Origin of the sequence: Flavobacterium hydrocarbonoxydans (assembly GCF_009789235.1) — a bacterium.
GTDB classification, from domain to species: Bacteria; Bacteroidota; Bacteroidia; order Flavobacteriales; family Flavobacteriaceae; genus Flavobacterium; species Flavobacterium hydrocarbonoxydans.
In genome coordinates this window covers 403,701-461,371 of the sequence record NZ_WSTB01000004.1, presented here as the reverse complement: position 1 = coordinate 461,371, position 57,671 = coordinate 403,701, and the positions used below count along the sequence as shown (strand labels likewise).

Sequence of the window (57,671 nt, the reverse complement as noted above, 5' to 3'; positions counted from 1 at the left end):
TTTTTGATGGTGACAATGCGTATATTATTTCAGGTGGTTCTAATGTAATCAATGTAGTAAACAGATATACTTTTAAATTAATTACTAAAATCGAAACTGGACTTAGAAATCCAAGATACGGAGTAACTTACGAAGGAAAAGCGTATGTAACCAATGCAAACTATTATTCTTTCGAAAATGCTGCAACGGGTAATACAGATGATTATATTGCCGTAATCAATTTAAAAACCAACACTTTTGAGTCTAAAATTGATTTGAACGCAACAGCAAACCGTATTGTTGAAGAAAACGGAAAATTATACATTACAGAACCGTACAGCAGTACTAAATTATTGGTTGTAAATGCCGCTACAAAAACAGTAGAAACTCCAATCGAAATTGGTTCTAAGGCTGACGGAATTGAGGAAGATAATGGAACTTTATACATTTTAAGAGGGCCATCTTCAGACAGAAGCGAAATTGTAAAAGTAAAATTATCTGATAAATCTGTTTCTAAAATTACATTCCCGGAATCTTTAGACGGCGCAGGTTATTTGGCTCTTGAAGACAACAAAATTTATTATACAGTTGGAACTTCAGTTTATACTATTGGTACTTCAGCAACAGCGGCATCAACTACACCAATTCTTACTGCTACACTTTCGGCTACCGGATACATATATGGATTCGCAGTAAATGACGATCGTATCTACATCGCTGACGGAGGTACTTTTGGCACAGACAGTAAAGCATTCATCTACAACTTAACCGGGACACTACAAAAAGAAATTGCTGTAGGTATCGGACCAAATGGTTTTTACTTTAATGATTAAATAGTTTTTGGATTTTTTTTGTTAAAGAAAAAGGCTCTCATTTTTTTTGAGAGCCTTTTTTATACTTTATTATTTTGTTGTTTTCGAAAGCCCTTTTGGTGCTTTATCCAGATACATTTCGGTACCAAAACGTCTTAATGATTTAGAATCGCCAAAATAAGGTAATGCTTTTGTTTTTTCCTTTTGTATTCTTTTGGATGAAGAACCTGTGATTTTTTCAATTGCGAAGCCCAATAAAGGTTCTGTCTCCTCTCCTAACACGCCATAAGTATCTACATATTCAATTTTTTGATATGTTGGGGTTAATCCTTGAGTATAATCGCCAAAATCATTGGCATTGGTAATTTTAAACGTCAAAGGCTGCATGGCATATTTATGATTTTTATTTATTCCTTGTTTGCTAAAATACGTTTCTGAGTCATAAATAGTAAAAGATCCCACATTTTTCCCTGTAGTAGTTTCACCAATTTGAATTACATTTATATAAGGTTTTAGTCCGTTTATCACCAATTCACTTGCTGAAGCCGTACTCTCTGTGGTTATAACATATACAGTATTCAATTTTAAAGTATTCAATGCCTGACCACTTTCAGTTTCGGTAGCAAATCGTTCAATAACACTTTCTAAATCTTCCTCGCTAAAATAAGACATAAATTTAGCATTGTATTGTCTCTTCGAAAACACCTTATCCTTAAATTCTAATTGTCCTGTAATCATACTTGCCAATAATGTAGCCGAATGAACATCACCACCCCCATTGTATCTTAAATCCAGTACTAAATCAGTAACATCGGCATCTTGTAAATCCTTAAAAGCCTGATTCAGTGTATCATCAAATTTATCATAAAAACCATTATACATCAAATAACCAATCTGATGACTTCCTTTTGAAATAACTTTGCTAATTAATACCGGATTTTCTTCTAAAGTTGTTTTATTCAACGTAACTGATTTTCCATTCAAAACAAAAGTACTACCATTAAATTGCGCTAAGTTTAACGTATATCCTTCAGAATCTAACAATAAAGACTCATAATTTGAAACCGTAAGTTTCTGACCATTTACAGCAGTAAATAAATCTCCTCTTTTAATTTTATCAGTTTTAGTAGAAGCATCAGAATTAGCAATAATATAACGCACATAGCCTACCAGATCATTTGAACCAGCAGATACTCTACTCAGTCTAAAATCAATCCCGGTGTTCTTTGCAATTCCGTTAAGCTCTTGTTCCAAAACAGTATAATCATCTACAATCCAGCTAAAGCGGTCAATTGGATCATTAGGATATTTACTTACAGGTCTGTTTAACAAACTCTGAAATAAATCTTCCGGTTTAGAATAATCGCGTAAGAAAGAATTTAAAGCTTCTTCGTTTGCAAATCGATCATCAGCTAAATTGGGAACATCAGCCTGCCATAAATAAAATTCATTTAATCCCCTCCATACAAAATTGTTAACCTGAATGTCTGCAGGAGCTGCTTTATCATCGTTATCTTTATTATCTTCACAGGACTGCAAAGAAAATACGGCTAAGAATAAAAAAAGAATGTTTTTAAAAATTGGTTTCATATAAATTTAGATTTCGTAAGTATAAACGTAAAAATAGTACCTTTAGTTTTAACTGTAATCCATTTCGTAATCTTTTTTAATTTTTTTTTATTTAATTGTAACAAATTGAAACGTGCCTCGTCTTGACTATATAAGCTAACGAATAACCAGTAGATTTTATGAACCAGAATGTTTTTATAGAACTCATAAATCCTTTTAAAGACAAAGTTTTTCGTCTGGCAAAAAGATTGCTCACCAGTACTGAAGAAGCCGAAGATGCAACTCAGGAAGTAATGGTAAAATTATGGAACAAAAAAGAAAATCTGGAAACCTATAATAATGTCGAGGCACTGGCAATGACCATGACCAAAAATTATTGCCTGGATCAGTTAAAATCTAAAAGAGCCGGAAACCTTAAAATAGTACATAACAATTACACAGACAGAGAGCCGCAATTAGACAAAAAACTGGAAGATACGGACAGTTTAGAATGGGTAGAAAAAATAATGAGTCAGCTGCCGGAACAACAACAATTATTAATTCAGTTACGCGATGTAGAACAATATGAATTTGATGAAATTGCCAAAATTGTTGACATGAATGAAACTGCTATAAGAGTGGCACTTTCTAGAGCGAGAAAAAAAATTAGAGAATCAATGCTTAATACCCACAGTTATGGAATTAGATAAAATAGAATATATATTAGAAAAATACTTTCAGGGAGAAACGACTATTGCCGAAGAAAATGAATTGAAACACTATTTTTCTTCATCAAATGTTGCGCAGCATTTGGAGCAGTACAAACCATTATTTGGTTATTTCTCTCAGGCAAGAGAACAAAAATCGACGCAGGAGATTCCACTACAAACTAAGAAACAAAATGTGGCGTGGTTATCGATTGCAGCATCTGCTGTTCTTTTGCTCGGAATAGGAACTTTTTATTTTGTGAGCCAAAAAAATACACCTCCGGTTGTAGCGCAATCAGAATTAGGAACCTATGACAATCCCGAAGAAGCTCTGGCGGCAACGCAAAAAGCTTTGGCATTATTGTCAAACAATGTAAATGTAGGTATCGAAAGTGTACAGTACATTCACGAATACGAACAATCAAAAAACAAAATTTTTAAACAGTAATTAAATTCAATCAAAAATGAAAAATTTCATCATAACCCTAGTTTTCGCCTTTGTATCTACAACTTTTTATGCACAAGGTGCCTTTGACAAATTTGACGGTCAGGACGATGTAACCTCAGTAATTGTCAACAAAAAAATGTTTGATTTAATGAGTAAAGTAAAAGTGGATACTTCTGATAAAGAAATGAAACAATACATCAATTTAATTAAAAAATTAGACCATCTAAAAGTGTTTACAACCAAAAGCGCGCACGTTGAAGCCGACATGAAAGCAACTGCTGATAAATACATCAAAACGGCTGGTCTGGAAGAATTAATGCGAATTAATGATTCAGGAAGAAATGTAAAAATTTTAGTAAAATCAGGCGCTACCGATTCTCAGGTAAGAGAATTGCTAATGTTTATTGATGGTGCCAAAAACCAGGAATCGGTTTTATTATCACTAACAGGTAACTTTGATTTAAACGAAATTTCGGTACTTACAGACAAAATGCAGCTTCCAGGAGGTGCAGACTTAAAAAAAGCCTCTAAAGGCAAAAAATAATTATGAAAACCAGCGTCTTTACCACAGCCCTGTTCGTTTTATTAACTTTGGTAAGTTGTAATTCCGAACCTTCATTACAAAAATATTTTGTAGAGAACACAGAAAACAAAGATTTTATAGCTCTTGATATTTCTCCTAATATTTTAAATTTAGAGAAAACCAAATTATCGGCAGCCCAAACAGAAGCTTTGAATTCTTTTGAAAAAATGAACATTCTTGCCTTTAAAGCAACCGATAAAAACAAAGTCGAGTTTGAAGCTGAAAGAACCAAAATCAATGCAATTTTGAAAGATCCAAAATACCAGCAATTAATGAAAGTAGGCTCTGGTAAAGATGGCGCATCCATAAGTTATGTGGGTACTGATGACAACATCGAAGAGTTTGTTGTTTTTGCAAACAGAAAAGAAAATGGCTTTGCAGTAGTCCGCGTTTTAGGAGAGGATATGAATCCTAATAACATTATAGCTTTAATGTCTGTTTTAAAAGAATCCAAAATCGATATGAAACAACTGGAACCTTTGCAGCAATTAATGAAATAATCATCAATCTTACTTTAATCAGAAAAGCTCCAGTAATTTTGGAGCTTTTTTATTGTTTATTACTTTTCGCTTTTTCATATCGCCTTTTTAAACCTTCTAAATAAGGTGCTTTCTGTTCTTCTGCCAAAGCTACTGATATTCCGAAATTATTTAAAGCTAAATCTTTCTTTCCGTTTTGTTCAAGCAAATCTCCGTAGGCCAGATAAGTCATGGGCGATTTTGGGTATAAAATTGTATTGCATTTTAAAATAGACTCTGCAATTAATGGATTTTTGGTGATGTTTTGAGATCCAAAAAAATTAATATCTTTTTCAGTAAACAAATCCAAATCAACTCCTTTTGTGAAAATCTGCAGTATTTGCTCATCCATTTTTACAGTATCCTTTTCTGAAACCAATAGAGATTCCTGACTGAAAATAAGCTGTAATTCATCATATAATTTTTTAGATTCTGCCGCTTTTTTATTCCTGTAAATAATTGCTGCCTCACGTGCTAATTCTACACTTTTAGAATACGCTTCTTCTGCACCAATTTTAATTTCTGGAATAACACCAATTCCTTCCCAATTTTTTTTTGTTATCGGATTAGTACTTGTACCTGTTGGAATAAAGATTTCCAAATCAGTATTTATTTTGAAAACGTCACCCGGATTTGCAGCTCCTCCAGAATTTTCTCCAATTAATATCGCTCTTTTGAGGCTTTGCATATTATAACTGAATTCTTCAGCTCCGGAAAATGTTTTTGGGCCTATGATGACAAACAAAGGAACATCAACTCTCTTTTTTCCATTTACCTGATGTGTAAAAATTTCATCTTTTCGATTTCCCTGTCTAAAGTAAAGCGTATTAATTAATAGTTTATTTTCTAGAAAATAACTGCATAAGTAATTTACCGTTTTGGGATTTCCACCACCATTATCCGTTAAATCAATAATTACAGCATCTGTATTAGCTAAAAGATACAGGTATGAATCAATAGTTTGATTAGTTTCTGAAAGAAAAAAGCTGGTATTTAAATAACCAATATTTCCATCGATTATTTTAACCTCATTAAAACCATTGGCTTTTTTGCGAGTGTCGTCATAATTTTTCAGATATAATTGATAGTCATTATCTAAGTTCACCTTTTCTTTTTCGGGAACAAAAGCAGGCCATATACCTAAATGTTTATCGTTATTAACAACTCTGATTTCTTTAGTTAAAGCAATTGCGAAGGAATCTAATAATTCATATTTTTTAAATTTACCTTCCTTTAAACTTTTATTCAAATGTTTAACAATTGATTCGGCCTGATCAGGAAAGACGTAATTTTCTTCTAATAACAAATTAATTTTACTGATTGTTTCTTTTTTAAATTTATCATTAATATTTTTCTGTCCAAAGACATCAACTTTAAAAACAATAATAAACAATATGCTATAAATGAAAAATGATTTCATGCTTTTACTTTAGAATTGATTAAGATGAAAATTACGGAATTAAAATGAAACTGATCAAATATAGGTAAATATCTCATTATCAAATACAACTAAAAAGTCCATAAAAAAAGCTCCAATTTTCATTGGAGCTTTTTTATTATCAAGATTCGAGATTATTTACTCAAATACATTTTTCTTCTAGAGTACAATTCGTAGAATTGATCGTCTTTTAAGTCATCAATGAAGAGAATACTTTCTCCAGTTGATTTCATTTCTGGTCCTAATGCTTTGTTTACATTATGGAATTTACTGAAAGAGAAAACCGGTTGTTTGATCGCATATCCTTTCAATTGCGGGTTAAAATCAAAGTCAGTTACTTTATTATGCCCTAACATTACTTTTGTAGCATAGTTTACATAAGGTTCTCCGTATGCTTTTGCAATAAACGGAACCGTTCTGGAAGCTCTAGGATTCGCCTCGATGATGTAAACCGTATCATCTTTTATCGCAAACTGAATGTTGATTAAACCAACAGTTTTCAAAGCTCTAGCAATTTTCTCCGTATGATCTTTTATTTGTTGCATTACAAATTCTCCTAAGTTAAAAGGAGGCAAAGTAGCATTAGAATCCCCAGAGTGCACTCCGCAAGGCTCGATGTGCTCCATAATTCCGATGATATATACATTTCCATCAGCATCACAAATAGCATCCGCCTCAGCTTCGATTGCTCCAGCTAAATAGTGGTCTAAAAGCAATTTATTTCCTGGAATCGTTTTCAATAAATTGATTACGTGCTCTTCCAGTTCTTTTTTGTTGATTACAATCTTCATTCCCTGACCTCCTAATACATAAGAAGGACGAATCAATAATGGGAAGTCTAGCGTATCTGCAAGAGCAGAAGCTTCATCAGCCGTTTCTGCAATTCCGAATTGTGGGAAAGGAATATCTAATTCTCTTAACAAGTCAGAGAAACGTCCTCTATCCTCAGCTAAATCAAGTGCATCAAAACTTGTTCCTATGATTTTTACGCCGTATTTAGATAATTTTTCAGCTAATTTCAAAGCCGTCTGACCACCTAACTGAACGATTACACCTTCTGGTTTCTCGTGTTGAATAATGTCGTAAATATGCTCCCAGAAAACCGGCTCGAAGTATAATTTATCCGCCGTATCAAAGTCAGTCGAAACTGTTTCTGGATTACAGTTGATCATAATCGTTTCGTAACCACATTCTTTTGCTGCCAAAACTCCGTGTACACAAGAATAATCAAACTCAATTCCTTGTCCAATTCTATTTGGTCCAGAACCCAGAACGATGATTTTCTTTTTATCTGTCAAAATACTTTCGTTATCTACATAACGCTCGCCATTTGCTTTTTCGATTTCAGCCTCAAAAGTAGAATAGTAATAAGGTGTTTTTGCTTTAAACTCAGCCGCACAAGTATCTACCAATTTAAACACACGGTTGATTTTTTGATCCATACGCAAAGTATGTACTTCACTTTCCAGACAATTCATCATGTGTGCAATTTGTCTGTCGGCAAAACCTTTTTGTTTGGCTTCAAGCAACAATTCTTTTGGTAAATCTCCAATTTTATAATTCGAAATTTCTTTTTCTAAAGTATAAAGTTCTTCGTATTGTTTTAAGAACCACATATCGATTTTGGTAATTTCGTGAATACGGCTCAATGGAATTCCCATTGCAATCGCATCATAAATTACAAAAACACGATCCCAACTTGCAAAAGTTAGTTTCTCGATAATTTGTTCGTAGTTTTTATATCCTTTTCCATCAGCACCTAAACCGTTACGTTTAATTTCTAATGACTGAGTCGCTTTGTGTAAGGCTTCCTGGAACGAACGTCCAATTCCCATTACCTCACCTACCGATTTCATTTGAAGTCCTAAAGTTCTGTCGGCTCCTTCAAATTTATCAAAGTTCCAACGTGGAATTTTCACAATTACATAATCCAAAGTTGGCTCGAATAAAGCCGAAGTCGATTTTGTAATTTGATTTTGCAATTCATCCAAGTTGTACCCTAAAGCTAATTTCGAAGCGATTTTTGCAATTGGATAACCTGTCGCTTTTGATGCTAATGCAGAAGAACGAGATACTCTAGGATTAATCTCAATCGCTACAATATCTTCTTTTTCGTCTGGCGAAACTGCGAATTGTACATTACAACCTCCAGCAAAATTTCCGATACTACGCATCATCAAGATCGCGTAATCACGTAATTTTTGGAAAGTAGTATCCGATAATGTCATCGCTGGCGCCACCGTAATCGAATCTCCAGTATGAATTCCCATTGGATCCATATTTTCGATAGAACAAATGATTACAACATTATCATTTTTATCTCTTAAAAGTTCCAACTCGTATTCTTTCCAACCCATCAAAGCTTTGTCGATCAAAACTTCGTGTATCGGAGAAGCTTCTAAACCACGAGTCAAAAGCTCATCAAAATCTTCTTTTTTGTAAACCACCGCTGCTCCGGTTCCTCCAAGCGTAAACGAAGGACGAATTACAAGCGGAAAACCAAACTCCTGAGCAATTTCTTTTCCTTCAAGGTATGAAGTAGCTGTTTTTGCAGGTGCAGTTGGTACATTTATTCTTTCTAAAAGCTGTTTAAACTGCTCTCTGTCTTCGGTAATATTAATCGCATTTACATCAACACCGATTAATTTTACTCCAAAATCTTCCCAAATTCCTTTTTCCTCAGCTTCCAAACACAAGTTCAAAGCCGTTTGTCCACCCATTGTTGGCAAAACAGCATCAATTTGCGGATGTGCTTTTAGAATTTCAATAATCGATTTTGTAGTTAATGGTTTCAAATAAATATGATCGGCCATACTTGGGTCGGTCATAATCGTCGCTGGATTCGAGTTTATCAAGATAACTTCAATCCCTTCTTCACGAATAGAACGTGCAGATTGAGAACCTGCATAATCAAATTCGCAAGCTTGACCAATAACAATAGGACCTGAACCTATTATTAAAACTGATTTTATTGATGTGTCTTTAGGCATTTTATTTGTATTGTGTAGTTATAAATGGTATTTAAAAATCATTCGTAGTTCACTAAAAACTAGAAAGTTGCAAGAAATTTAATGACAAGGTATAAAAAAAGGCGATACTAAAAAAGTAATCGCCTTATGTATGTTTATACAAACATTATTTTTTGTGTCTAGGTTCGCTAGAAACAGTCAATTTATGTCTTCCTTTTGCTCTTCTACGCGCTAGAACTTTTCTTCCATTCGCAGAAGCCATTCTGTCCATAAATCCGTGCTTATTTCTTCTTTTTCTTTTCGATGGTTGAAATGTTCTTTTGCTCATTGCTTTGTATCTTTAAAATGGTATCTAATATCTCTTTTCTGTTTTAGAATATCGTTATTCCAAAACCGAGTGCAAATATACAAAGACTTTTTTTTCTGGCAAGCACTTTAATAAAAATATTTTTAATTCATTTTACTATATTTGCAATCACAAATATACATCTATTATGTTTCACAAAAATATTAAACTTATTTTAGCCGGACTTCTTGTAGTTGCTGGCGTTTGGCAATTTACAGAAAGCAATATCGGAAATGGTATTTTCCTTTTATTACTGACTGCAATTCCAATTTTTCTTTATTTCAAAAACGAATTTATCCTTTTAGCCTTCCTTAAATTAAGAAAACAAGACTTCGAAGGTGCAAAAAAATGGCTGGCATACATTAAAAACCCGGAAACGGCTTTAGTAAGAAAACAACAAGGCTACTTTAATTACCTTCACGGAATCATGTTATCACAAACCAATATCAATCAGGCCGAGAAACATTTCAAAAAAGCAATCGAACTTGGTTTATCAATGGATATGGATCTTGCAGTAGCAAAACTAAACCTTGCCGGAGTAGCCATGTCACGCCGCAGAAAGCTTGAAGCGACTAACCTACTTAACGAAGCTAAGAAATTAGACAAGCAAGGAATGCTAAAAGAGCAAATCACGATGATGAAAGATCAAATGAAGAAAATCTAAAATTATCTGAAATCCCAATATTTAAAATCCCAAATTCCAAATCGGAGTTTGGGATTTTTTAATTTTAGATTGTAGAGTTTAGATTTTAGAGTGCAGATTTCTTTGGAATTTGGAATTTTAAATATTTGGAATTTAATTTTTAGGAGCAATTTCCTGCTATCCGTTACAATCTTTTGTTCCGCTAAAGCTTCACAAAAGGATTTTCACTTCTATCAGGGCTAGGGCACTGGTTTTCATAAGAAGTTTCATCGTGTAATTTGTCATCCCTGAGAAACAAAGAAATCTCAGCGAGTTTCTACACAATCTTATCATCCAGGAACGAGGGACGACAAGATTACGCGCATTGGAATTTGGATTTTTTTTTTGAATTTGGAATTTCAAAATTTGGAATTTAATCCTCCAATATAATAGAAGGCAAATTCTCATTCAGCCATTTGTATTTATTGAGAATCATAATATGGGTTCCGCCTTTGACAATGATACAGTTTTTGATATATTTTATCGGAAAAACATCATCGAGATCGCCGTGAATATGAACCACACTTTCGTCAACTTCGCTCCTATCCCAACAAATAACAGATTCTACTGCCCATTGCAGGTAATTCAAATCCCGAACAGCAAGAAACTTTTCGTATAACTTTATGCGTTTATTGATTTTTTCGCCAAAAGAAAATTTAGCCAGATTTTCGATATTCAGGATCAGTTTCATCGGAATCAGTTTGTATGCTTTTGTCGTTTTTCCAATTTTCATTCTTCTCGGAAAATCTAAATTGCTTCTCACACTCGAAATAATGATGACTTTTCGGGTTGCGATATGTTTTGACATTTCCTGCACCAGGATTCCTCCAAAAGAAACCCCAATCAAAACCGGATTGTCGTGTTTGATGTTTTTTGTAATCCGAAGCGCATAATCGGACAAAGGCTCTTTTGCAAACGGAATTTCCCATTCGAGCATAAAAACTTCAAAAACAGCTTCATCTAACTGGATTCTTTCAAAAATCGCGGGACTAGCCGCCAAACCAGGCATAAAATAAACAGGAATCTTACTCATTCGTTCGGAAAGAAATTATAATTACAGTTTTTAATTTTATCTAAAATTACTTTTTTTAATCATACTCTTAACAAATTTTACACCTTTAATTACAACAAAAAACACTAATCTTCAGAACACTTCAAATCAACTGCCCTGTTAAATAATTTAATATTGAAAATCAAATGATTACCTTTGTAGTAAACCCAAAACTATGGAAACTATTTCAACTATGGAAATCAAAGACAACACGTTTGCAAGACAATTTGAAACTATGACGCCTGAAGGATTAATTGCTATAGAATATTCGTTTCAGGAAAAGAAAATATTTTTAACCAAAATCAACACCCCGGACACTTTTGAAAACGAAGCACTAATCGACGCTTTACTCAAAAACATCATGGAAATTATCATCGAAAGAAAATTCAAATTGATGCCTATTCACCCAAGAGTTGTAAAATTCATCAAAAAAAATCCCGAATACAAAGAATTACTTCCACCGGGAATCCGAATGTAAAACATAAAAAAGCACAAGTTGATTCTTGTGCTTTTTGCTTTTTATAGTTTCAGAAAAATTACTTTTCTATTTCTCTCATCGAATCCATTTTTTTGTGCGCCAGGAATCCTGCCACATCTTCAAAATGTTCTTTTACTCGTTTGTTTCCAAACTCAAAAACTTTAGTCGCTAATCCGTCAAGGAAATCACGATCGTGCGAAACCAGAATTAAAGTTCCGTCAAAATCACGCAAAGCATCTTTGATGATATCTTTAGTCTTCATATCTAAGTGATTCGAAGGCTCATCCAGAATCAACAAGTTTACCGGCTCCAGCAATAATTTTATCATAGCCAAACGGGTTTTTTCTCCACCCGAAAGTACTTTTACTTTCTTGGTAATATCATCACCCTGAAACATAAACGCTCCTAAAATATTTTTTATCTGCGTTCTAATATCTCCAACTGCAATAGCATCAATTGTTTCAAAAATAGTAGCATTTTCATCTAATAAAGAAGCCTGATTTTGAGCAAAATAGCCAATTTGAGAATTATGTCCAATTTCTACACTTCCTTCGTCAATGCCAATTTCTTTCATGATCGCTTTGATCATCGTTGATTTTCCTTCACCATTTTTCCCTACGAAAGCCACTTTCTGACCTCTTTCGATTACAATATTGGCATCTTTAAAAACCACATGATCTCCATACGATTTCGACAACTCTTTTACCACCACAGGATATTGCCCTGAACGTGCTGCAGGCGGGAATTTCAACTTTAAAGCCGAATTATCCACTTCATCAACCTGTACGATGACTAACTTTTCTAACATTTTCACACGCGACTGTACCGCATCTGTTTTAGAAAAAGTTCCTTTAAAACGATCAATAAACGCTCTGTTATCAGCAATCATTTTTTGCTGTTCATCATACGCTTTTTGCTGATGAACACGACGGTCTTTTCTTAATTCTAAATAATGAGAATATTTGGCTTTATAATCGTAAATTCTTCCCATCGTCACTTCGATAGTACGATTGGTAATATTATCTACAAACGCTCTATCATGCGAAATTACCACAACAGCTTTTGCCTGATTAATTAAAAACTCCTCTAACCATTGAATACTTTCGATATCCATGTGGTTGGTTGGCTCATCAAGCAAAATCAAATCTGGTTTTTGAAGTAAGATTTTAGCCAACTCGATACGCATTCTCCATCCTCCAGAAAACTCTGAAGTCTGACGTGCAAAATCTTCACGCTCAAAACCCAAACCAACTAATATTTTCTCAACTTCGGCTTCGTAGTTTACTTCTTCGATTGCATAATATTTCTCGCTTAAATCCGAAACTCTTTCGATTAATTTCATGTAAGCATCACTTTCATAATCAGTACGAACGGTTAATTGCTCGTTGATTTCATCGATTTCGGCTTTCATTTTAAAAACTTCACCAAAAGCCTTAGACGCCTCCTCCATTACAGTCGAACCATCCTGAGTTAACAAATGCTGAGGCAAATACGCCACAACAGCATCTTTTGGAGTCGAAATACTTCCGGTTGAAGGCTTGCTCTGACCTGCAATTATTTTTAAAAGTGTCGATTTTCCCGCACCGTTTTTACCCATAAGGGCAATTTTATCATTTTCATTGATAGCAAAAGAAACATCGCTAAATAATGTAGTTCCACCAAACTGAACCGAAATATCGTTAACTGTAATCATTATATAAAGTTAGAAGTTAGAGGCTGGAAATTAGAAGTTTCTATCCTCAATAAATTTAAAAGTGCAAAGATAGATTAATTAGATAATTTGGCAATTAGATAATCCGATAATTACAAGTGTAATATATCTTTGAAAAAAGTCAAAAAAAAAATATCCGACAAAACAATAGTCCTGTCGGATATTTTATATTTTATAAAAGCCCTTTTTATGTATCCTGATTGGTTTTATCCCAAATTGGGGCATTATTCACACCAATATCTTTAGGGTTAAAAACAGGATTTTTACCTTCTTTTTTTTGCTTTTCATAATCTTTTAAAGCCGCCAATGCAGGTTTCTGTAATAAGAAAATAGCAATAATATTAAACCAGGCCATCAGTCCAACTCCTAAATCACCGATATCCCATGCCAGTTTTGCAGTATTTACACTTCCATAAATAATAATCAATAGCATTACTACTTTCAAAATATGATTTGCAATTGGCGATTTTAGATTTTTAGTCAGATAAGAAACGTTTGTTTCTGCAATATAATAATACGCTAGAATAGTTGTAAAAGCGAAGAAAAACAAAGCCACAGCAACAAAATAAGAACCAAATCCAGGAAAAACGCTATCCATTGCACTTTGGGTATAACCAGCTCCAGCAGTCACATCATCAACTCCCTGATACAAAAACTTTGGAGCATTTCCTGTTCCAAAAGCAGGATTTAAAACATTGTAAGTTCCTGTAATTAAAATCATAAAACCTGTTGCACTACAAACCAATAGCGTATCAATATAAACTGAAAAAGCCTGCACCAATCCTTGCTTGGTTGGATGCGAAACATTTGCTGCCGCTGCAATATGAGGTGCCGAACCCTGACCAGCTTCATTAGAATAAATTCCACGTTTTACTCCCCATTGCACTGCCAGACCAAATACAGCACCAAAACCAGCTTCCTGATTAAAAGCACTTTTAAAAATCAACGAAATTACGCCCGGTAATTTATCAATATCAATCACCACTATAACGACAGCCGCCAAAATGTAACCGATCGCCATAAAAGGCACAATTAATTCTGTAAACTTGGCAATCCTTCTAACTCCTCCAAAAACAATTGCCCCAAAAATCACTGCGACCCCTATACCTGTAATCCATGTGTCTATACTGAAGGCGTTCTGAACACTTTCTGCAACAGAATTTGCCTGAACACCCGGAAGCAAAATCCCCATTGCAACAGCAGAAACCACTGCAAATAAAACAGCAAACCACTTAATTCCTAATCCTCTTTCGATATAAAAAGCGGGACCTCCACGAAGCAGACCTTTATTTTCTTCTTTATATATCTGCGCCAATGTGGCTTCTATAAAAGCGGTACTTGCCCCTAAAAAAGCAACCATCCACATCCAGAACAATGCCCCGGGGCCTCCAAAAGCAATAGCTGTAGCTACACCAGCAATATTTCCTGTTCCTACTCTGCCGGCCAATGACATTGACAAAGCCTGAAAAGAAGAAACTCCTGACTCTGAACTTTCTCCATCAAATAACAAACGAAACATTTCTTTAAAATGGCGTACTTGCAAAAACCGGGTTCGCAATGAAAAATAGAGTCCAGCTCCGAGACATAAAATAATTAGAGCATTACTCCATACAATACTATTTAAAAACCCAACAACTTCTTCCATATAAATCATTTGTTATTTTACAATTATTAAAAACGCAATAAAATTACTCAAAAGAGAAAAATGCAGGGTAAAACTATAACATCTTAAGAAAAAAAACTAATAGAATTGAAGTCAAAAAGATAAAAAAGTAAAAAAGCTCAATAAAGATTTGATTCTTTATTGAGCTTTAAAATCATATTATTTTCAAATTCAATGATTATCTTACTCTTAGTCTTTTCTCCATTTTTTAGTTTCCTCAAAAATATGTTCCATAATAGCTGCTTCAGTAGCATCGAACTCAATATTTCTTCGACTCATAACTAAGCGGGCAGTTTCGAAAGCTTTTTTGGTAATATAAGTGGTAAAACCAGCTGCTCCACCCCAGGAAAAACTCGGGACAAAATTTCGCGGGAAGCCAGAACCAAAAATATTAGCACTCACACCCACAACAGTTCCGGTATTAAACATCGTATTGATTCCGCATTTACTATGATCTCCCATCATCAAACCACAAAACTGAAGTCCGGTTTTAGCAAAACCTTCAGTTTCATAACTCCATAATTTTACTTCTTCGTAGTTGTTTTTTAGGTTTGAATTATTACTATCCGCTCCAATATTGCACCATTCGCCTAAAACAGAATCACCAAGGAATCCTTCGTGACCTTTATTAGAATTCGCAAAAAGAACCGAATTTTTTACCTCTCCACCAATTCTGGAACCTGGTCCAACGGTAGTCGCTCCATATACTTTAGCACCCATTTTCACCATTGCATTTTCGCATAAAGCAAAAGGGCCACGAATTACGGTTCCTTCCATAATTTCGGAATTCTTACCTATATATATTGGTCCGTTTGATGCGTTTAAAGTCACAAACTCTAATTTTGCTCCTTCTTCGATGAAGATGTTTTCCGGTGCAATTACGTTGACACTTTTCGGAATAGGCTGCGATTTTCTGTCTTCTGTCAGGAAATTAAAATCTTCCTGAATGGCAGCACCATTTTTCGAAAAAATATCCCAGGTATGCTCCACCGTTAAACAATCCTCTGTATATTGAATAATTTCATAAGTATCAAAATCAACTTCTTCCTGATTTTCATGAGTAAAAAAAGCAATTACATCATCCCCTTTAAAAATAGCCTGATTTTCTTTTAAGTCAGAAACCATATCGGCAAGCTTTTCATTTGGTAAAAAAGCGGCGTTAATCATTACATTTTCTTCTAATTCTACCATTGGGAATTTCTCAGACAAATATTCCTCGGTGATTGTAGTAATCGTTGATCCCAAGCGAGTTTCCCATTTTTGGCGGATTGTCATGATTCCGATTAAGATATCTGCCACCGGGCGTGTAAAAGTAAAAGGCAATAAAGCATTCCGGACGGGTCCGTCAAAAAGAATGTAATTCATAATAAAAATATTTGGTACTTGTTAAAATCTTGATTTGGTTATCGAGTCCAAAGTTACAAATATTATTGCGTTTCATTAAATCTGTTTTAATGGAAATAGCCACGAATTCACGAATTATTATTTTTAATTAGCATTTCTTAACGTAACTAACCTTTCTGCGCAACTCCTTGAATTGAAATTTTTTAAATTTTGGAATTTCGTCAAATTCATGAATTTAGAACCAATAAAATAGCCCATAAAAAAAGCCCTCCAAATAGGAAGGCTTTTGTATGATAAAAAACAAGCTATTATTTTTTAGCAAGTTTAGCATATTTAGTTTTGAACTTGTCGATACGTCCTGCAGTATCGATAAGTTTAGATTTACCAGTATAAAAAGGGTGAGATGTTCTAGAAATCTCCATTTTTACAACTGGATACTCAACTCCGTCAACTTCAATTGTTTCTTTTGTATCTGCAGTAGATTTAGTGATAAAAACCTCGTCATTTGACATGTCTTTAAATGCAACTAATCTGTAATTTTCTGGGTGAATTCCTTTTTTCATCTTTCTTTTTATTTATTGTTTAGAGCATTTTTATTTTGAAGCTTTTTCATGGTTAGAAAAAGGTGTAAACAATCGTACTCTTTTTTTGTTTAAAAATTTAATTATTTTTGAGTGTGCAAATTTACAATTATTTTTTAATAAACAAATCTTTGTAGCATTTTTTTTAATTAAATTCGATAAGCATTTTTTATCGGTGTATATATTGGGAATTGCTATATTTGTGGATTAATTAAATTACTATTTTATGGATAAAAATATTTCTCCTGCAAAGTCAGGACTATTGTTCGGCGTTTTGTTCGGTGTTATAATGGTTTTAGAATTTGTCATTATGTATGTAATAGGCATGAAATCATTAGTTAATTCAAGTGCTGGAATAATTGTAAATCTAGCAAATTATCTTGTTTTGCCTATTTTGTTTATATACTTAGGGTGTAATCATTACAAAAAAGACATAAATAATGGATTTATTTCTTTTTCAGAATGTTTAAAAACAGGGGTTTCTATAACTGTAATTGCAGGTTTAATATATGCTGCATTTAGTGTGATTTTTAATTTTATATTTCCTGAATTTATTAATGAAATGCTTGACATTTCAAAAGAAGGAATGATAAAACAAAACCCAAACATTACTGCAAAAGAATTAGAAATGGGACTTTCTATGGTTAAAAAATTCATGAACCCATTTATAGTTTTCCCAGCAACATTAGTTATGTACGCATTGATAGGCTTAATCTACTCATTAATTGTAGGTGCAATAGTTAAGAATGACAAACCATAAAAAGTCTATAATAAAAAATTAAATGAATTTATCTATACTTATACCGCTTCTTAACGAGGAGGAATCACTGAAAGAACTCTACTCCTGGATTATTAAAGTGATGCAATCTAACAATTACTCTTATGAAATCATCTTCGTGGATGATGGAAGTACGGATGATTCCTGGAATATTATTGAAAGTTTTTCTAACGAAAATCCGAATGTAAAAGGCATTCGGTTTATGAAGAACTTCGGGAAATCGCAGGCTTTACACGCCGGGTTTGCCAAAGCGCAAGGCGATGTTATTATTACAATGGATGCCGATTTGCAAGACAGTCCGGATGAAATTCCTGGATTGTATGATATGATTATCAACGAAAAATATGATTTGGTTTCAGGCTGGAAAAAGAAACGCTACGACTCTGTTGTGGCGAAAAATTTACCTTCGAAATTATTTAACTGGGCAGCCAGAAAAACTTCTGGTGTTGAGCTGAACGATTTTAACTGCGGACTAAAAGCATACAAAAATACAGTAGTAAAAAACGTAGAAGTTTCGGGTGAAATGCACCGTTATATTCCGGTTTTGGCAAAAAATGCCGGCTTTAATAAAATTGGCGAAAAAGTCGTTATTCACCAGGCTCGTAAATACGGCGAAACCAAATTTGGTATGGATCGTTTTATAAACGGTTTTCTGGATTTGATTACGATTTGGTTTTTATCCAGATTCGGAAAAAGACCTATGCACTTGTTTGGTTTATTGGGTTCCGTGATGTTTATCATTGGTTTTTTATTGGCTTTCTATTTAGGAATCGATAAATTATTAATTCACAAAACCAGCCGATTAATTACTGAGAGACCTCATTTTTATTTATCGATTACATCTATGATAATAGGGACTCAATTGTTTCTCGCAGGTTTTTTAGGCGAAATTATTTTACGTACTAAAAGCAACGAAGGACGTTATAAAATTGCCCGGGAAGTTAATTTTTAATACTAATGCCCTAGCCCTGATAGAAGCGAAAATCCTTTTGTGGCGGGGTTCGCCACAAAAGATTGAAGCGGATAGCAGGAAATAGCTCCAAAAATACCACAATTATTTTTTTTAAATTTTTAATTGTAAAAACATATAATTATGAATATCGCAGTACCGATTTTAAATGCCGTAAATGAATGGCTAACGCCTACATTTGATAAAGAAACACAAGATGCCGTAAAGGAATTAATGACTACATCACCAAAGGAACTAGAAGAAAGTTTTTATAAAAACCTTGAATTTGGAACCGGCGGAATGCGTGGTGTTATGGGCGTAGGAAACAATAGAATTAACAAATACACTCTTGGAAAAAACACGCAGGGATTGTCTGATTACCTACATGAAGTATTCCCGAATCAGCCTATAAAAGTGGTTATTGCTTATGATTGTCGTCATAATAGCGATACTTTGGCAAAAGTAGTTGCTGATGTTTTCTCGGCAAACGGAATTCAGGTTTACTTGTTTTCTGACTTGCGTCCTACTCCGGAATTGTCTTTTGCCCTAAAATATTTAGGCTGTCAATGCGGAATTGTACTAACAGCTTCGCACAATCCGCCAGAATATAACGGATACAAAGTCTATTGGGAAGACGGAGGACAAATTGTTCCGCCGGAAGACGAGGCCATTATTAAAGTTATTGAAAACCTAAGCTACGATAAAATCAAATTTAATGCGAACGAGAGTCTGATTAAATATATTGATACGGATATCGACAAAGCATTTGTGAAATCGTCTATCGAAAATGCAAGTTTTAATACTCCCGCTGCTGCGAAAGATGATTTGCATATTGTTTTTACTTCATTGCACGGTACTTCGATAAAATCGGTTCCAGATACATTGGCAGGAGCAGGCTACAACAATGTGCATATTGTTCCGGAACAAGCAATTCCGGATGGAAATTTCCCTACGGTAAAATCTCCAAATCCTGAAGAGCCTGAAGCATTGACTATGGCTTTGGCATTGGCTGATAAAACCAATTCGGACATCGTAGTAGGAACAGATCCCGACTGTGACCGTTTAGGTGTTGCTGTTAGAAACAATGAAGGTAAGATGATTTTGCTTAACGGAAATCAAACGATGATTCTGATGACAGCTTTTTTATTGAAACAATGGAAAAAAGCAGGCAAAATAAACGGAAAACAATTCGTAGGATCTACTATCGTTTCGACTCCGATGATGATGGAACTGGCAACCAACTATGGCGTTGAGTGCAAAGTGGGTCTGACCGGATTTAAATGGATTGCCAAAATGATTAAAGATTTCCCTAAACTTCAGTTTATTGGAGGTGGTGAAGAAAGCTTTGGTTTTATGGTTGGTGATGCGGTTCGTGACAAAGATGCCGTTGCCGCTACCCTACTAATCTGCGAAGTTGCTGCTCAGGCAAAAGCTGCCGGCAGCACAGTTTATAAAGAACTTTTGCAATTGTATGTTGAAAATGGTTTTTATAAAGAATATCTAGTTTCGTTGACCAAAAAAGGAATGGAAGGCTTGGAAGAAATCAATCAGATGATGATTAATTTACGTGAAAATCCTTTGAAAGAAATCAACGGACAACGTGTCATTATGGTGGAAGATTATCAATCTTCTGTTGCACTAAATTTGTTGACAGGAGAAGAATCGACAATGGATATGCCAAAATCGAACGTATTGATTTATTATACAGAAGATGGTTCTAAAATTTGTGCAAGACCAAGTGGAACTGAGCCAAAAATTAAATTCTATATCAGTGTAAATGCCGAATTAGATTCTGTTGAGAATTTTGAGGCCGCAGAAGCATTCTTAGATCAAAAAATACAAAATATTATTGCAGGAATGCAGTTGAAGTAAAAAAATGAGCGATAGTCTTGACACCAATGACAAACCCGAACTATTAAATTCGATTATCGGATTAATAGATCAAACGCGTCATTTTGTTGCCAAAACTGTTAATCAGGAACTGACTTTATTGTATTGGAAAATTGGCAAAAACATCAATGATGAGATTTTAAAAAATGATCGAGCAGATTACGGAAAGAGACTTATAAAAAATCTAAGTGAAGAACTTTCCATCAGATACGGAACCGGATTCAATAAGAGAAATCTTCATAGTTTTATAAAACTAAACTCTGTTATTCAAGACCTTACAATTGTGCACACAGTGTGTGCACAATTGAGCTGGTCTCATATTCGAACGTTAATTTATATCGACAACAACATCAAACGTGAGTTTTATATCCAGATGAGTATTCACGAAAGATGGAGCGTACGAACCTTGCAGGAACGCATCGACAGTATGCTATTCGAAAGAACAGCAATTAGCAAAAAACCTGAAGAAACCATTGCTAAAGATTTAGAAATATTAAAAAACGAAAAACAAATCAGCCCTGATTTAGCTTTTCGAGATCCTTATTTTTTAGATTTCTTAGGCTTGCATGACAGTTATTCTGAGAAAGACTTAGAAAGCTCAATATTAGCCCAACTACAACATTTCATTACCGAAATGGGAAGTAAATTTGCCTTTCTAGCCCGCCAAAAAAGAATCACAGTTGATGATGAAGATTTATATATTGACCTTCTTTTTTATCATCGCGGTCTTCGAAGATTAGTTGCGATTGACTTAAAATTAGGCAAATTCAAAGCAGCCTACAAAGGACAAATGGAATTATATCTTCGCTGGCTAGAGAAAAATGAACAAAAAGAAGGAGAAAACAAACCAATTGGATTAATTTTGTGCAGTGAAAAATCGCCAGAACAAATTAATTATTTAATGCTCGACAATGACGAACAAATAAAAGTTTCTGCCAATTTAACCCAATTACCTGAAAAAAAAATTATTGCTAGAAAAACTCGAAAGAGCCATTGCTATAGCAGAAAATAACATCTACAAATAAATGAGTAATTTCAAAAAAATAGTTCCTTTTATCTATCCGTATAAAAAATACGCATTCCTGAACATCTTTTTTAATGTTTTGTATGCGCTTTTTAGTACACTTTCGTTTATGGCATTAATTCCGATGATTCAGGTTTTATTTGACCAGAACAAACACAAAGTTGTTAAGCCTATATACAAAGGAATTTGGGAAATCAAACAATATGCTGAAGATTATCTAAGCTATTTTATCACCACCACAACGGATACATTTGGAGTAGGATACACTTTATCAATAATGGTAGCGGTAATTATTTCTATCTTTTTACTTAAAAATTTATGCGATTATTTCGCTATGTTTTTTATTACTTTTTTACGAAATGGAGTTTTAAGGGATATGCGAAATGCGATGTACAAAAAAACATTAGAGTTGCCATTAGCTTTTTATTCAGAAAAAAGAAAAGGAGATGTTATTTCGAGAATTGCCGGTGATGTTAACGAAGTTCAAAATTCATTTTTAGCGATATTAGAATTAATTGTAAAAGAGCCACTAACCATCGTTTTTACTATTGTAATGATGTTTGCAATAAGTCTTAAACTGACTTTATTTGTTTTTATTTTTATTCCGATTTCCGGTTACATTATTTCTTTGATAGGGAAACAGCTTAAAAAACAATCTACAAAAGCACAACAGGAACAAGGAACTTTTTTATCTACTATCGAAGAAACCGTTGGTGGATTAAAAGTTGTAAAAGGGTATAATGCTGAAAACTACTTCAATAAAGTTTTTCAGGGTTCTACAGAACGTTTTTTTAATTTATCTAATACTATTGGAAACCGTCAGAACTTAGCTTCTCCAGCAAGTGAATTCATGGGAATTACTGTAATTGCAGTATTACTTTGGTATGGTGGTCAAATGGTTTTGATAGAAAAAACATTAAACGGAGCTGCTTTTATAGCCTATATGGGATTAGCTTACAACATTTTAACTCCTGCAAAAGCAATTTCGAAAGCTTCTTATGGTGTAAAAAGAGGAAATGCTGCCGCAGAACGCGTTTTAGAAATTCTGGATCAGGATAACGAAATTACCACTAAAGTTGATGCTATCGAAAAAACAACTTTTGAAGATAATATTACCATACAAAATATCAATTTTAAATATGAAAATGAAAATGTCTTAAAAGATTTTTCACTTCAAATTAAAAAAGGTCAGACTGTAGCACTTGTGGGACAATCAGGAAGCGGAAAAAGTACCATTGCCAATTTGTTAACCCGTTTTTATGATGTAAACGAAGGAACAATTGCTATTGACGGTGTAAACATTAAAGATATGGACTTACAATCGCTTCGCGGTTTGATGGGATTGGTTACACAGGACAGTATTTTGTTTAATGACACCATAAAAGCCAATATTTCTTTAGGAAAATTAGATGCTACAGATGAGGAAGTTATTGAAGCTTTAAAAATTGCGAATGCGTATGAATTTGTAAAAGATTTGCCTTTAGGAATCATGACGAACATTGGCGATAGCGGAAATAAACTTTCAGGAGGACAAAAACAACGTTTATCGATTGCGCGTGCTGTACTAAAAAATCCTCCAATTATGATTTTGGATGAAGCGACTTCTGCACTGGATACTGAAAGCGAAAAATTTGTACAGGTAGCACTTGAAAACATGATGCAAAACAGAACATCAATTGTCATTGCGCACCGTTTATCCACCATTCAAAAAGCAGATATAATTGTGGTGATGCAAAAAGGAAAAATTGTAGAACAAGGTACTCACGACGAATTAATTTCGCATAACGGAACCTACAACAAACTGGTTACTATGCAATCTTTTGAGTCATAAAAAAACTCTAAACCTTTGTTACTTTGAGACTTTGAACCTCTAAACAAGAAAAATGTATCTTAACAATCCAAACATAAAGTTACCAGAAGATCCGGATACTGTGGTTTGGAAGTATTTGGATTTGTCTAAATTTTTGGATTTATTATTATCTAAAAAATTATTCATGTCGCGTTCCGACAAGTTTGAAGATCAATATGAAGGTACTTTTAGCGAACCCACTTTTGAAGAGATAAAAAAGCTTGCAAAAGACAATCCGGACTTTCTTAATTATTACAAAACGCACCGCGAAAAAGTTGCGGTAAGCAGCTGGCACATCAACGAATATGAATCGTTTGCCATGTGGCAGATTTTTACGCAAAACAGCGAAGGACTAGCCATACAATCTACCATTGGAAGGTTGCAAAAAGCATTGAATCCTGAGAATAATTTTGATCAGTATATTGGCGAAGTCAATTATATCGATTATAAAAAAGAATATATTCCGTTTGATGATTTGTTCTTTCCGTTTTTATTCAAACGAAAAAGTTTTCAGTACGAACGTGAGGTTCGTATTATTACCGACACTTCTCAAAGCAACCTAAAACTTAATGACGGTCTAAAAATCAATGTGGATATCAACCAATTGATTGAGAAAATTTACATTCATCCAAAATCTGAAAACTGGTATAAAAAACTCGTTATCGAATTGGTAGAACGTTTAGGTTTTGATTTTGAAATCGAAAAATCTGATCTGGAAAGTGATATTCTGATTTAGGTTTGTCTCAGTTTCCAAAATTTAGCAGCTACAATTCAGTATAATTTCACACAGATTTTAAAGATTAAATCTATTTCTTTTGTTTTTATTTTTGACAGATAACGTTTAAGTTTCTCTTTAATAAACATTCAAAAATCAATTCTCATCTGTAAAATCTGCGTGAAAGAAAAAAGTATTCATGTGCAGAATAAAAAAACTAATCCAAAGCATTCAATATTTTCAAACCGAAAACCACTCCGTTTTGTTCTTTTGCACCTTGAAAAGAATGTACATAATCGATTCTGAAAAGTTTAAATTTTCCGAAACCCAGATTGTCTAAACCGGCCGTAAATTCAGAATATGGTTTTCTGTCTGGAATCGCTAAGGTATGAAAACCAAGATTCAGTGTCGATTTTAATTTATTCAGTAACGGAATTTTATTCATAATAAACCCAGTATCATTGTATTCCGAGTGTAATTCAAAATAGCTGTCGTTGGTACTATTGGCATAATAAGGCATTAAATTGAATACATCCAGATAGCGGCTGCTTGACCCGATGTGAGTTTGGTTTCCGTTGAAATGCCTGTAATCCATAAAAGCAATATTTTCGGCATTAAAGAATTTCCCGCCTCTTAAATTCATGCCTATAATACCTTTATTTCCTAATAATACATCATATTTTACCGAAGCTGCCAGGTTCTCGAATTCATATTTTTTATCGCTTCCGGCAAAACCTTTTTCGAAGGCAACAAAAAGTGTAGGATATTTTTCGTTTCGCACATTATATCTGCCGTCAGGTCTTGAGATATATTTGTTTCCAAAATTTATTTTTGCTGTAAGATTCGCTTTAAATAAATGGTGTTTATCAAAACCCGGGGTATCAAAATCATTTGGAGCCAAAGGATTATTAGACGAATAAACATCCTCTCTTTTAAAGAACGAATAATCAGTAGTATTGAATAATGGTTTTCGTTGTTCGTACGCAAGCTGAGCGTTCAGATTTACGCCATTTGCAATATCCTGTGCATAATTGATTTGTGCAAATTCCAGATTATACAATTTCATATAATTGTCCTTAAAAAACAAAGAACTGATAGAATTAACAAGTTTAGTAATAGGCTCAGCTTTATTAAACTGCGCTGTTTTTGTTCCTCCTGAAGCCCAAATGGTAGCATAATTTATCGCATTAAATCGGTGCATAAAAACTCCTGTAACACGAAAACGCTCATCAGAAAAACCATAATTAAAATCAGTACCTATTGATGTCATTTTACCATTATCTTCGTTCCATTTTCTAAAAGAAAAACCAGTTCCTAAATTATAACCCTGAACGGTATTAAAACTCATAGATGTTGGATCAAGCAAACCCTTATACTCAAAAGAGTAGTTTTTGAAAGTGTTTTTGTAATTATAACCTGTAAGCACATCAAAAACTTTAAATTTATTGTTTTTGGCATCAACAGAATCAATGTATTTCTGGGATTTTCTAATCGTCAGTAAACTGTCTTTTTTGGTATAATCAGTACTTTCTTCGAGAGTTAACGGTATGGGTCTTATTTCATTCCAGTACGCATCATCTTTTTTATTGGCATTGGTTTCAAAAGCTACAATTTCTTTACCAAACGTTTTCTTTTCAAAAGAATCCGGAAATTCATAATTAGAATAAACATAGTTGAATTTGCCTGAGAATTTAATTCCAAAAGCCCCTGCACTAAAAGCCAAAGTCTGAGCGTTTTTTGCCCAAATTTTATTTTTAGGATTGTAGGTAAAAGTCTGTTTTAAGTTCATTGCCTCGGTAAATTCCTGTTTCATTCGGTAGCCCTTAATCTCAAAATCTACGGCATAAATCGCAAAACTATCGTCTATTATATAAATGTAACCTTCAAAAACCGGCTCTTTGTCGCGTTTAGGCGTTACTTTTATTTTATTAATTTGCTGATTGTTTTCATCAAAAAAAGTACCTTCGAGTGTGTATTTGTAATAATTAAAAGCATTATAAGCAATAGGAGAAATCAGATTGATATTAAATTCTACGGTGTTTTCGTAAAAATCATAGGTAGATAAACTTGCTGTATTATAGCTATACCCTCTATTGTTTCCGGAGATTTTCGAGGCGATGATTTTTTCTTTGACTTTGTCAGGTTTTTCAAAAGTAAGTTTCGAAATGGTTTCGGATAAGTATAAAATACCAGTACCTGTAGAATCTAAATTGGAAGCCATGTCTTCACCAAGATCAACTTTTTGCCCCAGAATTTTTTTAGGAAGATCTTTAACCTTAAACATTCCTTTCGAATAAAAATCGGCGGTATATCGTTTGGTTTTATCGGAGTTTTCTTTGCGATTTGCAATGGCACTTTTTATAATGGCATTGGCAGGATTGTTTTTAGGGTCAATCACCACTTCATTTAAGGTATAACTTTCCTCCTGCATTTTTACGTTTAAAGTCACCGTTTTAACATCAGAAGCAACCGTAATTTTTTGGGTTTTAAAACCTAAATATTGAAAAACAATTTTATTTTTACCTATTTCCTTAACATTGAGCTGATACACTCCCTGATCATTAGAAGTGGTTCCACTATAAGTGTTCTCTTCAAAAACTGATACAAAAGGAAGCGGATTCCCTTTGTCATCTGTTATAATTCCTTTGATCTGAGCAAAGTTTGTAATCGAAAAAAGTAAAAAGGCAAATAAAGTATAGTTTCTCATGAAAGTTTTTTCTTTCACAAAAATAGAATAACTTCAATATGAGGTTATTAAAAAAAAGTTAAATCTGCTTAACTGCGTAATTATAAATTAAAGTTCTAACTACTACAAAAAGAAAGACTGAATAGCCAATTCGTAGCTTTTTAAACCAAAACCTAAAATAACGCCTTTAGCATTTCCGGACAAATACGACTGATGTCTGAAGCTTTCACGCGCATACGTATTCGAAATATGTACTTCGATTACCGGAGTCGTAATGGCTTTCATCGCATCGCCAATGCCTACAGAAGTGTGTGTATAAGCTCCTGCATTCAAAATAATACCATCATACGAAAAACCATATTCCTGAATTTTACTGATTAATTCACCTTCAATATTACTTTGAAAATAATACAATTCTACGTTCATGAATTTTTTCTGCAACATCGCAAAATAGTCTTCAAAAGTTTGACTTCCGTACACTTCTGGTTCTCTTTTTCCTAACAGATTCAAATTGGGACCGTTGATTATGGCGATTTTCATGTTTTAGACTGATTATAATTTTCTTTAATAAATAGCGATTGAACTTTGTAAAAATAAAAAAACCGTTCTAATAATTAGAACGGTTTTTATAAAACTATGTGATTATTTTTAGAACATGAATCCAGCAGAAAGTTGTACTGTGGAGTTTTTAACATCTGCATACTTAGAAGCTTCAGTTAAACCTAAATTATAACGTCCTTGAACAAAAATATTCTCAGTAATTTTAAATCCTAAACCAAAGTTCACTCCAAATTCGAAAGTTTCTGCATCATAAGGATCAAAATCATCTTTTTCGCTTAATAAAAAAGAAGCCTGTGGTCCTGCTTCTAAACTAAAAGAATCACTTAAATAAATTTTTGCCATTACAGGGATAGATAAATAACCTAATTCTTTTTTAAATTCTTCTCCAGCTTCTTTATAACTTGCGCCCTGAGTAGAGTATAAAAGCTCCGGTTGAATAGAAAAACGATCTAGTAGTTTTAACTCGGCTACTAAACCTGCGTGATAACTTGTAATACCTTCTTTATCAAGTTCAATTCCATCAAAACTAGCATCCCCAGTTTGATTAGCAAAGTTTACCCCTGCTTTTACCCCAATTTTTAATAATTGCGCTTGTGTTGTTGCTGCTGTTGCTATGAACAATACAGCTGCTAAAAGTATCTTTTTCATAAATGTTTTTTTAATATTTGATTTTATATTTAGTTATAATTCAAAACTACATAATTCTACATTTAGTATGTTATAGTATTGTTTTATTTTTTTTAAGAATTTCCACAGCTGTTTTTTATTCTTTTTTTAATAAGGGAAGTTGGGTTATTGTTTTATTAAGTGATAAATCCTTGTAAATCAGTAATTTACTTAAAATCAGCAGTTTTGCCTCAATTACTACTATTTTTATTAATAAAAAATATTTTTTTTATTAAGTATAATTCTATATTTGACCATTATAACCCAAAAACAAATTGTAATGAAAAAAATTATTATGACTGCTGCGGCAGTATTGGCTTTTGCATATACCAATGCACAAGAAGTTAAATTTGGAGTAAAAGCTGGTCTTAACATTGCTAACCAAACAGGCGATGTTGTAGGTACTGAATCGCTAGTAGGTTTTCACGTTGGTGGTTTTGCTGAAATTAAATTAACAGACAAATTCTCCATTCAACCGGAACTTTTATATTCTGCCCAAGGAGCTAAATATGATTTTTCTGAGCCAGAATTTGATTCATTCGAAGAAGGTAAATTAAAATTAGCTTATTTAAATATCCCTGTAATGGCTAAATTTTACGTTACAGAAAAATTTACTGTTGAGGCAGGTCCACAAATTGGTTTCTTATTAAGTGCCAAAGATGATTACAGTGGTAGCTTTATGGGAGAATCTTACTCAGAAAATGAGGATGTAAAAGATGGTTACAAATCAATTGACTTTGGTGTTAACTTTGGTGCTGGATATGATTTTACCGAAAATCTTTCAGTTGGCCTTCGTTATAATTTAGGTCTTTCAAATATTGTAGAAACTGAAGATGCTGAAGAATTTGATGTTGATGATGTTAGTGTTCAAAACAGTGTTTTCTCATTATCTGTAGGATATAAATTCTAATCTTAGAATAAAATATATTACTAAAAACCTTCCCTAATCCGGAAGGTTTTTTTATGCTTAAAATTCTTTACTTTGTAAACATGAACTGGAACCGATATATAAAAGACTATCAATCGTATTTGCGAATCGAAAGAGGACTGTCTAAAAACACCATCGAGAATTATAGTTTTGATATTGAGCGATTGTGTCTTTTTCTGGAAACTAATCAGATAGAAATTTCTCCGGTAAAAATTAAGGAAGATACCGTTCAGGAATTTATTTATGCGGTTTCAAAAGAAGTCAATCCGCGCTCGCAGGCCAGAATTATTTCGGGTTTAAAAAGTTTTTTTAGCTATTTGGTTTTCGAGGATTACCGTAATGATAATCCATTAGAACTAATCGAAACACCCAAAACGGGCCGTAAACTCCCGGACACTTTATCTATTCAGGAAATCGACAGGCTTATTGCCGCCATAGATTTAAGTTCGAACGAAGGCGAACGTAATCGTGCCATGCTGGAAACCTTATATGGCTGTGGTTTGCGGGTTTCAGAATTGGTAACTCTCAAAATATCTGATTTGTTTTTTGAGGAAGGATTTGTAAAAATTACCGGAAAAGGCAATAAAGAGCGATTTGTACCTATTGGCGAACACACCCAAAAGTTTATAGAACTCTATCAGGATACGGTTCGGGTACATCAGGTTATCAAAAAAGGAAATGAAGATACCTTGTTTTTAAACCGCAGAGGCAATCAGCTTACCAGAGCCATGATTTTTACCATTATCAAAGATTTGGCAGTCAAAATTGGCTTGCATAAAAACATTAGTCCGCATACATTACGTCATTCATTTGCTACTCATTTGCTCGAAAACGGAGCCGATTTGCGTTCGATTCAACTGATGTTAGGACATGAATCTATAACAACTACAGAGATTTACGTGCATCTGGACCGAAGTTTTTTAAAAGAAGTTATGCAGACTTTTCATCCCCGAAAATAGCTGTGTAAAATCGTGTTAAACACTTTCTTATGTTTTAAAAAAGAATTATCTTGTGTGATATTTTGTATTAAATCATTTTATCGAATTTTTCTTCGCTATTTGATGGAATGTTTTAAAGAATAATCACTTTATACAGTAGAATATGGTTTTTGATTTATATGAAAATGATGACTGTTTAAAAGTAAATGGCTTCTATAAAAAATTATTTGCTGAAATTCCGGATGTTTTTTTTCAGCTGATTATTGATGATAATAATCAATATTCTTTTCCGTTTTTAAGTAAATCTGTTGAGGAAATTTTCGAATTATCTGATGCTGAATTTACAAAATCAACCGAATTAATCATTCACGGCAGGGTTTTGCATCTGGACCGGAAACGTTTTTTTGAAACCCTTTTCAAAGCAAAACGAGACCTTACCCCTTGGGAATACGAATTTAGAGCGACACTTCCCAAAAAAGGATTGCGATGGTTTAAAGTATTTTCAAAACCGGAACGTCATACAGACGGGAACACCGTTTTTTTTGGATATGTTTCGGATATCACCGTTTTTAAAGAGCAGCAGTTAAAGCTAAAATTCTCAGAAGAACGATTTCAATTTGCTTTAGAAGCTTCAACTGTTGGAATTTGGGATTGGGATATGGTGACCAATAGTGTTTTTTATTCGTCTCTTTCTCTTAAAATATTAGAATTAGATTCGGCTGATGTACTGGATAATCCGGAACGCTGGGATAAAATTGTACATCCTGACGATCTGGAAAAATATTACTCGGACATTCACGAGCATTTTGATAATAAAATTCCATTTTACGAGAATTACCACAGAGTAATGACTTCCAGCGGAAAATACAAATGGATTCTGGACAGAGGTAAAGTTATCGAGCGTGATGCGAGTGGTTCTCCATTACGAGTAATTGGTACACATACTGATATTTCGGCACAAAAAGAAAAAGAGTTAGAGCTCATAAAAACCATGAAATTATACAGCGATCAAAATAGTCGCCTGCTTAATTTCTCGCATATCGTTTCGCATAATCTTATTACTCAGGCAGGCAATATCAAATCGATTCTGGATTTTATGGATGCTGATACCAAAAAAGAAAATTTTGATGAAATGTTAGGGCATCTTCGTACTGTTTCTAATAATCTAAACGATACCATTTCAAATTTGACTCAGATTGTAAAAACACAAAGCAATCTGAATATTGTTGTGGAACCTTTAAAATTATGTCAGTATATCAATAAAACAATTGCCACCATGAAAGGATGTGTCAATTCGAATCAAACTGAATTTACCATAATCAATAATGTTCCGGAATATCTAACTATTAATTTCAATCCTGCTTATCTCGAAAGTGTTTTATTGAATTTTACCACCAATGCTTTAAAGTACGCACATCCTGATCGAGACCCTGTGATTGTGTTTGATTTCGCAATCGAACCAGACGGCCACAAAGCGCTAAAAATTAAAGATAACGGATTAGGAATTGACCTGAAACGTCATGGTGAATTGTTATTCGGAATGTACAAAACGTTTCATAAACATGTTGAGGCACGCGGAATTGGTTTATACATTACCAAAAATCAAATAGAAGCGATGCAGGGAACCGTTTCGGTCGAAAGTGAAGTTGGTGTAGGCTCTACCTTTAAAATTGTTTTTAATGATGTTTTGTAGCCAATACTATTCTTTTTACTAATGAATTATTCCTAAAATAACAAAGGCTGTCTTTTTGAGACAGCCTTTGTTATTTTAGGAAATTAAAAGAAATTACTTCGCAATATTTACTGCTCTGGTTTCTCTGATTACCGTTACTTTTACCTGACCTGGATAAGTCATTTCGGTTTGTATTTTTTGTGAAATTTCGAAAGATAAGTTTGCAGCATTTTCATCCGAAACTTTTTCACTCTCAACAATTACACGAAGTTCTCTACCCGCCTGAATTGCGTAAGCATTTTTAACACCGCCAAATCCATAAGCTACTTCTTCAAGATCTTTCAAACGCTGAATATAAGAATCTAAAACCTGACGTCTTGCGCCTGGTCTAGCCCCTGAAATAGCATCACAAACCTGAATAATAGGAGAAAGCAATGACTTCATTTCGATCTCGTCGTGGTGAGCTCCAATTGCGTTACAAACTTCTTCTTTTTCACCGTATTTCTCAGCCCATTGCATCCCTAATAATGCGTGAGGTAAATCACTTTCGGTATCCGGAACTTTACCAATATCGTGTAATAAACCAGCTCTTTTGGCTAATTTTACGTTCAAGCCAAGTTCGGCCGCCATGATACCACAAAGTTTAGAAACCTCTCTTGAGTGCTGTAATAAGTTTTGTCCGTAAGAAGAACGGTATTTCATTCTACCTACCACTTTTATCAATTCTGGATGTAAACCGTGAATTCCTAAGTCGATAACCGTACGTTTACCAACCTCGATAATTTCGTCATCAATTTGTTTCGCTGTTTTAGCAACAACTTCTTCGATTCTAGCCGGGTGAATACGTCCATCGGTTACTAATTTGTGTAATGATAAACGGGCAATCTCTCTACGAACAGGATCAAAACAAGAAAGGATAATGGCTTCTGGTGTATCATCAACAATGATTTCTACTCCTGTAGCGGCTTCAAGCGCTCTAATGTTACGTCCTTCACGACCAATAATTCTACCTTTTACATCGTCAGATTCAATATTAAAAACAGAAACGCAATTCTCAACTGCTTCTTCAGTTCCAACTCTTTGAATGGTATTGATAATGATTTTCTTAGCTTCTTGTTGTGCAGTCAGTTTTGCTTCTTCAATAGTATCCTGAATATGCGACATTGCCTTGCTCTTCGCTTCCGCTTTCAAACCTTCGACCAATTGCTCTTTTGCTTCTTCGGCAGAAAGACCTGAAATCACTTCTAATTGTTGTAATTGACTTTTGTGTAATTTATCAACTTCAGCTTGTTTTTTGTCTAAAACTTCAATTTTGTTAGAGTACTCTAGTGTTTTAGCCTCAAAATCGTCGTTTACTTTTTTAGCTTTAGAAAGCTCATTTGAAATTTGAGATTCTTTATCGCGAACTCTTTTTTCTACTTCAGCTACTTTTTTGTCTCTTGACAAAATCACTTGTTCGTGTTCTGATTTTAGTTCTATAAAACGCTCTTTAGCCTGAAGAATTTTATCTTTTTTGATATTCTCGGCTTCTAAATTAGCATCTTTTAAAATAGAGGCTGCTTCTTTTTTTGCGTTTTTGATTAAGTTAGAAATATTGCTTTTTTCGATAATTTTAGCGATTCCAAAACCTGCTGAAATGCCTATTATACCTGAAATAATGATCGTTATGATGTCCATGTTTGTTAAAATTTATATATAAAAAAAGCCTACATTAATTGCTTGAATAAACTCGTAAAGACAAGTTTTGAGCTAACTCACTGTTCAAGTTTCCTTGCCGAAGCAGGGCATACTATAGTAGTGATGATTCGCTCATTCTAATTTGTTAGTGTTGAGTTTACCAAATATGAACTAATGTAGGCAGTATCTTAGTTGCTGTAAAGAACGTTTAATTTTCGAGATATTGATCCAAAAGCGAATTTAATCTTTCAATTCTTTCGATGGTTTCCTCGCCATCTATTGCGTTATCAATCTGTTTCTGTTCTACCTGCGATGCAAATTGCAAAGCGCACATAGCCAGTACATCTTGTTTGTCACGAACTGCGTAACTTTCTTCGAATTGCTTGATCATAGCATCAATTTTTTTGGAAGCGCTTCTAAGCCCTTCTTCCTGAGCCGGTTCTACCGTCAATGGGTAAACTCTGTCGGCAATTGATATTTTAATTCTAAGCTTTCCGTCCATGTTATTTAATCTGATAGTTGCGCTATACAGTAATCAATTTCGCGAATTAATGAATTTATTTTAAGCTTTGTCTCTCTCTTGTTGTTATCGCTGCCCAGCAATGAATTGGCTATTTTGAGTGTATCATACTGCTTTTTCAAAGTCTCAATCTCCTGAGATTGTCTTTGTATGATTTGTGCAGCTTTTGTTAGTTCTAATCGTAAGTCTTGATTATTTTTCTCTAAACCTTTTAATTTCGAAAAAAGCTTTTCGACTTTATATTCAAGAGTATCAATTATTTCGGCAATTACACTCATTATAAATCCTATTCATTACTTAATCCTACAAAGTTAGTATTCCTTTTTATTAATGCAATTTTTTATCGATTTTTTTGCATTAAAAATAAGCAAATAAATGAAATTCAATTAATTGTGTTTTTATTATTTTATTATCTTTTTTGCAGGCTTTTTTTTACCTTAGCAAAAAGCTTACCCATGAAATTGACTATTTTTTCTTTATTGTTTTGTAATTTTATTTTTGCTCAGACGCAATATCCTCAGGATTACTTCCGCTCACCACTAGATATACCCATGCAGCTCTCCGGGAATTTTGGCGAATTACGCCCAAATCATTTTCATGCTGGTTTCGACTTAAAAACCAAACAGCGAGAGGGTTTAAATGTTTATGCTGTAGCGGATGGCTATGTTTCGAGAATTAAAATTTCGACTTTCGGAAACGGAAAATGTATTTACATCACGCACCCAAACGGTTATACTTCGGTGTACGGCCATTTGCAGAATCCAGTAGGTCCAATTCAGGATTACGTTCAGAAAACACACTATGAAAAACAATCTTTTGAAATTGAAATGTTTCTAAAACCAGATGAATTACCCGTAACCAAAGGACAATTGATTGCACTTTCGGGCAATACCGGTTCATCTGAAGGACCGCACTTGCATTTTGAATTTCGTGATTCCAAAACTGAATTTGTTATAAATCCAATGTTCTTTGGCTTTGATAAAGAAATTGCCGATAATAAAAAACCTACTATTTCCGGACTCTACGTATATCCTTTAGAGGGCACAACCGTAAATCAGTCTAAACAGCCCTTATTACTAAATATGGCTTTGCAAAAAGACGGCACTTATTTAGTTAATAAAGTGAAAGCAAACGGAAAAATCGGATTTGGAATCAATGCCGTTGATTTTGATGACGTGTCCTATAATAGAAATGGTGTTTATAATGTAAGTGCTTTTTTAAATGGAAATCCCAATTACAAATATCGATTCAGCACCTATTCTTTTGATGAAATGCGCTACATCAACGCCTTTATTGATTATTCAAAATACAAAAAAACAGGGCAGCGTATTCAAAAACTTTTTATGGAAAAACCTTTTGCGTTAAGCATCATTAAAACAGATTCCCTAAATGGCGTAATTCCTGTAGTTCCTAATCTAAGTGCTACTTATAGAATTGAAGTTTCAGATTATTTTGGAAATATTAATTCGGTTACCATTCCGCTGGAATTTGATGACGCAACACCAATTGTAAGCGCCGAGCCCGACACCTCCAAATATTTTATTCATTCCGATAAAGATGCTATTTTCGAAAAAGAGAATATGTCGGTTTTTTTGCCGGCAGGAACATTTTACAATGATTTCAAAATGAATTTTGATGTAAAAAACAATCGCATTTACATTCATGATGATACAGTTCCGGCACATTCTAATTTCACCATCACCATTCAGGACAGTACTTATGCCGAGGAGTTGCGTGACAAAGTTTTTATTGGAAAATTCAACGGAAAAAGCTTTGGTTATACTGCCACTACAAGAAAAGGAACTGTTTTTACAGCCAAATCTAAAATTTTAGGCCAATACGGTCTAGCAATCGATACTACTCCACCAACGATAAAAATCTTAAAACCCATTCAGGACAAATGGATTAGCGAGATGAAAACTATTCAATTTAGCATTAATGATAATCTTTCCGGAATAAAATCGTACAATGGTTACTTAAACGGAAAATGGATTTTGTTTGAATATGATAATAAAACCAAAAAAATCACCCATAAATTCGATGACGGGATAGTAGCAGAAGGTGCTAATGATTTAAAAATTGAAGTAGTCGATAATGTAGGGAATTCTACTATCTTTGAAACTCACTTTTTCAGAAGTCAACAAAAATAAAATCAAAACGCTTGAATAGTAGTAAGTTAATAATCGTTTTCCTTTTTTTATGCTGTGGTTATTTTTCATTTGCCCAAAATGCAACGGTTAAAGGAGTAATTCTGGATCAGGAAAATAAACCTGTTGCAGACGTCAATGTTTCGGCTTCAGGAAATGTGTCGCAATCCAATTCTAATGGTTTTTTTGAAATTGAAATTCCTTCGAATAAAAAAACAGTACTTGTTTTTACTCATATTTCTTTAAAAATGATGTCGCTAACAGTGGTTTTAAAACCCAGCGAAATTTTCGTTTTTAATCCGGTAATGAGCAATTCCGAAGAGCAAATGGGCGAAGTTTTTGTAAGCTCAAAAAACAAAAAAAGAGTACAGGGCATTACGATTATCAGCCCTGAAACCATCCGGAAAATTCCAGGTGCCAATGCCGGAATCGAGAACATCTTAAAAACATTACCGGGCGTAAATTCTAATAACGAATTAAGTTCACAATATGCTGTCCGAGGCGGAAATTATGATGAAAATTTAGTCTATGTAAACGAGATTGAAGTCTATCGCCCTTTCCTGATCCGTTCAGGTCAACAAGAAGGCTTGAGTTTTACCAATACCGATTTAGTTCAGAATGTCGATTTTTCGGCTGGTGGGTTTCAGGCTAAATTTGGTGATAAATTATCCTCTGTCTTAGACATTACCTACAGAAAACCTACACAATTTGGAGCTGTACTTGAAGCCAGTTTTCTCGGCGGAAGTGTTGCTGTTGATGCCGTTTCTAAAAATAAAAAATGGTCTGCAGTAACAGGAGTTCGTTATCGAAATAATAGTTTGTTAGTGAATAGTCAGGACACACAAACCAATTACACGCCTACTTTTGCAGATATTCAGACCAATGTAAATTATGATATTTCGGAGAAATGGCAAATGAGTTTTTTAGGAAACATTTCGCAAAACAAATACCTGTATCAGCCTCTGACACGTGAAACTAAATTTGGAACAATTGATAAACCCATGACCCTGAATGTATATTACGAAGGGAGAGAAAAAGATCAGTATGACACTTATTTTGGTGCTTTAAAAACTACTTACAAAGCATCACCAACCCTAACTTTCAAATTGATTGGTTCCTTATTTCACACCATCGAAAAAGAACACTTTGATATTTTGGCACAATACCGTTTAGGTGAAGTAAACGAAGATGGTTCACCGGTTTCTGACAATATTAATTTTACAAGGGGAATAGGTACACAACTCAATCATGCCCGAAACGATTTGGATGCTTTAATCGCTAATATCGAAATTAAGGGATTTAAAGAATGGGCGAATAGCGAACTTGAATTTGGTTTAAAATACACTAGAGAATCCATTCGCGACCGGGTTGTAGAATGGGAAGTGATTGATTCTGCTGGGTTTTCTATTAATCCCCCGTTGGTTGTTTTACCAAAAGACAATCAGCCAGAAACACCATATACCGGACCACTTTTGCCTTACCAAAACATTCGTGCCACCAATTTTAATGACATCAATAGGTTTTCAGGTTATGCCCAATGGAATAACAAAACAGAGTTAGGCAGTAATGAAATTTGGTACACGATTGGAGCGCGTTTTCAGAGCTGGCAGGTTTCTGGTGCCGCTATCGAAGGAAAGAATCAAACCGTTTTTAGTCCGCGTGCACAGTTTACCATAAAACCGGATTGGGATAAGGATATGGTTTTTAGAATTTCTGGCGGATTGTATCATCAGCCGCCATTTTATCGCGAACTTAGAGATGCAAATGGAGAAGTACAACCTAATGTAAAGGCGCAGCAGTCCGTGCATTTTGTAGTGAGTAATGATTATAATTTTAAGATGTGGAACCGCCCTTTTAAATGGGTCACAGAATTGTATTACAAGTCACTATCTGACGTGAACACTTATTCTATTGATAATGTACGCATTCGTTATGTCGCTGACAATAATGCAAAATCGTATGCGCAGGGAATTGATTTTAGGCTAAATGGAGAATTTGTTCCCGGAACAGAATCCTGGGTTAGTTTTGGTTATTTGAAAACCGAAGAAAACTACGAAAACAAAGGCTTTATAGCAAGACCAACTGACCAAAGACTAAAATTTGCCGTTTTATTTCAGGACTATATGCCCAATATTCCAAGTGTAAAAGTGTATCTAAATTTGGTTTACAACACAGGCTTACCGGGAGGTTCACCTTCCTATTCCGATCCATATTTATATCAAAACAGGCTGAATGATTACCGAAGAGCAGATATTGGTTTTTCTAAAGTTTTTATAGATAGCAATACCAAAGTGGCAAAAGCCAATTGGTTAAAAAAATTCAAAGAATTATCATTGGGAATAGAAGTTTTTAATCTTTTTAATAATCAAAATGCCATAACGAATACCTGGGTACGCGATGCGTATTCTAAAAATCAATACGCCATTCCTAATTACATGACTTCGAGGGTTTTTAATGTAAAACTGAATGCGAGGTTTTAATTTAGTCATTGAATTAGGTTGCGTTTTAAAACAAAAAACATTTTATTGTTTATATTTGAATTCAATTAGAAATTAAGTTATGAAAAAGATACTATATATATACAGTGCATTAGTTGTGATTTTTTTAACCGGTTGCCGTGATGAAGTTAAAAAACCAAAAGTAATTTATGACACTTCTAATAAAAGCGGAGTAGTTACGAAAAACGATTCTACACAAATAGAAATTGCCGATTTACCCATTCAGATGGAAGGTACGAGTTATCTGATTCATCCTGTTGGAGATTTACGTGTATTCGAAAAAGGTTCTAAAGCACGTTATGGTTCTTCAAGTGTAAACGATGTGAGTTTTACTATTTCGAATTTAGGCGAATATGAAATCACGGGCTATTTGCAAAATTTGAAATTCCAAAAAGTAGATTCTGATTCCATCAGACCTTTGTCTGACAAACCTGTTTTAATTTTAACTGCAACTTATTTAAAAACAGTTGCCGATAGAACTCAAAATCAAGTAATGGTTTATACTTTAACAGATTCAGACACTAACAAAGATGGAAAAATTGATACTGGTGATATTAAAACTTTATACCTAAGCGATATCAGCGGAGAAAATTTCACGAAAGTGTCAACAGATTTAGAAGAATTGGTAGATTGGAATTTAATTGAATCAAAAAACCGTTTGTATTTCAGAACCATTGAAGATACCAACCAAAATGGACAATTTGATAAAAACGATGTTTTACATTACAACTATATTGATTTAGGATTAAATAAATGGGAAATTAAAAATTACAAACCAATCTAAGGTACTAAGGCGCTAAGATTCTGATTAACTAAGATTTAAAAAATCTCTCATATAAAAAACTGATTAAAAATTACGTAAGTTAATTTTTAATCAGTTTTTTTATATCTATGATGAGAGAAAATCTTTGAACCTTAGAATCTTAGCCACTTTGTTCTCAATGATAATCATCTGGTTCAATATGAATCAAAACATTTCCTAATTCAGGAATTTGTTCTTTCAGAGTATCTTGCAATTTATGCGACAATTCATGTCCTTCTTTTACCGAAATATTGGCTGAAACAATAGCATGCAAATCTACATGGTAGCGCATTCCCGCCTTACGGATGAAACATTTTTCGGTTCCCAGAATTCCTTTTACGGTTAATGATTTTACACGAATTTCTTCGACCAAATCATCGTTTAGATGTTCGTCCATAATTTCACCAAGAGCAGGTCTGAAAATTTTATAACTGTTGTAAAGAATAAAAAATGCCGCAAAAAGTGCAGCCCAATCATCAGCAGATTCATAACCTTTCCCCATAAAAAGCGCAATCGAAATTCCAATAAACGCTGCGACTGAAGTAATTGCATCACTACGATGGTGCCACGCATCAGCAGCTAAAGCCGAACTATTGATTTGCTTACTGCGTTTCATTACCACTCTAAAAGAATATTCTTTCCAGATGATAATCGCTCCTAAAACATACAAAGTCCATGATTTTGGTAAATCGTGCGAAGTCTGGATATTAGCGATACTTTCGTATCCAATAATAGTAGCAGAAGTAATTAAAAACCCAACCACCAAAAAAGTAATTAAAGGCTCTGCCCTACCGTGACCGTAAGGATGATTTTCATCGGCTGGTTTGTTCGAATACTTAATTCCGAACAACACTAAACAGGACGAAAATATATCCGTAGTCGATTCGATCGCATCTGCAATCAGGGCGTAAGAATTGCCAAAAAAACCTGCTAAGCCTTTTGAAATGGCTAAGCAGGTGTTTCCAGCTATACTAAAGTATGTAGCTTTTATAGCTTTTTGTTCATTCGTCATTTAGACTTATTTAGGACAAGCATTAAGTTTTTTTGCCACGAATTCACGAATTATATCTTCACAGATTATCAAAAAAAATTCGTGAATTCGTGGCTAACTTTTCTTTACGCTCTCACGATTTTTGCTCCGATAGCTCTTAAACGCTCGTCGATACGCTCATATCCACGGTCGATTTGCTCGATATTTTGAATAGTACTTGTTCCTTTTGCAGAAAGTGCCGCAATCAATAATGAGATTCCCGCACGAATATCCGGAGAAGACATTGTTGTAGCTTTCAACTGAGATTCAAAATTATGTCCCATAACCACAGCACGGTGCGGGTCACACAACATGATTTTTGCTCCCATATCGATTAATTTATCCACGAAGAATAAACGGCTTTCGAACATCTTTTGGTGAATCAAAACATCTCCTTTTGCCTGTGTTGCCACAACCAAAACGATGCTTAATAAATCTGGTGTAAATCCTGGCCATGGCGCATCGGCAATTGTCAGGATAGAACCGTCGATATCTGTTTTTACTTCGTACCCGTCTTTGTGAGCAGGAATGTAAATATCGTCTCCCTTTTTTTCGATTGTGATACCTAATTTTCTAAACGTATTCGGAATCAAACCTAAGTTTTCCCAACTTACATTTTTGATGGTGATTTCGCTTTTTGTCATAGCCGCAAGACCAATCCATGAACCGATTTCGATCATATCCGGAAGGATTCTGTGCTCACATCCGCCAAGGCTTTCAACACCTTCGATAGTCAATAAATTCGAACCAACTCCCGTGATTTTGGCACCCATCGAGTTCAGCATTTTACACAATTGCTGCAAGTAAGGCTCGCAGGCTGCATTATAAACCGTTGTTTGACCTTTTGCCAAAACAGCAGCCATCACGATATTTGCCGTTCCGGTTACAGAAGCTTCATCAAGCAGCATATCTGTTCCTTTTAATCCTTCTTTTGGAGATTCAACTCCGTAAAAGTGATCTTCTCTGTTATATCTAAATTTTGCTCCAAGGTTGATAAAACCTTCAAAGTGTGTATCTAATCTGCGACGACCAATTTTATCTCCTCCTGGTTTCGGGATATATCCTCTTCCAAAACGAGCCAAAAGCGGTCCAACAATCATAATAGAACCACGTAATGCTCCGCCTTCTGCTTTAAAAGCTTCGGTTTCTAAGTAACCTACATTTACCTCATCGGCCTGAAACGTAATCGAACCTGGTTCGTTTCTTTGAATTTTCACCCCTAAATTACCCAACAAAGTGATTAATTTATTGATGTCAATAATATCGGGAATATTATTAATTTTTACTTTATCACCCGTTAAAAGCACGGCACATAAAATTTGTAAAGCCTCATTTTTTGCTCCTTGTGGCGTGATTTCTCCTTTTAAAGGAATTCCTCCTTCGATTTTAAATACTCCCATATTCTTTTTTTAAGGTTCTTCTTTTAAAGTTGCTAAGGCTCTAAGATTCTAAGATTCTGAGTTAAAAAAAACTTAGAGACTTAGTAACTTATTATCTTAGCACCTTGTATTACTTCTGATTGTTATTTTTCTGAAAAGGTTTTGGTTTCCCTGGACCTTTGTTGTTTTTGTTGTTCTGAATTTTTGGCTGACCTGCAGGCGTGATTTTATTCGACATACGTTTGTTAGTACGCAATAAATCAGTTGTATTTAGCAGCTCTTCTGTGCTTTGCAGCAAATTGATTTTACCTCCGGACAATTCGAATAAATGTTCGAAAATCACATCGTCTTTTACCGTGTCTTTGTTCCAGCTCAAATATGATTTTTTCATGTGGTTGGCAATGACCAATACCAAAGCATTTTTCATTTCGCCGTCTTCCCATTTATTGGCAACATCAATCATATATTTGATGTTGTTACCGTAAAATCTGTATTTCGGGAAATTTTGCGGATATTGCAAAACATCAGGTTTTAACTGTAAAACATCGCGGGACGGAATTGGGTAAGGCGAATCTACATTCAGTTTAAAATCAGACATAATAAAAAGCTGATCCCATAACTTATGCTGAAAATCTGGCACATCACGCAAATGCGGATTCAGGCTTCCCATTACCTGAATAATGTATTTTGCCGCCTTGTTACGCGTTTCATCGTCTTCTATAGCGGTAGCCTGATCGATCAGTTTTTGCAAATGACGACCATATTCTGGAATGATTAAACGCTGTCTTTCAGAATTATATTCTAAATTAAAAACAACATCATTCGCGACTTCTTTTTTATATTTTTCGATCATAAGTTATAATGAAACTATACCTTCTATTGTAGAAACTTCTTTGTATTTACCAATCACTTCGTCAGCACTATTCATGGTAACATCTACAGAAACGCTGGTAAATTTACCTGTTTTAGATTTTGTTGTCCTGATCACCGCACCCATACTATCAAAAGCTTTTTCAACTCTTTCTACATTATCGGCTACCGAAGGCACTATAAATTTATACAAATATTCTGCTGGCCAGGTGTTTGAATTATCTAACTCGACCTTTAGTCTTTCGTAAAATTCGGCGGTGTTTTTTTCTTTATCGTTCTCCATTCGTAATTAAAAATAAACGCAAATATACGGTTTTGATTTCAGAATTTTTAGATTTTTTTCTTTGAAAAAAGGTTCAAAGATGCAAAGGTTCAAAGATGCAGAGAAAAAAGTTTTGCAACAGTAAAGCTTTGTAAATTTTCTCTTTATATTTGAGAAAACATTACGCAGAAATAATCACACTGTTTGTCATTTCGATTTCTATGATAAAACCAAATCTTTTTTTCAGGAGCTAATCCCGCTATCCGTTTCAATCTTTTGTGGCGAACCCCGCCACAAAAGGATTTCCACTTCTATCGGGGCTAGGAGATCTGTTTTCAAAAGAAAGTTATCGGCTAGTTTGTCATTTCGAACCAGAACACGAGCGATAGCGAACTGGCGAAGCAATCTCCACCTGAAGCTCGACAAAGATTGGATTCTCGTTAGGGATTTACTTGCGGAGATTTCTCGTTCGAAAATGACATAAAATAAAAAACCCTGAGTCTTTGCGACATTAAAAAACAAAAACCATGAAAAACCAAATCCTTCTATTTTTTATCGTACTAATAAGCAACTCGATGAAGGCACAGGAAATAAAAACGATGACGTATTTCCAGAATGACACAATCAAACTCGAATTAGATTTGTATTTGCCTGAGAAAAAATCTAATGAAAAAATTCCGTTGATTCTTTTTGCTTTTGGCGGAGGATTTTCTGGAGGAGAACGAACGAACGAAAAAGAATTCGGGATCTTTATGGCAAAAAACGGTTACGCCGTAGCGAGCATTTCGTACAGTTTATATATGAAAGGAAAAGATTTTGGCTGTGGCGGAATTTTGACCGAAAAAATAAAAGCCATCCAAATTGGCGTGAGCGATATGTGGCAGGCAACTTCGTTTTTGATCGAAAATGCCAATAAATACAATCTCGATACTTCGAAATTTTTTATTTCAGGAATTAGCGCTGGTGCCGAAATTGGTTTTCACGCTACTTTTTGGGATTACAAACTGATGAATTTATACAAAAGCAATTTACCTCAAAACTTTAAATACGCTGGTTTTATTGGAGGTTCTGGCGCTATTCAGGATATTAATTTAATTACGAAAGAAAATGCGATTCCGATGTTATTGGCGCACGGAAATGACGATAAAACCGTTCCGTATGGAGCTGGTTCGCATCGCTCCTGCCCAACCAATGCTTCGGGCTGGCTGATTCTTTTTGGATCTTATGCGGTTTACAAGCACATGAACGATTTACATAAAAACATCGAACTGATTACGTTTTGTGGCGGCGGACACGAATTTTCGGGCTATCTTTTTCATGAAGGACAACAATATGTTTTAGATTTCGTGAATGCTCTTTTGAAAGGAAAAAAATTCGAATCGCATTTGATTATTCCTTCTGGGAAGAAAAGCGCGAGTTCTGGGAAGTATTTGTTTTGTGAATAGATTAAACTTTAAATTTATGAAATTAAAAATCATACTAACCTTAATTTTTTTAGGATTATTGATTCAGTGTAAAAAAGAAAATCCTAAAAACGTTAATCCAAAAACAGAGCAGATTACCGCCCTTAATATTTATAATTATATTGGAAAATCAAGCATGAAGTTTCAGTTATTCTCTGATAGTAGTTATGTCTTTACAATTATGCAAAAAGATTTTGATTACGAAAAATTAGAAAGACGCAAGGGATTTTGTTATTTAAAAAATGACACATTATACTTCAAACCGTTGGATTTTAAATTTAACAGAAGTGAAAAAGCAGTAATTAAAAACAATTTCATAGAATTTGTCGATGGTGAAACACCGTTAAAAATAGAAATCAGGAAAAATATCTTTCACACAAAATCTAAATTAGATCTTAAAAAATTTAACGATTATGCTTTTTTTACTTTTAACCCAGAATTTCAAAGACCTGGAAATTACGGATACAAACCAGAAACTATAAAACCTGCTGATCTCAACCAAAGCGAATTGATTGAACTTGATCAAATTTTGGAAAAATGCTTTTCCGAGAACGAATCGAAACTAAAAAAACTTGATAAATACGTAAAACAATGCATTGTAGTAATAAACGAAAAACATGAAAAAGAAATTTGGATAGGATGTTATTGTAAAGAACCATACGATAACCAATCTTATAAATATTCTTTAATTGATATGAGTGATGGAGGAAATTGCAACATACATTTAAAAATTAATCTAACTACACATAAATACTCCGATTTAAATATTTCAGGTCGAGCATAATTTTTTTTCTTTCCTGCAAGGTTTCCAAAACCTTGTAGGTATCTTTAAGAGTAAACAAATTTTGATCATAACACCTACAAGGTTTTGGAAACCTTATAGGTATTTTTAACAGTAAAAAAATACAATCTTAAAATTCAAGACCTACAAGGTTTCGAAAACCTTGCAGGAGTAGGCAACAATTGAAATCATTCCAAAAACAAAACCATTTCTCCTGACTAGCCCTGTCCCGATAGCTATCGGGAGAAGTGGATATCCTTTTGTGGCGGGGTTCGCCACAAAAGATATAACCGAAAGCAGGAACCCATGTCTCCAAAAATGCGAATTCATCCGCTTCTGGTAAAAAATCTTTTTAATTACGAATAAGTTTAGGTAAATTTGCGCTTTATTTTACGAAAGTGCAAAAAGAAATCATAGTTCTCATTGGCGGTCCTGGAACGGGAAAATCTACTCTTATTAACGAATTGGTAGCTCGTGGTTATTGCTGCTATCCTGAAATTTCCAGACAGGTTACGCTAGAAGCACAGCAACGTGGTATCGAACAATTGTTCCTTACGCAGCCTTTGTTGTTTAGCGAAATGTTGCTGGAAGGACGCAAAAAACAATTTGAAGATGCTTTGAATGAGCCTTGCGACGTGGTTTTTATTGACCGCGGAATTCCTGATGTTGTGGCGTATATGGATTATATTGGCGATGAATATCCGGAACATTTCACGAAGGCTTGCGAGGATTTTAAATATTCTAAAACTTTTATTTTACCACCTTGGGAAGAAATTTACCAAAGCGACGGTGAGCGTTATGAGAATTTTGAACAGGCGCAAACGATTCAGAAACACCTTGTTGAAACTTATAAAAAATACGGTTACGACTTAATTGAAGTGCCAAAAGATACGGTGGAGAACAGAATTCTTTATATCTTAGATAAAATTTAGCGGTGTGTTTAAAGTTGCAAAACTAGAAACTGATTTCTAAATTTTTAACTTTAAAACGATACCCATGCCAGAAGCGCAAGAAATTCTTTTAAAATACTGGAAACACGACGGTTTTAGGCCGTTGCAAAAGGAGATTATCGATTCGGTTTTGGATGGTCAGGATACTTTTGCCTTGCTGCCAACGGGTGGCGGAAAATCGGTTTGTTTTCAGGTTCCTGCGATGATGCAGGACGGAATTTGTCTGGTGATTTCGCCTTTGGTCGCCCTGATGAAAGATCAGGTGGCGAATTTGCAGAGACGCGAAATTAAGGCCATCGCACTTACGGGCGGCATTCATACCGAAGAAATTATCGATCTACTTGATAATTGCCAATACGGAAATTACAAGTTTTTATACCTTTCTCCAGAACGACTTCAGTCAGACTGGATTTTGGAACGCATCAAAAATCTTCCTATCAATTTAATTGCTATTGACGAAGCGCATTGTGTTTCGCAATGGGGACATGATTTTCGACCGGCTTATCTGAGGATTTCGGAACTAAAAAAACACTTTCCTAAAATTCCGTTTCTGGCTTTGACTGCAACGGCTACACCCAGAGTTATTGAAGATATTAAAATCGAATTGGGTTTGAAGGATCCCGTGCTTTTTCAGCAATCTTTTGTAAGAGAAAACATTGCCTACATGGTTTTTGAAGTCGAAGACAAACTGTATCGCACCGAACAGATTTTGAAGAAAAACCCGCAGCCTTCTATTATATATGTACGCAATAGAAAGTCGTGTTTGAATATGGCTGCCCAATTGCAAACTTTAGGTTTCAGGGCGACGTATTATCACGGAGGGCTTTCATCTAAAGAAAAAGACAAAAACATGCAATTGTGGATGTCGGAGCAAGTACAGGTAATTGTGGCTACGAATGCTTTTGGGATGGGAATTGACAAAGACAATGTAAAAACAGTTATTCATACACAGCTTCCGGAAAATATCGAAAATTATTATCAGGAATCTGGACGGGCTGGACGAAACGGCGCAAAGGCTTTTGCTATTTTACTAAGCAATCCATCGGACAGTAACCAGTCTGAACAGCAATTTTTGAGTATTTTACCGGATAAAAAATTTCTGAATACTATATATGTAAAGCTGTGTAATTATTTTCAGATTGCTTATGGCGAAGGTTTGGATGATTCTTTTTCGTTTAAACTGAATCATTTTTGTCACAAGTATGACTTCCCTACTCTCAAAACCTATAACGCTTTGCAGTTTTTGAATCAGCAGGGCATTATTACGATGTCGCAGGAATTCTCAGAAAAGATTACGATGCAGTTTTTGATTGAATCGAAAGAAGTTATTCGGTATATGAGTCTGAATCCGAATGATGAGGAAATTATTTTGGCCATTCTTAGGACGTATCCAGGAATTTACGAAATGAAAACCTCTTTTAATCTTTCGCTTATCGCAAAAAAATCTCATCATTCTGAGGAACAGGTTTCGGCAGTTTTAGAAAAATTAAAAGAAAAAGAAATCATCGATTATAAAGCAAAAAATAACGATGCTATTATATTGTTTAATGAAGTTCGGGAGGACAATCTTACCATAAATCGGGTTGCAAAATATCTTGAAAGACAAAATCAGCTTAAAAAAGACCAGCTTTTATCGGTTCTTCATTATGTTAAAGAACGAAAAACCTGCAAGAATCGATTGATTTTGGATTATTTTGGAGAAGAAACCACTGAGAATTGTGGTGTTTGCTCCTATTGTATTACTCAAAAAGGCAAAATCACCGAGGCCGATTCGGTTGCGGATAAAATTTTGCATTTATTAAAGTCGGCTGCTTTGACTTCGAGAGAAATTCAGTCCCAAATAAAACTGGATGCTCAGGATGTAATTCTGGCACTTCAGGAATTATTAGAAAACAATTACATTATCATACAACCCAATAATACATACACTTTAAAACTATAATGGAAAAATTGAGAATTATATTTATGGGAACTCCGGAATTTGCTGTTGGCATTCTGGACACCATCATCAAAAACAATTACGAAGTCGTGGGCGTTATTACTGCTGCGGACAAACCGGCGGGGCGTGGACAAAAAATAAAATATTCGGCGGTAAAAGAATATGCTTTGGAGAACAACCTCACTTTATTGCAGCCAACCAATTTAAAAGACGAAAATTTTCTGGCCGAATTAAAAGCTTTGAATGCCAATTTGCAAATTGTAGTTGCTTTTAGAATGTTGCCAAAAGTAGTTTGGGAAATGCCAAGTTTAGGAACTTTTAATCTTCATGCTTCGTTATTACCCAATTATCGTGGAGCTGCTCCTATAAACTGGGCTATTATTAATGGAGAAACCAAAACTGGTGTTACTACATTTTTTATTGATGATAAGATTGATACTGGTGCGATGATCCTGAATTCGGAAATTGCGATTGAACCAACAGAAAATGCAGGACAATTACATGATCGTTTGATGAATCTGGGAAGCACAACCGTAATTGATACTTTGAAAGTTATTGAAAAAGGAAATGTAACAACCACTATTCAGGAAGATGATGCTGAAATAAAAACAGCCTACAAATTAAATAAAGAAAATTGCAAGATTGACTGGACAAAATCTGGTGACGAAATCAACAATTTGATTCGGGGATTGAGTCCGTATCCGGCAGCCTGGTGCTTCTTAAAAGACAAAGAAGAAGAATTAAGTATTAAAATATACGAAGCAAAACTGATTTTAGAGTCGCATTCTCATGAGATTGGAAAGTTGATTAGCAGTAAAAAAGAAATCAAAATTGCCGTTCAGAATGGTTTTATTGAGCTATTAAGTCTGCAATTACCCGGAAAAAAGAGAATGAAAGTAGCAGAATTACTAAACGGAATCACATTTCAAGAAACAGCAAAGGTCTATTAACACCAACAAAACAGGGGTTTCTACCTGATTTTGGTGACAAAAAAGCCTTCGTTATGAACAAAAAAAGCAAGTTATCAACAATTAATGCTAAATTTAAAGAAAACACTTGCAAGGAACGGATTTCCTACTAAATTTGTGTATTAACAATTTTTTTTAACCAACAATTAATAACTAATTATTATGAACAAATCAGAATTAATCGATGCTATCGCTGCTGATGCAGGAATTACAAAAGCTGCTGCAAAATTAGCTTTAGAATCATTTTTAGGGAACGTAGGTGCTACTTTGAAAAAAGGTGGAAGAGTATCATTGGTAGGTTTTGGATCTTGGTCAGTATCTGCTAGAGCTGCTAGAGATGGTAGAAATCCTCAAACAGGAAAAACTATCCAAATCGCTGCTAAAAATGTAGTGAAATTTAAAGCTGGAGCTGAATTAGAAGGTGCAGTAAACTAATAATTAGTTTATTAAACTTTTAATATAATTAAAACCTTCCATCTGGAAGGTTTTTTTGTGCCTTTTAACGATTTTATTTCGGTTTTTACAATTTTTATTATTAAATTTAATAAAAATTGTAACCGTATGATTTCAGAAAAATTAAAAAAAGGACACCTGCTTATTGCCGAGCCTTCTATAATTGGAGATTTATCATTTAATAGATCGGTAATTTTATTAGCAGACCATAACAAAGAAGGATCCATAGGTTTTATCATTAATAAACCATTAAAATACACTATTAATGACCTGATTCCTGAGATTGAAGCTTCTTTCAAGATATACAACGGAGGCCCTGTAGAACAAGACAACCTTTATTTTATTCACAATATTCCAGAACTGATTCCAAATAGTGTCGAAATCTCGAATGGAATTTATTGGGGAGGTGATTTTGAATCTACCAAAGAACTAATAAATGACGGCTCTATCAGCAAAAATAATATTCGTTTTTTCTTAGGATACACCGGTTGGGACGAAAACCAACTCGAAACCGAAATGCAAGGCAACTCCTGGATTATTACTGATAATAGCTATAAGAATAAAATTATCGGAAAATCGACTACTCATTTCTGGAAAGAACAGATTATAGAATTAGGCGGTGATTATCTCATTTGGTCAAACGCTCCTGAAAACCCGTATCTGAATTAATTTTCAGATATGGATTCATTTAGCTTTTGTACTAATACATTCGCAAAATTACTTGTAAACTCCTTTTTTCTATATTTCGTTATGGGCTGAATTCCCATAATCACATTGGTAAGAAATAATTCGTCTGCTTTTTGAAGATCAAAAGGCGATATGATTTCTTCCTGAACTTCTATACCTTCTATTTTTTTGGCTAAAGCCAAAACTTGTTTACGCATGACTCCGTTTAAGCAACCTTCTGAAACTGGTGGTGTAATGAGTTTATTTCCCATTACCATAAACAAATTACCCTGTAATACCTCAACAACATTTTTAGAATCATTTAGTAAAACACAGTTGTCCAAACCATTTTCGTGAGCAAAAATGCTTCCGGTAACATTAATCATTTTATTGGTTGATTTAATTGAAGACAGCAACTGTTTGGTAACATAAAAATCTTTGTACAAATCAACTTCATACGGAGCCAAATTCATCACATAGGAAGGATTCTCCAGTGCGGTAGCATGAATCAAAAACGATACTTCATTTGTTTTTGGGAGATACAAACCTCCATCATTACGAAAAACAGTAATTCTAGCTCTTGCAGATACAGAAAGGCCTTTTTCCTGAACCAATTTCAGTATTTGCTCCTCCAGATATTCCATTGTGAAATTCATCGGGATTTCCATTCTGACAACACGCATTGATGCCATTAATCTAAAATAATGATCTTCCAGAAATAAAATTTTACTGTTAACTATTTTTACTGTTTCAAAAACACCGTCTCCATATAAAAAAGCTCTGTTTTGAGTCAGTATATTATCGTTTTGTGCTACTATATTTCCGTTAAAATTGATCATAAAAAAACCCTGAATTTTGTTCAGGGCAAATATAAGGCATAAAATAGACTTTTACTAAACAGATCCTATAAGATGTTTTAGATCTGAAACCTGATTCTCCCACAGTTGTTTAGCCTCTCCTATTTCTTCTTTTTCGGCAAAATCAACCACCATTAGCGATACGTCTTTTGTAAGCTCATCGACTAAAATGTGCAATTCGAAGAAATACTCGGTGTCTTTACTGCTTTCATCAACCCACTTGAATTTTACTTTTTCGCCTGTTTTTTTAGAAGCCAAACGGGCTTTTTCTTGTGAATCATTCCAGATAAAAGTAAAAAATTCACCTCTGGAATTTACATTATCGGCAAACCATTCAGACAAACCTGACGGCGTTGATATATATTGATACAATAATTGCGGAGAAGAATTGATCGGAAACTCGATTTCGTAACGTATTTTTGAATCCATGGACTACTTTTAATTTTTTTGAAATATAAGAATATATGTTCAAAAAAAAAGCATTTTTAAAAATATTTTTTTTTCTTTCATTTATGCTTGTAAGCTTTAATATAATTTTTATCTTTGCACCCGCAATGAGGAACTCGGTTCATCATTTACCCTGGCGAGGTAGCTCAGTTGGTTAGAGCGCAGGATTCATAACCCTGAGGTCACGGGTTCAACTCCCGTCCTCGCTACAAAAAACAAACCCTTAATCATCAATTGATTAGGGGTTTTTTATTTAAGACAATTCAAAAAAACTTTTGTAAAACATTAGAAATGTGAAAATACGAACCCAAACTTCAGGTTCAAAACACCATTTCTTTCTTCATTAAAAGTAAAACTTTCAACAGTAGTATAATTGACCGATTTAATGAATTAAATGTGTAACAATACCTATTTTAGGGTATTACTACATTTATAAAAAATGTTTAAATTTGTTTATGACCAGAAAAGTTTTTTTGTTTTTACTTCTTTTTTCAGCCGGATTTTTTCAGGCAGCACCTTTGAAAACGTATGTTTACAATAATGATATTCATCATTTATCACATTATTATCAGTATTTGGAAGATTGTGATTCGTATTCAACTACAGCAGTAATTCAAAATTTCAGGGCTGGAAAATTTCAGAATCCTCCACTCGACAAGGCTTTTAGCTCCGGAATTTCGACATGTAGTTATTGGCTGGCTGTTGCTGTGCAAAACAGTACTGACAAAAACCAAAAATTCCTTTGGAGCTTTAAAAACAACGGATTGTCATTTTTGCTTTATGAATTCAAAAACGGCCAATTGATACTTCTTGACGAATCATCAATGCATGAAAGCCTGGACAAACGTCCTTATCCCGTTAGAAGTATTTCATTTCCTTTTTATTTGGACTCAATGGAAAGTAAAATTTTGTTTGTCAAAGTAACTCCAACGGTCAATAAAAATATATATTTTCCCACAGACATTGAAACTGTAGAGCAATTTTTTACTGCTGAATTAGAATTTAGCTACTTAATGGGTAAATATTTTGGAATCTTATTATTGACATTATTTATCAATTTGTGTTTGTTTATAATTTTGAAAAAACGAATTTATCTGTACAATATTTTCTATGGTTTTTTTATAATTTTATTCCAACTATCTGATTTTCACTTTGATTCTTTTGAAATTCCAAATGCTTTTTTTAGCTTTTGGAGTTACATTAACAAAGATTTTTATATTGCATTGTCGATCTTTTTTTATGCTAAAGTTTTTCAGATTTTTGTAGAGTTACACAAAAACTTTATAAAAATCAATAGGGTTTTAAATGGGTTAAATTATACCTTATTGGTCAGTGCTATTTTACTTTTGGTCAGTGGTTTATTATTTCATCAAAGTAATTATTTTATTCAGTTTGTAAACGGTTTTATCAATTTTATGATCTATATTATTGTTGGTTTTATATTGGTTACAATTTTTATAGGCATTCGATTTAAAATTAATTTTTTCATGCTCTTTGGTTTGTCGTTTGTGTTTATGTTCTATGGTTTTTTAGGATATTTATTAAATACCTTAAACCTGGCGAGTTTGCCAATATTCAGACCCGGAAATTTAATAAATGGTTCCGTAATCGAAGTGTCATTGCTCACCATATTCTTTATTTACAAATTCAAGTTAGACAAAGAAAAAGCCGCTTTAAAAATAATTACTGAAATTAGAAAAAATGATGAATTGTCTAAAAAAATGCTGACCATTGAATCTGAAGAGCAAGAGCGGTTAGCGCGCAATATTCATGACGAAATTGGTAGTGATATAACCGGCCTTCGACTACAGCTGGAGAATCATTTATCAAGTAGTACAATAAATCCTCAACATCAGGAAAGCATACTTGAAAACGTAAAAATACTATACGAGAAAGTAAGAGATTTGAGTCATTTTATGAAGCCCACAGAATTCAATTCTAACTTTATGGCTACTATTGAAAATCAAGTTTTATTTTACAGAAAAAATGTTAAAAATGTTGAATTTGAATTATTTAGCAATCTTAAGGATACTGACGTATTGCCTCCTGAAATTCAATCTCAGCTCATTAGAATTATTAAGGAAGCTTATACCAATGCACTGAAACATTCTATGGCTTCAAAGATTTCTATTCAGCTAATTTTTGAAAATGATATTCTTTTGCTTATGATAGAGGATAATGGCATTGGTTTCGACCTTAGCAATGACTTCAAAAGTATTGGTCTGGAAAACATGAAATCGAGAGTAGAATTTTTAAAAGGAATAATAACTTTGGAGAGTAATAAAAAAGGCACTTCAATTATAATAGAAATTCCAGTACGATGACAGGATCGAATTACAAAATAGTTATTGCTGATGACCATAAATTAATTATTTCAGGAATTAGTCATATTATTTCGACCAACAATTTAGGTGTGATAATTGGTGAGGTAAATGATGGCATACAATTATTGCAGTTTTTACAACATAATACAATTGATCTTGCAATAATTGATATTAATATGCCTGAATTAAATGGTATTGAAGCAGCCAAAAAAATGATCGAATTATATCCTGATATTTCAATATTGATGGTTAGCCAATATGATAATATTGAACTAATAAAAAATCTTAAAGTTATTGGAGTGAAGGGGTATTTGTCTAAAAATTTCGAGATAGCAGATTTTATTGTTGCAATTACTACAATCAAAAGTAATTCCGTTTTTTTTCCTTCTTTAGAAAGTGAAAAAATCAGTTTTAAAACCGATAGAATTCATTTGAGTACTCGTGAAATAGAAATTATTTCCCTGATTGCTCAAGGAAAATCGTCAAAAGAAATCGCGAATAAGCTTTACTTAAGCGAATATACAGTGATAACACATCGAAAAAATTGCATGCGGAAATTAGAAGTAAACTCTATTGTTATGCTTCTCAATAAGGCTAAAAGCTTAGGATACATTTTTTAAGAAAAATACTCAATCCTTTTTGAGTGGGGTTAAAAAACAAAAACAATCATATTTTAATTCTGATAACCCTGAGGTCACGGTTCAACTCCTTTTCTCTTTACAAAAAAAGACTAAAAATTAATACGTTACAAATACCATCTTAAAAGAAGTTAATATATTTACAAAAAAATCAGTCAGCCAAAAATTCACATTAAAATCAATTCTCTTAAGCTTGGTTTTCTGCTAAAAAAAACGATAATTTGCATAAATATTAAAAGCGTAAAAAAACGAAGATAACTGATTCTAAAACAGTCTTTTCAAACTAAGTAATTTATACCAATGGATATAGTTAAATTTAAAATCACATCGAAAACCATAAAAGTAGAAGTACGCAATTCGAATAATTATGTTTTTAATTTTAATACTGCCTTAGAGATTGAAAAAGAAGACAGAGATGTTTTATTAAAATTATACAACGCATTAGATATTCTTTTTAAGAAAGAAAATACAACCGAAACCAAAAACTACATTTCGCCTAACCAAACCAATATATTAGACCAGATTTCTGCGGTTGATAATTTAGATCCGGAAAAATAATAGTAAAGTGTAACCCATCCATACAGATAAAAAATCGGTTTTAAAGTGATTTAGAACCGATTTTTTTTATTCCAAAAATCTACAGATTTAAGATTATCAATACCTTGACAGATTAAAGAAGTTTCTTTAAACCATCACATTTAAGTAAATTCAAATTGGATAATTTTTCCTTTCAACCCAAATCTAAATGGGGAACGAGTTCTTTTTTCATTTATAAAAACTCTAACCGCTTTCATAAATTCTGGCATATTTTTTTAAAATAAAATCAAAACAAAATCAATGTTAAACACTTAAAATACAGGTATTTACACGGTTAAAAAAAGGGTATTTTTCCCCTGTTTTGATAGGTATTCATTTTTATAACTTCGACAATTCTATAAGCCTCCTTTTTATCACAAGTTTAAAAACAAAATCTGGAGCCCCTTCTCTTCTATTTTTCAATCTACACCTTGAAGCTAATTTCTTTAAGCAGAATTGTATGCAATAAACTCAAGGTAATCAAACCAGTTAGAATGTAGAATATAGTAAAGGTATCACAAGATGATTTTTGAAGTTATTCAGATAATTACAGAACAGGTAAACAACTATCTCGAAGAAATTGGGTTAGAAAAATCAATTGTGGCTGAAAATATTGCTTTTTTAGAGTCTCAAAACGATACTGTATCCGGTAATTTAGATGATAAAGTCGCTCTTACCTTGATCAATTTAGACGAGGAAACTACTTTAAAAAACTTTCCTAATCATGTTATCGAAAAAGATAAAACGATTTATAAAAACAATGTCATCAATCTAAATCTGTACTTGCTTTTTAGCGCCAACAGAAATGCCTATATCAACTCGCTGAATGATATTTCGAAAATCATTGCTTTTTTTCAGTCAAAAAAATTATTTACCCAAGCCAATACCATTTACAACCGAAATAATGTGGCTATGGCCAATATTGACAACTTCAGGTTTTCGGTAGAGCTCTATACGCCCACTTTTGAAGAACTGAATTATATCTGGGGTACACTGGGCGGTAAACAACTCCCATCGGCTTTATACAAAGTGAGCATGATACAAATTGAACGCAATATTGCGCAAGGCGAAGGGCAACTCATCAGTACTTACAAAGGTTTAACGAAAAAAAGAGAGTAATCATGGGTTTTAATCTTACATACGGATTGTTGTTTGAAGTAACACTTTTTCATAATTATTTTTTGAATAATGGTGTGGAAACTTTTCAGAGTATGCCGACTGTAGGGAAAGAAAAAATGCTGCAAAAATACAGTACCGATGTTTTTTCGACTATAACCCCAACTCTGGAAACGCATACGGCATTACAAAACCACAGGATGTCATACAAAAAAACCAAAACAGGTTTTAGTATTTACATAAAAGTTAAAGATACTGATGAAACTGATCCTTTTATCAAAATTCCTGCTAATCTGAACTTAAAATTTTTAATCAGCATCAAAGACTATCAATTTGTGAATTATACCGACTTAGACTTTGCTTTTAGTCAGGTATTGTTATTTAGCAATATCAAGCCTCTAAAAGAGCCGATTACATTTGAATACCTTCCGAAAATAGAGGACAACAAACTCATTTCCAATGCGTATTTAGTATCCGAAGAAACTACTGCCGAATTACTTTCGGCACTTCAGCCTTCGGAAAAACAAGGTGTTTTTGGGATTATTTCCCTAAACCTTCAGGGCGACAATGCTGCTGGAAATATTATAAACGATTTGGGAAAAATACTGAGTCCCAATTTTAAAATTCATTTTGATAATCGAAAAACACTTTGGAAATACATCAACCGGAAAGCAACATCCGAAATTGAAACCAATGCTGCAAAACCTTTAACCCTTTCTGGTTTTGTCGAAATTGATCCCCTTACCGATTTTACGCCTCCAGAACCGGTTAACAGTCATTATCCTAATCCATCCGTAAAATCAATAACAAAAATCAATGGTGATTACTATTCGGAAATATTTATTTAATAATTAAAAAAACAATTAATCATGGCAACAACTTACAAAACACCCGGGGTATATGTTGAGGAAATCGTAAAATTCCCTCCTTCAGTTGCCCAGGTAGAAACAGCGATTCCCGCTTTTATTGGCTATACTGAAAAAGCTACGAACAAAATTAATGGAGATTTGAAACTGAAACCCACCAGAATTACTTCTCTCTTAGAATACGAACGCTTTTTTGGCTATGCAAAACCAGAAACCACTATTAGTGTTACCATTAATGATGTTTTAGGTGATAGTGGTGACACCCGATCTATTATCGTAGATCAACCTACTTCCAGACAGCCTTTTTTGATGTATTATTCGATGCAGTTGTTTTTTGCAAATGGCGGCGGTCCCTGTTATATTGTTTCGGTAGGTCGTTATGGCAATGATTTGGATGAAGAGGATACTGCGGTTACTACTATCAACAATAGTATAGCGCTGAATAATGGTTTATTAGAATTAGAAAAAATAGACGAACCCACCCTCATTTTATTTCCAGACGCCACAAAAGTAGCTTCGATAAACACGACTGATTTCTACGGATTGTACAACAATGCCTTGACGCAATGCAAAAATCTTCAGGACAGATTCACCTTAATTGACACGTTAAATTATGATGAATCAAGTCCAACCGATACTAATATAGATGATTTAAGAGATAAAATCAGTTCTGAAAAAGATACTATTAAGTACGGAGCTGTTTATTATCCACACCTGGAAACCATATTAGACTATGCTTTTGATACCAGCAAAATTATATTAAAACATTTTTCCTATACGGCAAAAGCCTACGATCAGATTGCTGCAGGACTGGTGCTTATTGAAAATCCAACTACCGGAATCAATGCAACCGTAACCAAGTTGGCTGAAATACCAGCTCCCGGAGAAATCGCCGGTCAGGTAAGTGATTTGCTTTTACAACTTTATA

The 57,671-nt window shown here is 34.0% G+C and carries 53 protein-coding genes and 1 tRNA gene (2 of these 54 cut by a window edge); 33 read left to right on the top strand and 21 right to left on the bottom strand.

From position 1 onward, the window contains the following. Nucleotides 1-812: the 3' portion of a YncE family protein gene (locus GON26_RS10005; RefSeq protein WP_160374662.1), read on the top strand. Its footprint begins 250 nt before the window's first position; the window shows 812 of its 1,062 coding nt (coding positions 251-1,062); its start codon lies beyond the left edge, outside the window; it ends in the stop codon at nt 810-812. A 69-nt stretch (nt 813-881) separates the two neighbouring features. On the opposite strand, the gene GON26_RS10000 is transcribed toward GON26_RS10005, so the two are convergent. Then, entirely contained in the window at nt 882-2,381 is a 1,500-nt protein-coding gene (locus tag GON26_RS10000) for a S41 family peptidase (protein WP_160374661.1), read from the bottom strand. 158 nt (nt 2,382-2,539) lie between these two features. Between GON26_RS10000 and GON26_RS09995 the strand changes: the two genes are divergently transcribed. The 4 genes from GON26_RS09995 to GON26_RS09980 are packed head-to-tail and all read left to right on the top strand — an operon-like array spanning nt 2,540 to nt 4,577. Continuing rightward, the gene (locus GON26_RS09995) at nt 2,540-3,049 is read left to right on the top strand and encodes an RNA polymerase sigma factor (RefSeq protein ID WP_160374660.1); all 510 of its coding nucleotides are present in this window, start codon (nt 2,540-2,542) and stop codon (nt 3,047-3,049) included. Next, nucleotides 3,036-3,494 (top strand): hypothetical protein, encoded by a 459-nt coding sequence (locus GON26_RS09990; RefSeq protein ID WP_160374659.1) that lies wholly within the window; start codon nt 3,036-3,038, stop codon nt 3,492-3,494. The genes GON26_RS09995 and GON26_RS09990 overlap by 14 nt, the downstream gene beginning before the upstream one ends. A gap of 16 nt (nt 3,495-3,510) precedes the next feature. Continuing rightward, on the top strand, nt 3,511-4,038 hold the full coding sequence (locus GON26_RS09985; RefSeq protein ID WP_160374658.1) for a DUF4252 domain-containing protein: 528 nt from the start codon (nt 3,511-3,513) through the stop codon (nt 4,036-4,038). 2 nt (nt 4,039-4,040) lie between these two features. Continuing rightward, nucleotides 4,041-4,577, top strand: a complete 537-nt coding sequence (locus GON26_RS09980) for a DUF4252 domain-containing protein (protein ID WP_160374657.1) — start codon at nt 4,041-4,043, stop codon at nt 4,575-4,577. Between the two features lie 49 nt (nt 4,578-4,626). On the opposite strand, the gene GON26_RS09975 is transcribed toward GON26_RS09980, so the two are convergent. From GON26_RS09975 to rpmH, 3 genes are all read right to left on the bottom strand, one after another. Further along, nucleotides 4,627-6,015 carry a S41 family peptidase gene (locus GON26_RS09975; protein ID WP_160374656.1) on the bottom strand — a complete coding sequence of 463 codons (1,389 nt, stop codon included), beginning with the start codon at nt 6,013-6,015 and terminating at the stop codon, nt 4,627-4,629. 152 nt (nt 6,016-6,167) lie between these two features. After that, nucleotides 6,168-9,023: a carbamoyl-phosphate synthase large subunit gene (gene carB / locus GON26_RS09970; protein ID WP_160374655.1), complete on the bottom strand. Its 2,856-nt coding sequence runs from the start codon at nt 9,021-9,023 to the stop codon at nt 6,168-6,170. A gap of 145 nt (nt 9,024-9,168) precedes the next feature. Beyond that, nucleotides 9,169-9,330, bottom strand: coding sequence for a 50S ribosomal protein L34 (gene rpmH, locus GON26_RS09965; RefSeq protein ID WP_008464848.1), 162 nt, complete (start codon nt 9,328-9,330; stop codon nt 9,169-9,171). A gap of 166 nt (nt 9,331-9,496) precedes the next feature. Here rpmH and GON26_RS09960 point away from each other — a divergent pair, with 166 nt between their 5' ends. Beyond that, a complete protein-coding gene (locus GON26_RS09960) occupies nt 9,497-10,012 on the top strand; it encodes a DUF2892 domain-containing protein (protein ID WP_160374654.1) in 516 nt (171 codons plus the stop codon). 391 nt (nt 10,013-10,403) lie between these two features. On the opposite strand, the gene GON26_RS09955 is transcribed toward GON26_RS09960, so the two are convergent. Then, nucleotides 10,404-11,063 (bottom strand): alpha/beta hydrolase family protein, encoded by a 660-nt coding sequence (locus GON26_RS09955; RefSeq protein ID WP_160374653.1) that lies wholly within the window; start codon nt 11,061-11,063, stop codon nt 10,404-10,406. Nucleotides 11,064-11,256: 193 nt separating this feature from the next. Between GON26_RS09955 and GON26_RS09950 the strand changes: the two genes are divergently transcribed. Continuing rightward, nucleotides 11,257-11,559, top strand: coding sequence for a GNAT family N-acetyltransferase (locus GON26_RS09950; RefSeq protein ID WP_230407914.1), 303 nt, complete (start codon nt 11,257-11,259; stop codon nt 11,557-11,559). Between the two features lie 58 nt (nt 11,560-11,617). Here GON26_RS09950 and GON26_RS09945 read toward each other — a convergent pair whose 3' ends face one another. The 4 genes from GON26_RS09945 to GON26_RS09930 form a co-directional block, all read right to left on the bottom strand. Next, on the bottom strand, nt 11,618-13,252 hold the full coding sequence (locus GON26_RS09945; protein ID WP_160374652.1) for an ABC-F family ATP-binding cassette domain-containing protein: 1,635 nt from the start codon (nt 13,250-13,252) through the stop codon (nt 11,618-11,620). A 205-nt stretch (nt 13,253-13,457) separates the two neighbouring features. Next, a complete protein-coding gene (locus GON26_RS09940) occupies nt 13,458-14,915 on the bottom strand; it encodes an alanine/glycine:cation symporter family protein (protein WP_160374651.1) in 1,458 nt (485 codons plus the stop codon). 207 nt (nt 14,916-15,122) lie between these two features. Continuing rightward, nucleotides 15,123-16,298 carry a GlmU family protein gene (locus tag GON26_RS09935; RefSeq protein WP_160374650.1) on the bottom strand — a complete coding sequence of 392 codons (1,176 nt, stop codon included), beginning with the start codon at nt 16,296-16,298 and terminating at the stop codon, nt 15,123-15,125. A gap of 287 nt (nt 16,299-16,585) precedes the next feature. Continuing rightward, nucleotides 16,586-16,840, bottom strand: coding sequence for a type B 50S ribosomal protein L31 (locus tag GON26_RS09930; RefSeq protein WP_160374649.1), 255 nt, complete (start codon nt 16,838-16,840; stop codon nt 16,586-16,588). 244 nt (nt 16,841-17,084) lie between these two features. Between GON26_RS09930 and GON26_RS09925 the strand changes: the two genes are divergently transcribed. The 6 genes from GON26_RS09925 to GON26_RS09900 all read left to right on the top strand — a co-directional run bounded on the left by GON26_RS09925 (nt 17,085) and on the right by GON26_RS09900 (nt 24,084). Continuing rightward, nucleotides 17,085-17,618, top strand: coding sequence for a DUF4199 domain-containing protein (locus GON26_RS09925; protein ID WP_160374648.1), 534 nt, complete (start codon nt 17,085-17,087; stop codon nt 17,616-17,618). Between the two features lie 22 nt (nt 17,619-17,640). Then, nucleotides 17,641-18,588 (top strand): glycosyltransferase family 2 protein, encoded by a 948-nt coding sequence (locus GON26_RS09920; RefSeq protein ID WP_160374647.1) that lies wholly within the window; start codon nt 17,641-17,643, stop codon nt 18,586-18,588. A 141-nt stretch (nt 18,589-18,729) separates the two neighbouring features. Next, nucleotides 18,730-20,457, top strand: a complete 1,728-nt coding sequence (locus GON26_RS09915; RefSeq protein ID WP_160374646.1) for a phospho-sugar mutase — start codon at nt 18,730-18,732, stop codon at nt 20,455-20,457. Between the two features lie 4 nt (nt 20,458-20,461). Continuing rightward, a complete protein-coding gene (locus GON26_RS09910) occupies nt 20,462-21,487 on the top strand; it encodes a PDDEXK nuclease domain-containing protein (protein ID WP_160374645.1) in 1,026 nt (341 codons plus the stop codon). 13 nt (nt 21,488-21,500) lie between these two features. Beyond that, complete coding sequence (locus tag GON26_RS09905; RefSeq protein ID WP_160374644.1) at nt 21,501-23,330, top strand: ABC transporter ATP-binding protein; 1,830 nt, start codon at nt 21,501-21,503, stop codon at nt 23,328-23,330. A gap of 52 nt (nt 23,331-23,382) precedes the next feature. Further along, nucleotides 23,383-24,084 carry a DUF2971 domain-containing protein gene (locus GON26_RS09900; protein WP_160374643.1) on the top strand — a complete coding sequence of 234 codons (702 nt, stop codon included), beginning with the start codon at nt 23,383-23,385 and terminating at the stop codon, nt 24,082-24,084. 196 nt (nt 24,085-24,280) lie between these two features. Here GON26_RS09900 and GON26_RS09895 read toward each other — a convergent pair whose 3' ends face one another. The 3 genes from GON26_RS09895 to GON26_RS09885 all read right to left on the bottom strand — a co-directional run bounded on the left by GON26_RS09895 (nt 24,281) and on the right by GON26_RS09885 (nt 27,958). Further along, a complete protein-coding gene (locus tag GON26_RS09895) occupies nt 24,281-26,770 on the bottom strand; it encodes a DUF5686 and carboxypeptidase regulatory-like domain-containing protein (protein WP_160374642.1) in 2,490 nt (829 codons plus the stop codon). A gap of 102 nt (nt 26,771-26,872) precedes the next feature. Beyond that, entirely contained in the window at nt 26,873-27,289 is a 417-nt protein-coding gene (gene aroQ, locus GON26_RS09890; RefSeq protein ID WP_160374641.1) for a type II 3-dehydroquinate dehydratase, read from the bottom strand. A 108-nt stretch (nt 27,290-27,397) separates the two neighbouring features. Continuing rightward, nucleotides 27,398-27,958: a porin family protein gene (locus GON26_RS09885; protein WP_160374640.1), complete on the bottom strand. Its 561-nt coding sequence runs from the start codon at nt 27,956-27,958 to the stop codon at nt 27,398-27,400. A 298-nt stretch (nt 27,959-28,256) separates the two neighbouring features. On the opposite strand from GON26_RS09885, the gene GON26_RS09880 reads away from it, so the two are divergent. The 3 genes from GON26_RS09880 to GON26_RS09870 all read left to right on the top strand — a co-directional run bounded on the left by GON26_RS09880 (nt 28,257) and on the right by GON26_RS09870 (nt 31,535). Then, on the top strand, nt 28,257-28,886 hold the full coding sequence (locus GON26_RS09880) for a porin family protein (RefSeq protein WP_160374639.1): 630 nt from the start codon (nt 28,257-28,259) through the stop codon (nt 28,884-28,886). Nucleotides 28,887-28,966: 80 nt separating this feature from the next. Further along, nucleotides 28,967-29,863: a site-specific tyrosine recombinase XerD gene (gene xerD, locus GON26_RS09875; protein ID WP_160374686.1), complete on the top strand. Its 897-nt coding sequence runs from the start codon at nt 28,967-28,969 to the stop codon at nt 29,861-29,863. 142 nt (nt 29,864-30,005) lie between these two features. Beyond that, nucleotides 30,006-31,535, top strand: coding sequence for a PAS domain-containing sensor histidine kinase (locus tag GON26_RS09870; RefSeq protein WP_160374638.1), 1,530 nt, complete (start codon nt 30,006-30,008; stop codon nt 31,533-31,535). Between the two features lie 93 nt (nt 31,536-31,628). On the opposite strand, the gene rny is transcribed toward GON26_RS09870, so the two are convergent. From rny to GON26_RS09855, 3 genes are all read right to left on the bottom strand, one after another. Continuing rightward, nucleotides 31,629-33,191 carry a ribonuclease Y gene (gene rny / locus GON26_RS09865; protein ID WP_160374637.1) on the bottom strand — a complete coding sequence of 521 codons (1,563 nt, stop codon included), beginning with the start codon at nt 33,189-33,191 and terminating at the stop codon, nt 31,629-31,631. A 208-nt stretch (nt 33,192-33,399) separates the two neighbouring features. Beyond that, nucleotides 33,400-33,693: a cell division protein ZapA gene (locus GON26_RS09860; RefSeq protein ID WP_160374636.1), complete on the bottom strand. Its 294-nt coding sequence runs from the start codon at nt 33,691-33,693 to the stop codon at nt 33,400-33,402. A gap of 5 nt (nt 33,694-33,698) precedes the next feature. After that, the gene (locus GON26_RS09855) at nt 33,699-33,989 is read right to left on the bottom strand and encodes a hypothetical protein (RefSeq protein ID WP_160374635.1); all 291 of its coding nucleotides are present in this window, start codon (nt 33,987-33,989) and stop codon (nt 33,699-33,701) included. A 177-nt stretch (nt 33,990-34,166) separates the two neighbouring features. Here GON26_RS09855 and GON26_RS09850 point away from each other — a divergent pair, with 177 nt between their 5' ends. From GON26_RS09850 to GON26_RS09840, 3 genes are all read left to right on the top strand, one after another. Continuing rightward, on the top strand, nt 34,167-35,861 hold the full coding sequence (locus tag GON26_RS09850; RefSeq protein WP_160374634.1) for a M23 family metallopeptidase: 1,695 nt from the start codon (nt 34,167-34,169) through the stop codon (nt 35,859-35,861). A gap of 11 nt (nt 35,862-35,872) precedes the next feature. Further along, nucleotides 35,873-38,338 carry a TonB-dependent receptor gene (locus GON26_RS09845; protein WP_160374633.1) on the top strand — a complete coding sequence of 822 codons (2,466 nt, stop codon included), beginning with the start codon at nt 35,873-35,875 and terminating at the stop codon, nt 38,336-38,338. A 79-nt stretch (nt 38,339-38,417) separates the two neighbouring features. Next, nucleotides 38,418-39,140: a CREC-EF hand family protein gene (locus GON26_RS09840; RefSeq protein ID WP_160374632.1), complete on the top strand. Its 723-nt coding sequence runs from the start codon at nt 38,418-38,420 to the stop codon at nt 39,138-39,140. Between the two features lie 154 nt (nt 39,141-39,294). Here the strand turns inward: GON26_RS09840 and GON26_RS09835 are convergent, their stop codons facing one another. From GON26_RS09835 to GON26_RS09820, 4 genes are all read right to left on the bottom strand, one after another. Next, complete coding sequence (locus GON26_RS09835; RefSeq protein WP_160374631.1) at nt 39,295-40,170, bottom strand: cation diffusion facilitator family transporter; 876 nt, start codon at nt 40,168-40,170, stop codon at nt 39,295-39,297. A gap of 104 nt (nt 40,171-40,274) precedes the next feature. Next, a complete protein-coding gene (murA, locus tag GON26_RS09830) occupies nt 40,275-41,588 on the bottom strand; it encodes a UDP-N-acetylglucosamine 1-carboxyvinyltransferase (protein ID WP_160374630.1) in 1,314 nt (437 codons plus the stop codon). 109 nt (nt 41,589-41,697) lie between these two features. Further along, on the bottom strand, nt 41,698-42,420 hold the full coding sequence (locus GON26_RS09825) for a DUF4290 domain-containing protein (RefSeq protein ID WP_160374629.1): 723 nt from the start codon (nt 42,418-42,420) through the stop codon (nt 41,698-41,700). A gap of 3 nt (nt 42,421-42,423) precedes the next feature. Beyond that, complete coding sequence (locus GON26_RS09820) at nt 42,424-42,720, bottom strand: DUF493 family protein (protein WP_160374628.1); 297 nt, start codon at nt 42,718-42,720, stop codon at nt 42,424-42,426. A gap of 506 nt (nt 42,721-43,226) precedes the next feature. Here GON26_RS09820 and GON26_RS09815 point away from each other — a divergent pair. The 7 genes from GON26_RS09815 to GON26_RS09785 all read left to right on the top strand — a co-directional run bounded on the left by GON26_RS09815 (nt 43,227) and on the right by GON26_RS09785 (nt 49,922). Beyond that, nucleotides 43,227-44,144: a carboxylesterase family protein gene (locus tag GON26_RS09815; RefSeq protein ID WP_160374627.1), complete on the top strand. Its 918-nt coding sequence runs from the start codon at nt 43,227-43,229 to the stop codon at nt 44,142-44,144. A gap of 16 nt (nt 44,145-44,160) precedes the next feature. Further along, nucleotides 44,161-44,946, top strand: coding sequence for a hypothetical protein (locus GON26_RS09810; protein ID WP_160374626.1), 786 nt, complete (start codon nt 44,161-44,163; stop codon nt 44,944-44,946). 395 nt (nt 44,947-45,341) lie between these two features. Then, a complete protein-coding gene (locus GON26_RS09805; protein ID WP_160374625.1) occupies nt 45,342-45,875 on the top strand; it encodes an AAA family ATPase in 534 nt (177 codons plus the stop codon). 64 nt (nt 45,876-45,939) lie between these two features. Next, on the top strand, nt 45,940-47,835 hold the full coding sequence (locus tag GON26_RS09800) for a RecQ family ATP-dependent DNA helicase (protein ID WP_160374624.1): 1,896 nt from the start codon (nt 45,940-45,942) through the stop codon (nt 47,833-47,835). After that, on the top strand, nt 47,835-48,782 hold the full coding sequence (fmt, locus tag GON26_RS09795) for a methionyl-tRNA formyltransferase (protein WP_160374623.1): 948 nt from the start codon (nt 47,835-47,837) through the stop codon (nt 48,780-48,782). The genes GON26_RS09800 and fmt overlap by 1 nt, the downstream gene beginning before the upstream one ends. 180 nt (nt 48,783-48,962) lie before the next feature. Beyond that, on the top strand, nt 48,963-49,235 hold the full coding sequence (locus GON26_RS09790) for an HU family DNA-binding protein (RefSeq protein ID WP_017498096.1): 273 nt from the start codon (nt 48,963-48,965) through the stop codon (nt 49,233-49,235). 126 nt (nt 49,236-49,361) lie between these two features. Then, nucleotides 49,362-49,922 carry a YqgE/AlgH family protein gene (locus tag GON26_RS09785; protein ID WP_160374622.1) on the top strand — a complete coding sequence of 187 codons (561 nt, stop codon included), beginning with the start codon at nt 49,362-49,364 and terminating at the stop codon, nt 49,920-49,922. On the opposite strand, the gene GON26_RS09780 is transcribed toward GON26_RS09785, so the two are convergent. Together GON26_RS09780 and GON26_RS09775 are read right to left on the bottom strand one after the other, a co-directional pair. Next, entirely contained in the window at nt 49,919-50,758 is an 840-nt protein-coding gene (locus tag GON26_RS09780; RefSeq protein WP_160374621.1) for an aminotransferase class IV, read from the bottom strand. The genes GON26_RS09785 and GON26_RS09780 overlap by 4 nt on opposite strands. 54 nt (nt 50,759-50,812) lie before the next feature. Then, on the bottom strand, nt 50,813-51,205 hold the full coding sequence (locus GON26_RS09775; protein ID WP_160374620.1) for an START-like domain-containing protein: 393 nt from the start codon (nt 51,203-51,205) through the stop codon (nt 50,813-50,815). A gap of 153 nt (nt 51,206-51,358) precedes the next feature. Between GON26_RS09775 and GON26_RS09770 the strand changes: the two genes are divergently transcribed. The 7 genes from GON26_RS09770 to GON26_RS09740 all read left to right on the top strand — a co-directional run. Further along, a tRNA-Met gene (locus GON26_RS09770) sits at nt 51,359-51,432 on the top strand. 246 nt (nt 51,433-51,678) lie between these two features. Further along, a complete protein-coding gene (locus GON26_RS09765) occupies nt 51,679-53,547 on the top strand; it encodes a sensor histidine kinase (protein WP_160374619.1) in 1,869 nt (622 codons plus the stop codon). After that, nucleotides 53,544-54,167: a response regulator gene (locus GON26_RS09760; protein WP_160374618.1), complete on the top strand. Its 624-nt coding sequence runs from the start codon at nt 53,544-53,546 to the stop codon at nt 54,165-54,167. The genes GON26_RS09765 and GON26_RS09760 overlap by 4 nt, the downstream gene beginning before the upstream one ends. 318 nt (nt 54,168-54,485) lie before the next feature. Beyond that, entirely contained in the window at nt 54,486-54,743 is a 258-nt protein-coding gene (locus tag GON26_RS09755) for a hypothetical protein (protein WP_160374617.1), read from the top strand. A 540-nt stretch (nt 54,744-55,283) separates the two neighbouring features. Continuing rightward, nucleotides 55,284-55,880, top strand: coding sequence for a DUF4255 domain-containing protein (locus GON26_RS09750; RefSeq protein WP_160374616.1), 597 nt, complete (start codon nt 55,284-55,286; stop codon nt 55,878-55,880). A gap of 2 nt (nt 55,881-55,882) precedes the next feature. Further along, a complete protein-coding gene (locus GON26_RS09745; protein WP_160374615.1) occupies nt 55,883-56,725 on the top strand; it encodes a hypothetical protein in 843 nt (280 codons plus the stop codon). A gap of 21 nt (nt 56,726-56,746) precedes the next feature. Then, on the top strand, nt 56,747-57,671 hold the start of the coding sequence (locus GON26_RS09740; protein WP_160374614.1) for a phage tail sheath C-terminal domain-containing protein. 1,172 nt of this gene lie beyond the right edge of the window; only the first 925 of its 2,097 coding nucleotides appear in the window; the start codon lies at nt 56,747-56,749; its stop codon lies beyond the right edge, outside the window.

Bases quoted from the DNA above. Each gene is read 5' to 3' on its own strand.
- GON26_RS10000 (WP_160374661.1), bottom strand. From the start codon at position 2,381: ATGAAACCAATTTTTAAAAACATTCTTTTTTTATTCTTAGCCGTATTT.
- GON26_RS09995 (WP_160374660.1), top strand. From the start codon at position 2,540: ATGAACCAGAATGTTTTTATAGAACTCATAAATCCTTTTAAAGACAAA.
- GON26_RS09990 (WP_160374659.1), top strand. From the start codon at position 3,036: ATGGAATTAGATAAAATAGAATATATATTAGAAAAATACTTTCAGGGA.
- GON26_RS09985 (WP_160374658.1), top strand. From the start codon at position 3,511: ATGAAAAATTTCATCATAACCCTAGTTTTCGCCTTTGTATCTACAACT.
- GON26_RS09980 (WP_160374657.1), top strand. From the start codon at position 4,041: ATGAAAACCAGCGTCTTTACCACAGCCCTGTTCGTTTTATTAACTTTG.
- GON26_RS09975 (WP_160374656.1), bottom strand. From the start codon at position 6,015: ATGAAATCATTTTTCATTTATAGCATATTGTTTATTATTGTTTTTAAA.
- carB (WP_160374655.1), bottom strand. From the start codon at position 9,023: ATGCCTAAAGACACATCAATAAAATCAGTTTTAATAATAGGTTCAGGT.
- rpmH (WP_008464848.1), bottom strand. From the start codon at position 9,330: ATGAGCAAAAGAACATTTCAACCATCGAAAAGAAAAAGAAGAAATAAG.
- GON26_RS09960 (WP_160374654.1), top strand. From the start codon at position 9,497: ATGTTTCACAAAAATATTAAACTTATTTTAGCCGGACTTCTTGTAGTT.
- GON26_RS09955 (WP_160374653.1), bottom strand. From the start codon at position 11,063: ATGAGTAAGATTCCTGTTTATTTTATGCCTGGTTTGGCGGCTAGTCCC.
- GON26_RS09950 (WP_230407914.1), top strand. From the start codon at position 11,257: ATGGAAACTATTTCAACTATGGAAATCAAAGACAACACGTTTGCAAGA.
- GON26_RS09945 (WP_160374652.1), bottom strand. From the start codon at position 13,252: ATGATTACAGTTAACGATATTTCGGTTCAGTTTGGTGGAACTACATTA.
- GON26_RS09940 (WP_160374651.1), bottom strand. From the start codon at position 14,915: ATGGAAGAAGTTGTTGGGTTTTTAAATAGTATTGTATGGAGTAATGCT.
- GON26_RS09935 (WP_160374650.1), bottom strand. From the start codon at position 16,298: ATGAATTACATTCTTTTTGACGGACCCGTCCGGAATGCTTTATTGCCT.
- GON26_RS09930 (WP_160374649.1), bottom strand. From the start codon at position 16,840: ATGAAAAAAGGAATTCACCCAGAAAATTACAGATTAGTTGCATTTAAA.
- GON26_RS09925 (WP_160374648.1), top strand. From the start codon at position 17,085: ATGGATAAAAATATTTCTCCTGCAAAGTCAGGACTATTGTTCGGCGTT.
- GON26_RS09920 (WP_160374647.1), top strand. From the start codon at position 17,641: ATGAATTTATCTATACTTATACCGCTTCTTAACGAGGAGGAATCACTG.
- GON26_RS09915 (WP_160374646.1), top strand. From the start codon at position 18,730: ATGAATATCGCAGTACCGATTTTAAATGCCGTAAATGAATGGCTAACG.
- GON26_RS09910 (WP_160374645.1), top strand. From the start codon at position 20,462: ATGAGCGATAGTCTTGACACCAATGACAAACCCGAACTATTAAATTCG.
- GON26_RS09905 (WP_160374644.1), top strand. From the start codon at position 21,501: ATGAGTAATTTCAAAAAAATAGTTCCTTTTATCTATCCGTATAAAAAA.
- GON26_RS09900 (WP_160374643.1), top strand. From the start codon at position 23,383: ATGTATCTTAACAATCCAAACATAAAGTTACCAGAAGATCCGGATACT.
- GON26_RS09895 (WP_160374642.1), bottom strand. From the start codon at position 26,770: ATGAGAAACTATACTTTATTTGCCTTTTTACTTTTTTCGATTACAAAC.
- aroQ (WP_160374641.1), bottom strand. From the start codon at position 27,289: ATGAAAATCGCCATAATCAACGGTCCCAATTTGAATCTGTTAGGAAAA.
- GON26_RS09885 (WP_160374640.1), bottom strand. From the start codon at position 27,958: ATGAAAAAGATACTTTTAGCAGCTGTATTGTTCATAGCAACAGCAGCA.
- GON26_RS09880 (WP_160374639.1), top strand. From the start codon at position 28,257: ATGAAAAAAATTATTATGACTGCTGCGGCAGTATTGGCTTTTGCATAT.
- xerD (WP_160374686.1), top strand. From the start codon at position 28,967: ATGAACTGGAACCGATATATAAAAGACTATCAATCGTATTTGCGAATC.
- GON26_RS09870 (WP_160374638.1), top strand. From the start codon at position 30,006: ATGGTTTTTGATTTATATGAAAATGATGACTGTTTAAAAGTAAATGGC.
- rny (WP_160374637.1), bottom strand. From the start codon at position 33,191: ATGGACATCATAACGATCATTATTTCAGGTATAATAGGCATTTCAGCA.
- GON26_RS09860 (WP_160374636.1), bottom strand. From the start codon at position 33,693: ATGGACGGAAAGCTTAGAATTAAAATATCAATTGCCGACAGAGTTTAC.
- GON26_RS09855 (WP_160374635.1), bottom strand. From the start codon at position 33,989: ATGAGTGTAATTGCCGAAATAATTGATACTCTTGAATATAAAGTCGAA.
- GON26_RS09850 (WP_160374634.1), top strand. From the start codon at position 34,167: ATGAAATTGACTATTTTTTCTTTATTGTTTTGTAATTTTATTTTTGCT.
- GON26_RS09840 (WP_160374632.1), top strand. From the start codon at position 38,418: ATGAAAAAGATACTATATATATACAGTGCATTAGTTGTGATTTTTTTA.
- GON26_RS09835 (WP_160374631.1), bottom strand. From the start codon at position 40,170: ATGACGAATGAACAAAAAGCTATAAAAGCTACATACTTTAGTATAGCT.
- murA (WP_160374630.1), bottom strand. From the start codon at position 41,588: ATGGGAGTATTTAAAATCGAAGGAGGAATTCCTTTAAAAGGAGAAATC.
- GON26_RS09825 (WP_160374629.1), bottom strand. From the start codon at position 42,420: ATGATCGAAAAATATAAAAAAGAAGTCGCGAATGATGTTGTTTTTAAT.
- GON26_RS09820 (WP_160374628.1), bottom strand. From the start codon at position 42,720: ATGGAGAACGATAAAGAAAAAAACACCGCCGAATTTTACGAAAGACTA.
- GON26_RS09815 (WP_160374627.1), top strand. From the start codon at position 43,227: ATGAAAAACCAAATCCTTCTATTTTTTATCGTACTAATAAGCAACTCG.
- GON26_RS09810 (WP_160374626.1), top strand. From the start codon at position 44,161: ATGAAATTAAAAATCATACTAACCTTAATTTTTTTAGGATTATTGATT.
- GON26_RS09800 (WP_160374624.1), top strand. From the start codon at position 45,940: ATGCCAGAAGCGCAAGAAATTCTTTTAAAATACTGGAAACACGACGGT.
- fmt (WP_160374623.1), top strand. From the start codon at position 47,835: ATGGAAAAATTGAGAATTATATTTATGGGAACTCCGGAATTTGCTGTT.
- GON26_RS09790 (WP_017498096.1), top strand. From the start codon at position 48,963: ATGAACAAATCAGAATTAATCGATGCTATCGCTGCTGATGCAGGAATT.
- GON26_RS09785 (WP_160374622.1), top strand. From the start codon at position 49,362: ATGATTTCAGAAAAATTAAAAAAAGGACACCTGCTTATTGCCGAGCCT.
- GON26_RS09780 (WP_160374621.1), bottom strand. From the start codon at position 50,758: ATGATCAATTTTAACGGAAATATAGTAGCACAAAACGATAATATACTG.
- GON26_RS09775 (WP_160374620.1), bottom strand. From the start codon at position 51,205: ATGGATTCAAAAATACGTTACGAAATCGAGTTTCCGATCAATTCTTCT.
- GON26_RS09765 (WP_160374619.1), top strand. From the start codon at position 51,679: ATGACCAGAAAAGTTTTTTTGTTTTTACTTCTTTTTTCAGCCGGATTT.
- GON26_RS09760 (WP_160374618.1), top strand. From the start codon at position 53,544: ATGACAGGATCGAATTACAAAATAGTTATTGCTGATGACCATAAATTA.
- GON26_RS09755 (WP_160374617.1), top strand. From the start codon at position 54,486: ATGGATATAGTTAAATTTAAAATCACATCGAAAACCATAAAAGTAGAA.
- GON26_RS09750 (WP_160374616.1), top strand. From the start codon at position 55,284: ATGATTTTTGAAGTTATTCAGATAATTACAGAACAGGTAAACAACTAT.
- GON26_RS09745 (WP_160374615.1), top strand. From the start codon at position 55,883: ATGGGTTTTAATCTTACATACGGATTGTTGTTTGAAGTAACACTTTTT.